Below are 57,671 nucleotides of genomic sequence, written 5' to 3'. Positions count from 1 at the left end.
CGTTTGATGGCTGAAGGTCGGTTCCATCGACTCGATGCGATCGGAGAGATCGTTCACTTGCATGAGAATCGCACTGGGCGCAAGATCAATTGGAAGTTCCCAGTCGACTTTGGTATCGATGATCGGCGAAGGCTGAATCGAAGAGTCATCGCCAGCGACATTTCCAGATTCATCCGGCGACTCGCCAGCTTGTGCGGCGTTGCCCCATGGTTCGTGCAGCAACCATGTATCGCCGAATCGCTTGAGTCCCATGCGGGTATTGTCTTCGATGTTCACCGACCAGACGGAATCGCCTTCGTATTCGATGCGATACCGTCGCTTTTTCGGCGGAGTCTTGCTTTGCTCGTCTTCTTTTGCCTGGGACCACAGTGCAAAGTCTTTCACAAATTGGCGCGGGTTCCTTAACATCGTGGGTGATGTTGCGATCAGCGTCACCTGGTCGTTGGTTAACGCATCACGCTTCACGGGATCATCGTCGCTGTAGTATGACGCAGCAGCTTGTGACAACGCTGCCGATGCGATCGCAGGCGGATTATCAATCGTTGCTGCCTGCAACATCGCCTGCAATTCGTCCATCAATTGTTGCTGCTTCGGGTCGCGATTGAGAAGCTTTCCCTCCGGTTCGCCCGGAAAAATATCACCTCGCAACATCATCGCTGTCATCAGATAGGAGGCGGCTAATCCATTGATCACTTCGTCGGAATAGCAGTCGATGCAGCCCACCGAATCGCCGTGCAACTGACAGTCCGCAAAGCGTTGCATCAGAACTTCAGGCGTAGCAAACTTTGGACGTTCCATCGCGATTGAACCGTCGGGCTCGGCTTCACCCTCTTTTGTTTCGTCAGCTCGAGACATGTCGTTTGCCGGAGACGGGAAGCTCTTCGGTGGTACACCGTCCGTCGCGCGATCCCATTGGGCTGAAGCACTGCTTATCGAATCGTAGTCATCAAAAATGACCCCACGTAGGTTATCGGATGTCTCGGTTCGGTGGATCTTGACAATTTCCTGAACGCCACGTTTCAGAGACACCGTCTCCCTGTCAATCTGAATCATCGGGAAGTCGCCATCCAGCTGAATCACGTACTCGCCCGCCGCGATGCGAGTCGAAGTACCCGACCGGGAAACCGTCAACGATTCGACGATCTTGTCGCCCCGCATGACCTGAATCGGCACGTCGTCCGCATTCGATTCGATCGTCAGCGTCCCCTTGTTCATTTCCAGTACGATGAGCACGCCGGCAATGACCAACGAAAATGCGGCGAATCCGATGAAGGCCAGTTTGCTCGGCGGAATTCTGCCCTTGCCGCAGTTATGCGTTGACGGGCGCCGTCGTGAAAACTGCGCTACAGTTTTCGGAAGCGGTGTTGTCGTAGGATGCTGAACATGGGCAAGACAGTCTTCGAGCAACCCTGCAACTTCAGCGGCGGAATCGAATCGATCTTCGCGCGACTTCGAAAGCAGCTTCAACACAAACTGATCCAACCACTCGGGAATGTTGAAATTGAGTTCACGAATGGGGCGCGCGGTATCGTCGGTAATCCGGCGGAGGACCGCGTAGCTGGTTTCTGCGCGAAACGGCGGATGCCCGGTGCAGAGTGCGTAGAGCACACAACCGAGACTGAACAAGTCGCTGCGACCATCGATCGCTTCGCCTCGCACTTGTTCGGGAGACATATAGTGCGGCGTGCCAGGATGAAAACCGCTGCGTGTCAAACAGGCATCGTCCTCGGCGCGGGCCAAACCAAAATCGGTCAACAGCGCTCGATCAACTCCTTCGTCGAGCAGGATGTTGGATGGTTTTACATCGCGATGAATCAAACCTTGAGCATGCGCGGCGGCGAGCCCCTTGGCGGTCTGCATACCGATGCGGAGAACTTCGCAAACGTCCAGCGGGCCGTCGCGATCGAGTCGTTGTTGCAGTGAACCGCCCGCGATGTACTTCATCACGAGAAATGGCGGCTGTTGGGGAGTATCACCCGATTCAACATTATGAATCGCAACGACATGCTCATCCACGACCGCTGCCGCCGCACGCGATTCGCGAGCGAAGCGTTTCCTCGCCGATCCATTTTCCGCCAGATAAGGAGCCAGTAACTTGACCGCCACCGGGCGATTCAATTCGGTATCGTAAGCTTTGAAGACAACGCCCATCCCGCCGCTGCCAATCAAGCGTTCCACGTCGTAGCGGCCAATACGACCCAGCATTTCGGGATGCGATGGAGGCGAAAGGAGCGTCTTGAGCATCGATTCGTTCCAGGCGATCGGGCTGCGATCCCAAGGCATTCCAACTTGGACCATGTCGGCGCAATCATCGCTGTCCGCGAGAACCTCGCGAGCCTCCTGCCACAATCCCGCTCCGGCTGCTGTCTGTTCCAGACGCACCTGACAGGCCGGACAGGTTTCGACGTGCTGTAGCGCCGCCAGGTATTCTCGACTGGATTCATGACCTTTAATAAGGCACTCCAATCCAGCATCGCTGCACTGGTTTTCACTCAGCACCATTGCGTCACCTCGTGTTGTTTAACGACTTCTTTCAGTCGACTCATGACCCGCGATCGGCCGACATAGATGGTGCCAACGCTGACTTCCAGTCGCCGCGCCGTCTCTGCGACCGAGATGCCTTCAACCTGAGTCATCCAAAACGCTGCCCACGTCGTTTCCGCCACCTGACACTTGACTTGTGCCGCGGCCCAACGAAAGACCTCTCGGCGATACTCTTGATCAAACTGGCTTGAGACTTCCGATGTCGGTGCCGGAACCTCGGCCAACATCGCTGCTGCGTCTTCGTCACCTGTCGCCAATGTCCGCGTACCCCGACGCGTTAAATAATTTACGGCTGCATTGCGAGCGATCGTCAGCAGCCAGGCTCGAAACCCGCCGCGATCGGTTCGATCGAGCCACTGGGAGACCGACCGCGCGATCGCAGAGAAGACCTCCTGCACCAAGTCATCCGCGTCGGCCGGTTGCATTCCTTGGGCGAAGGCTAATCGCCGGATCAGCGGAGTGTAGATTGCAACCACTTCATCCCAAGCCGCCACGTCCGCCGCATCGGGCAGACGCAGGATCAAGCTTGCGCGCGTTTCGGGTGGACTCGAATGCATGCAAAGTGACTCGCGAACTTTGGACTTTGTGCCAACCATTTAAAGCTGTTGTGGACCTCTCAACAGGTAGACACTGCCGATCGAAGAATCTTGCACGTTCGGCGCAAATTATCGCAACACGCGGTGTTGCGACGCGGCGAGTCTCTGTCTCAAACGGGCCTGTCACAGGAAATCGTAACACATCGCATGCAGATGGGATTCACGCTGCCCGCCTCTCGCGGAAACGCCGCGTTAACCACAACGAAGTCTGAAATCGCGTCCCGCTTCGATCTCACATCGACTTCGTTTGGCGGGCATCGACGTTTTTGAGTAAACTGCTTGCCAACCGAGAGAGGCGGAAGCGTGTACGGCGGAGTCACAATTTCTGTGTTGCGCAATCGTGGAACGACGCGAACATGGTGAGTTGCTTGGTGGGCTGTTGCCAGCAACGTCTGCGTGTGGCTGCCACTTTTGTTTGCGTCGCCTTCGGTGTTTGGTAGAGCATCTTTAAAGAGGACATCAAATCATGAAGCGTCGCACCTTCGTTGGACTCGGTACTGCGGCAGCGGGTCTACCGCTAATCAACGCAAGCGAAACGCGCGCTGCACAGCCCGAGGGCAAAAGCACTCGAGGCTCGTTCTCGGTCGACGGCAACTTGGTTCGCTTCTACTCAGCCGACATCCGCAAGCCGCTTCGCGTCCTTGTCGCTGCCGACACGCATCTGTTTTTGGACGACGAGCGAGGGAAACCGTTCCACGAATTCAGCGGCCGGATGGCTGGGGCTTACAACAGAACGCGGCATTTCAAAACCGGTGAAGCAACCAACCCACAAAACAGCTTCACTCAGATTATCGAACGCGCACAGGAGCGGAACGTCGACCTACTGGCATTGGTAGGCGACATCTTCAGCTTCCCATCCGAAGCAGCCATCGAATGGGTTGCAGATCAACTCGCCGCGTCAAAGCTCCGCTATTATTACGTCGCCGGGAATCACGACTGGCACTACGAAGGCATGCCGGGATCAATCGATGAACTGCGTGCGACATGGATTGAGAAGCGATTGAAACCGCTCTACCAAGGAAACAATCCGTTGATGTCGGCTTACGATATCGGCGACGTCCGTTTTTTGGCGATCGACAATTCGACTTACGAGATTCTTCCGGAGCAGTTGGATTTCTTCCGCGCGCAGGCCGAAACCGGCAAACCATTGGTTCTAACGGTTCACATTCCGATGTTTGCCCCCGGTCGCCCGGTCGGATTTGGCTGTGGACATCCGGAATGGGGAGCCCAAACGGATCGAAATCACAAAATCGAACGGCGGCCTCCGTGGCCAACGACGGGCCACACCCAAGCGACACTCGATTTCCACCGAGACGTCTTCGCGACACCCAATCTACTTGGGATCTTCGCGGGTCACACCCATCGCAGTTCGGTGGATGTCATCAACGGCATCCCGCAATTTGTCACCGATGACAATGCGAGTGGAGCTTTTATGGACGTCGAACTACTGCCTGCGTGAACCGCTGGCAGCCGGCAAGTAGAGAGTGCCGGCAAAAGACCACAATGAAAACGCTTGTCGAGCGTGCAGCCAGTCGCGAGCAGCGAACTAGGCATCGGGAGTCTCAAGGTTTGCGCAAGCCATTCTTCAAGCTTCCGCCAACCGCCCAATAACGCTTGGGTCTGCTGGCTGTGGAATGAGGTCGGCCCCGAAGGCGCTGAGATATCAGCCGCCTATTTGCCCATTGGTGTTCCACCACATGCCCGTGGGATTAACCTGCCATGCGGCCGATGCGATTTCCCTTGGGAACCGACATCTCTTGTTGGCTTGGTTGGTACCGGTACTGCATCACGTAAGCATCTTCGCTTGTGTCGTCGTAGAAATCGCGAAGCACCGAAACCGCCTTGAAGCCGCTGTTACGGAAGAACAGTTGGGCGTCGAGGTTCGTTTCACGAACTTCCAGCATGATTCGGTTGCGGCGATCGTGCGAAAGTTTGCCAACCAATTTGCTGATCATCGCTTGACCGACGCCACGATGGCGGATGTCGGGATTGACGGCAAAATTGAGGATGTGCAAACGGTTCTTATGCAGTTCATAAATCATGAAGCCGACCACGCGGTCTTCTTCTTCGGCCACCATGCCGATGCAATTGCGCTGACGCAGGCAGCGGATAAACTCATCTTCCGACCATGGGAACTCGAAGCTCGCCGCTTCGATGTCGAGCACCGACGGCATATCGCGACGAATCATCCAACGAATATGTACCGTTGTGGCTGAACTCTGTGAGTGTTCCATTACCGACTCCTTCCTCGGGCGGAGGCTATGACGCCTTAGTATAAATCAACGTAAGACGCGAATCGTTCGACGTCTCAAGTCCCATCCGTTGACCGGGGGAGGTTATCAGAAGGCCGCGAGAACGCCAAGAGAAATCGGACCAGATTTTACGTCGAGATTTCCACGCAAATTGTTCATTTTTACTTGTGAAATCAACGAAATTGATGTTGCGTTGAAAGCCGCTTTCGGCGTCCACACACGCTGGCAATTGCTCCGTCGCTTCCCTCCGCCGGCCCCACGCTCTCAGCGATCGGCCGTCGGCTGAACGTCGTTCACATCGGCGGTGTCTTCGGTGCTTGGCACCGGCCGCGGCCCGCGCTCAAGGCTCGACAGAATCAATCCAGCGACTAATAAGACGGCGCCAAGCACTCGCACGCCACTGGCAGAACGTTGGGTGAAGCCCGCCAATCCAAAATGGTCCAACGCCAGCGAAGCCATCGCTTGACCGGTTACGATCAACGCAATCCATTGTAAAGCACCGATCCGGGGCGCGAAGATCATCGACACCGTGACCAGGAACGCACCGATCGATCCGCCAAACCAAGCCCACCAAGGGATCGAAGCGACCGATTCGGTGAACCGTGGCGGGAAGCGGCCGCTGCAAATCGCAATCGCCACCAGCACCAGCAGTCCCGATCCAAAGGAGACGATCGCCGCGTGCAGCGGATGCGCCATCTTCCGCGACAAGGTCGAATTGACGCCCGGCTGGGCTGCCAGCCCCGCGCCGCCGATCAACGCCGTACACACGATCATCAAATACATCCAACGCGACAAGGAAGACTCCACGGTTTTTGCAGACGCGCCCCACCCTACGACGGAACCGTCCGCCGACCCGTCGGGGCTGCTCCATCATCGATCAGCCGTTGGCGATGGTCAACGTGCCCTGATCGGCGTAGGAGGGAGCGCGGATCCGACCTGGGAAAAACAGGCATCGGACGGTGCAAGAATCAATCTGGCTTGACCTTGTCGACGCAGCGGGGGTAATGTGCCGCTGGAAACTAGCATTTTGTCTTGCTATCTCGGCTGCGTTTTGATCTCCAGGGTAAGGATGCCCGCAATGATAAATACCTGCATCGCCCGTTTCACTCGACTGGGGCAACCCGCGCTAGCGGGATTGCTGATCGTCGCTAGTAGCGGCTGTCTGAGCCCGTGGATGGGGAGCAAGGACGAAAAAAACGAAAACGAAGTTGCTGCGGTCGAAGAACTTTTTCAAAGCGAAAACCGCCCCAAACTGGTTCGCGACGCCACCGTTTCGATGGGCATGAACCCTGTCAAATTGGAAGCGATCGGAATCGTCAATGGATTGGCGGGAACCGGCGGAATCCCCGAGCCCTCGCCACAGCGGGACTCGTTGCTGGCCGAATTGAAGACCCGCAATGTCAACGATCCCAATCAGTTTTTGGATTCGAATCAATCGGCGATGGTTTCGGTCGAAGCCTTTTTGCCTGCCGGGGTCCAGAAAGACGACCCGATCGATCTTTATGTCCGGATCAGCACGCGTTCGAACGCCACAAGTCTGCGCGGTGGTTGGTTGATGCCGGCCCGATTGCAAGAGGTTCGGTTGCTGAACAATCAATTGCGAACCAGCGACATGTTGGCCCTGGGAACGGGACCCATCTTGATCCGCAGTGCGTATGAAGCGGGTGACGAAAAGGCCTTGATCCGCGAAGGGGTGATCCCTTCGGGAGGCCGCAGTGCCAAGGCCCGCAGCATCGGTCTGATCATTCGTCCGGCGTATCAACACGCGTTCATCTCTGCTCAAATCGCAAACGATATCAACCGCCGGTTCTTCTTCTTTGATGGGACCAGCCGACGTGGGATCGCCAACGCCAAAGAAGACGACTTTATCGAACTGTCGATTCATCCGACGTACCACCGCAACATCCCACGGTTGATGTCGGTCGTTCAATCGGTAGCGATCAAAGATTCGATCGATGAACGTCATGTGCGTATCAAGGAACTTGCCGCCCGCTTGACCGAACCTTCGACGGCCGCCGCCGCGGCGTTGCAATTAGAGGCGATCGGCGATGAAGGGGCGGTGCCGTTGAAGGTTGCCGCTACGGTCGCGAATCCAGAGATCCGGTTCTACGCGGCCGAATCGCTCGCTTACATGGATGAGGTCGAGGCGATCGATCCGTTGGTGGAGCTGGTTCGATCGGAGCCGGCGTTCCGGCATCGCGCGCTGTTGGCGTTGAGTATCTTGGAACATCGCTTGGCCGCCGAAGGGCTGCGTGAATTGATGGACGAGAGCAGCGTGGAGACGCGATATGGTGCGTTTCGCAATCTGCGGGAACGACCCGATCGCGAACTGTTGGTTCCGGGAACCCAAATGCCCGAGGGATATTCGTTCTTTCACGTCGCTTCCAAAGCGGATCCGTTGGTCGTCGTCAGCACGCTACGCTTTGCCGAAGTGGTGGTCTTTGGAGGACCGGTTCCGATCCGCCCGCCAAAATACCTGATGGCCGGTTCGGGAATCATGGTCCGCGGGGACGACGCGGGCAAGCTGCGGATCAGTCGATTTCAGCCGGGCAAACCGGACACGCGAAGTATCGCCCAGCCTACCGTGGCAGGGCTAATCAAGGGAATCTCCGACGTTGGAGGCAACTACAGCGACGTGGTCGAAGTGCTACGGTTGGCCAAACAACAGGGAGATTTAGAGGCTCGGTTTGCCATCGATCCGCTGCCCAAGACCGTTCGCACCTACCATCGCGAATCGGAATCCGAGGACGAGGAAGCGAGCTACGAAGAGCTCGGGCCAAGCAACATCGATCCTCCCGTTGGCAGTGGTAAAAAGGATTCTTGGTGGAAGTTTTAATTCGGGCGGGAGCCGGAAAACGTGAGAAATCGGGTGAGAAATCGCTATTTGAGGCCGACAGAAACCACCCCGCGCTAACATAATAATGAACTGAGAGGTGCCTTCCCCCTTTCCGCCTAACGTGTCAACGATACCCTTCGCATGCTCAAAGCCCTTGAACTGGCAGGCTTCAAAAGCTTTGCCGACCGAACTCGATTCGATTTCCCCGACGGCATTACTGTCGTCGTGGGTCCGAACGGTTCTGGCAAGTCGAACATCGTCGACGGCATCAAATGGGTGCTCGGTTCGCAGTCGGCCAAGAGCCTCCGCGGCAAGGACATGTCCGATGTGATCTTTAAAGGATCGCAAAGTCGCAAGGCGGCCGCTTCGGCCGAAGCGACGATCGTGTTCGACAACTCGGCGGGAACGCTGCCCGTCGACGCTCCCGAAGTACACGTCACCCGCCGCGTCTTCCGCAGCGGCGAAGGGGAGTATCTGATCAATGGCGAACCGTGCCGATTGAAGGATGTGAAGAACTTGGTTCGTGGTACCGGGATCGGTATCGATGCCTATAGCTTGATCGAACAGGGCAAAGTCGATCGGATGCTCAACGCCAGCGCCAAGGATCGTCGCGCGATCTTTGAAGAAGCCGCCGGCATCAGCCGCTTTAAAGCCAAGAAAGTGGAAGCCGCGCGACGGTTGGCGCGAGTGGATCAAAACCTGGTCCGCTTGGGCGACATCGTCGACGAAGTTGCCGCGCGACTTAAGAACATCAAGAGTCAGGCGACCAAAGCCGAACGGTACCGGATCCAAAGCACGCGGTTAAAAGAGCTGCGGATGCAGGTCGCGTGGACCGATTGGCAAGAATTTTCGCAGTGCTTGGAACAGACCGATTCGGAATTGGCCGAAGCCGAAGCGGCTCGCGAAGCGGTGCAGGCGGAATTGGCTCAGGTGACCGAGTCGCGTCAAGAATTGGAGATGAGTGTCCAGTCGGTGGCGATCAAGGCGCAAGCGGTCGAGGCCAGTCGCACCGACGCGTCGCGGCGGATCGCGTCTTTGGTCGGTCGTCGCGATGCCGACACCACCGCGCGGGAAGACATCGAACAGTCCTCGGCATCCCAGCGACGGCGATTGCAAGTATTGCAAGCGCAAGCGGGAACGGCGACGGCCGAATTGCGGCGTTTAGAGACGCGGCTCGCCGATGCGATTGAAATGGGTGCCCAAGCCAAGGCCATCGCCGACGCTGCCGAAGCGGAGAACACACGGGTCGGCAAGCATGTCGACGCGGTTCGCCGCAGCAGCTTGGAAGCGGAACAACAGCATCTGGCAGCGTTACGCCAGGCGAGCGAATTCGATGGCCAGATGCAGCGGCTGAACCAACAGATCTCCGAAGCCCAACGCAGCGAGAAGGTGCTCGAACAACGCATCGCCGCGCAGCAAGCGGTGGTGAATCGGTTGACCGATGATGCCCAGCGGTGCCAAAAAGTGGTCGCCGATCTCGATACGCAAATCGATGCGTTTGCGGTTCAGATCGACACGATGGAAAACGAATTGGCCGACCGCCGCCGCGTGCTCAATCGCCGACGCGAAGAGATCGCGGCGCTGCAGAGCCGATTGCACGGGGTCAGCGAGCGGTTGAACGTGCTGGAAGATTTGCAGCAACGACACGAAGGGGTCGAGAATGGCGTCCGCGATGTCTTGGAAGCCGCCGCCCGCGACGACTCGGGACCGCTAGCCAGCTGTCGCGGGATCGTCGCCGATCTGTTCGAAGCTGACGTGCATGTCGCCCCCCTGATCGATGTCGCGTTGGGAGGCAAGTCGCAGTTTTTGGTCGTCAGTGGCGACGAGATTCAGCGGGCCGTTGCTTCGGGATCCGTCAAACTCAGCGGACGGGTGGGGCTGATTCGGATGGACGAATTGCCGAGCGTTCGGCCCGGCGAACGGATCCGTCTGGATGGACTCAGCGGGATCATCGGCCGCGCCGATCGGATGGTCAAGGCGAGCGAAGCGATCGAACCGTTGGTCCGGCATCTGTTGTGTACGACGTGGTTGGTCGAATCGTTGGAGGTTGCCTTGGGTCTGAGCCGGCTGAGCGGAGCGGGCTTGCGGTTTGTCACTCGCAATTGTGAACTGTTGGAACGCGACGGCAGCGTCGTGATCGGACCGGCACGAGCGGCCGCTGGTTTGGTCAGCCGGCGCAGCGAACTCGCCTCGGCCCGCAAAGAACAACAGACCTACCGCTACCAATTGGAAGAATCGGACAAGGAGGCTTCGCGTTTGGCCGCCAATGTCGAACAACGCGACGCTGAACTGCATCAGATCATCACGCGGCATCGCGAAGCGGTGACGCAGCGCGCCGCCTCGGGAGCGACATTGGCCGCAGCGACCGACGCGTTGGACGCTCAGGTCCATGCGCTGCGGTCGTTGACCGAGGAAGCCGAATCGATCCATCGCACGCACAATCAAAGCCAGGTCGAATTGGTGGAAGTGCGGCAGGCATTGGCCGGATGTCGTCAGCGTGCCGAACGTTACGAAAGCCAGCAAGAAGAATACAAGCAGACGCTGCAGTTGGCTCAGGACGAAGAACGTCAGGCCTCCGACGCGTTGATGAAAGCGAATGTCGAATTGGCTCGCAGCGAACAACGTAGCGAAGCCTTGGAAACCGCGATCGAACAGGTCCGTCGCGATCAAGGGGAACGCCGCGAAGCGGTCGATGAAGTCCGTCATCGACTGAATACCGAATTGCAACGTTTGATCGATCTCGATCGCCGGATGCTCGATGCGTCCTCGGAATTGAACGAACTGTATCTGTCCGAAGAAGCCGACGGCGTGGCGCTGAAGGCGTTGGCGGCGGAGGTCAGCGCGGTGCGGAGCAGCATGGCGGCCAAGCAAAAAGAGATCGACTCGGTTCAAAAACGTGCCCAGAAGGCGGCCGAACATGTCCACGCGATCCAACGCCGTCGCGATACGGCCGATGTTCAGCGGGCCAATTTGGCGCAGCGATTGATCGACGACTACGAGGTCAATCTTGCGGAGGAATCGATTCCCGACGACTTCGAACCGCCAGAAGATCGCCAAGCGGTGGAAAAAGAGATCGCGGATTTGAGGCAGCAGGTGCAGAAGTCGGGATCGGTCAACATGGAAGCGCTTGAAGAGCTCGAAGAGCTGCAAGAACGCTACGATATGCTGCACGGTCAATACCAAGACCTAACCGCCGCCAAGGCGTCGCTGGAACGGATCGTGAACAAGATCAACGCCGATTCCCGTCGTTTGTTCTTGGACACGTTGGAAGCGATCCGCACGAACTTTCAAACGCTCTATCGTCGCTCGTTTGGTGGCGGTAGCGCCGACCTGATCCTCGAGGAAGGGGCCGATCCGTTGGAAGCCGGCGTCGAGATCATCGCCACGCCCCCCGGCAAGCCGACGTTCAGCAACACGCTCCTCTCCGGTGGTGAAAAAGCGCTCACGGCCGTTGCGCTGTTGATGTCGATCTTCAAATATCGTCCCAGCCCGTTCTGCGTGTTGGACGAGGTCGACGCGCCGTTTGACGAAGCGAACATCGGCCGTTTTGTCAGCGTGTTGCAAGAGTTTCTCGAGCACAGCAAGTTTGTCGTCGTCACCCACTCCAAAAAGACGATGACCGCCGCGCATACCTTGTACGGTGTCACGATGCAGGAATCGGGCGTCTCGACGCGCGTCTCGGTGCGATTTGAGGACGTCAGCGAGGATGGGCACATCAGCGAGGATGCGGTCAAGCGATCCAAGAACGATGAAGCGGCGTAGCGCGGCCGCACTGAAGTTCCAACGGACTGGGGCGATCCGCTAAGCTGGATCGCCCGCCAGCTCCGTTCTACCAATTTACGTTTCACTCGTTCGACCCCGCATCACCTTTATGGGATTCCTCAACGCCACGCTGTTATTCGGATTGCTTGCGGCAGCGATTCCGGTCGCCCTGCATCTGTTGGGCCGACGCGAACCTCAGCGGCTTGAATTTCCCGCCCTCCGCTTTCTCACCCAACGGATTGAAACCAATCGCCGTCGGATGCGCGTGCGGCACTGGTCGCTGTTGCTGTTGCGCGTACTGGCGCTGGCCGGGCTCGCCTTGGCACTGGCCCAACCGCACGTTCCGAGTGCTCGCGGCGGAACATGGCTTTCGGTCGGCATGATCGCCGTTCTGGGAATGGTCACCGCCGCAATGGCGGCTTGGGCATTTTCACAACAGAAATCGCTGCGTTTCGTTTTACCGTTGGCCATCGCTGCGCTCCTGCTGCTGCTCGGGGCGACCGTCTGGGGCACCGTGGTCGCGGCGACCGAGAAGGGACCGGTCGTCGACACGCAGCGTCCGTCGGCCATTGCGATCGTCGTCGACAACTCCGTGCGTATGACCTATCAGACCGATGGCGTGACGCGATTGGAGACCGCTCGACAGTGGGCGAACTGGATCGTCGATCACTATACCGAAACCAGCACGCTGGCAATTCTCGACCGCAGCGTCAAACCAACGATCGCTGCCATCGATCTTGCGGCGGCGCGGCGGGCGATCCGGCGGCTGGAACCGTTGCAAGTCCCGCAGCCTTTGGAACAGCAGATCGAAGCGGCTGCGGCACTGGTCGCCAGCAGCCCCTTCGAGCAACGGGCTGTCTATGTGATCACCGATCGCACGGCCGCCAGTTGGAATCCCGCCGCAACGCTTGCGTTGCCCGATGGCATCGACCTACATGTGATCGACGTGGGGGCCGACGACGTTCAGAACCGAATGCTGGGGGAGGTGCGGATCGCTTCGGAATCGATCGCTCGCGGGATCCCGGTGCCGGTGCAAACCCAAGTTGCGAGTCTCGGGGACTTTCCTGCTTCGGAAGTGACGGTGGAATTGCGGTTGTTCGATCGCGATCCGACGTTGCCCGTGATCCGAGATGGCAAAACCATTTTCCCCGCAGCCCAGGTGATCGATCGCCAACGGACGACGGTCTCCGATCCGTCTCGCAGCGATGTCGCGTTGGCATTGCCGCCGTTGGAACCGGGAGTGCATCATGCCGAGATCGCGTTGGGCACGGCCGATGCCCTGCCGATCGACAACATCCGGTATTTGACGATCGTCGTGAATCAACCACCCCAAGTGTTGTTGGTTGGTAACAATGCGAATGAGCGACGCGTGATTGAACAAGCGTTGGCGCTGCCGGGTGTCAGCGGCAGCGGCAGCGTCGATTACAAGGTCGACGGGATCGCAATGGCGGATTTGCTGCAAGCCAAGCTGACCGATTACCGCGTCATCGGTCTGCTCGATCCGCCACCGCTGTCGACTGCGCAACAGGATCTTTTGGGCTCGTGGGTTCAGCAAGGGGGAAAGCTGTTCGTCAGTTTAGGGCCCGCTTGGGAATCGCAGGAAGCTCCATCGGCGGACGGCGATCGATTGATTGGACGTGTCGTGCGGCAATGGCGCGTTCCCGATCCGGGGCACTGGATCGATACGCAGGGAAGTGGTCATCCGGCGCTTCGACCGTTTGCGACCGCTGCGGGAAATGTCCCTTGGCAACTGTATCCCATCCATCGCTACTGGCAGATCGATCGCCAGCAGGCCGATGTCGTGATCGCGCGATTCACCGATTCGGGGCATCCGGCGTTAATCGACCGCGCCGTGGGGGCGGGACGTCTGTTATTGTTCACCACGCCGCTACCGGGCATCGACGGGGCGGGGCGACGATGGAACGAATTGTTCAGCACCAGCGAAGAGTATTGGCCGGCGTTTTTGTTGGTCCGCGGTGCGTTTGATTATTTGGCCGATCGCGATCCGGGAACACTCAACGTTCGTGTTGGCCAACCCGTCGGTTTGAAGACGGTCGACGGCGCGCCGCAGCGTTATCAGTTGTTCGCCGCGGACGCACCTCCGGTGGTGGTGGAATCGAGCGGAAACCAAGTTGCCCCCGGACCGGCTGCCGTGGCGGGAAACTACTGGTTGCGAAGCGGGGGAGCGACGCTGGGCTACAGCGTCAACCTGCCTGCTGCGGAGACCGATCTGAAGCGGATCGACGTCGATCAATTGACGGCGATCTTGGGAGCCGACCGCTACCAATTGGTGACCGACCGTGGCCAGATCGATTGGTCGGCGACAACCGGCTCCAACACCCAACCCTTTTACGCCCAGATGATGCTGTTGGTCTGCGGGGTGTTTGTTTTGGAGCAGATCCTGTCGAATCGCTTCTACGCGTCGAAATAAGACGAATATCCCATCCTGCGATGCCACTCAGGGGGTAATTGGCGACTTTTTGCTTGGTTCGTTCAATCTTCGTGTCTAGCATGAATCGAATCCATCCGTTCTGCCAGGCATCGCTATGAAACCACTGAAGAAGCATCGTTCCCGTCGTCGCCGTCTGCTGTCGGGCGAATCGCTCGAATCGCGCGCACTTTTGGCAACCTTGGGGTTGGGGGTGGAATTCTATGAACCGGGCAACCTTACGCCGGTTAGTTCGTTAAAGGCTGGCGAAGTCTACGAAGCGCGGGTGAAGGTGGATGTTCCCGATTCGGCCTCCGGCGTGATCTCATTGCCACTCAACTATTCATGGGATCCCAAGGTCTTGACGCTCGAATCGCCCACGCTTCCTGCCGGGCCATTGTTCAACAATGATGTTCCCAATAGTTTGGTTGCAGAACGCTTCACGCTGCAACGCGCGATGCTCAGTTACAACGACGAGGCATTCAAATTCGATGCTAACAGCGATCCGGCAAACTTCGATTCGTTCTACAACCTGAGCGGTGTTCGCGGTGGCGCTTTGCCCAATGCAGGGCAAGGGGCCGCATTGTCATCGGGGGATAGTATCGAGTCCTTTTCGAGCATGTTGATGTTTCGCGTCAATTCGGATCTGAACGCCTTCGCTTCGACAACCTTCACGATCGCGCTGGATGGATCGATGGCGTTTGAGAATGGGGAGCCGTTGGATGCGGTGACAGGCATCTCGGGGGCTGTCGGTCTCGATCTTCCTTCCGCCTCCCAAAATCAAATCGTCCAAACGACGATTCCAATTGCGATCGGTGGCATTAAGCAGGAGATCGATGCAAACAACGCCAGCGGTCCTCCCGCGACGCCGGTCACGATGATACTGGACTTTGGCAACGACGGCGTCTTCGACGGACCTAACGACCAAACTGTCACGACCGCCGCCGACGGCAGTTACCAGTTTGTGCTCAATCCCGCTCCGGCCGGCAGTACGTATTCGATCCAAGAGATCTTGCCCAATGGTCGGATTCGGCTGGCACCCGCCAGTGGTGCGTTTAACTTTTCCGTCGATGCCGATGGAGTGATCACGCCCACCGATCCGGATGATCCTCCCTTGCCACCACTCGACTTTGTGAACCAAGTGGTCGTGATCGGCGGCACCAAGTTCCAAGACCTCAACGACATCGGAACGATTGGCGTCCGCGATGACACCGATCCGCCGATGGCTGGCGTGACGATCACGCTGGACATCAACAACGACGGTCCCACGACGCCCGACCAATCGGTCGTCACCGCTGCCGACGGCAGTTACCAATTTGTCGAGGTTCCCGCCGGAACGCACCGCGTTTACGAACCGAACGACAACGACCTAACCTTTCCCGCCGCTCGCAGCTATCTGGTCACCATCGGTGAGACAAGTGTTGTCGTCGATCCGAACGTGCTCCTGGATGAGCTTGATTTCGGCAATCGGGAGGGTGTGCAGATCACAGGCATCAAGCGTATCGACACCAACCGGAACGGCGCGATCGATCCCGGTGTCGACACACCGCAATCGGAAGTGGGAATTTTCTTGGACCTTCACAACGACGGATCGGTCGACGAGGTAGACAGCACCCGTGCGACGGGGCAATATCTGTTCCTGGATGTGCCGGTCGGAACCCACAGGATTTTCGAGAGTGTGCCTGACGGGTTCGAACAGGTGTTCCCTGCCACGTCGCACTTGGTGACGGTCCATCCGGACGGCAGCGTTACGTCACCAACAGGCTTTGATTTTTTGAACGCTGAAATCGAAGGACTCTCCAGCGTCGCTGGATACGTCTACACCGATAACGACCGCGATGGGCTGGTCGATGCCGATGAGATCGGTCTGCCGGGCGTTATGATTCGTTTGATCAGCAACACGCCTGGCGTGGCGACGCAGACGACCTTGACCGGTCCCGACGGATGGTACAACTTTGAGAATGTGACGCCGGGAACGTATAGCATCGAAGAAATCCAACCGTCTCGATTTGGAGATGCTTCGATTTCACTGGGGCAGGTTTTGCCGGGGACCGCCACGGTCGGAACCACAACGGGAATGAACCGGTTCGATGGCGTGACCATCGCCGCCGGCCAAAACGCTGTCAATTACAACTTTGGCGAAACGCTTCAGATCATTACCAAGCGAATGCTGTTGGCCCGTACCAACGTCCAGCAAGAGATCTACAACAATACGGGGATCGACACGACAACGGTTTCGGGAACCGTTGGGGAAGATGTCGTGCGGATCGAACAGACGAACACCCACTGGCGGGTCACCGTCAATGGAGAAGTGACGCTGGTGCCACTTTCGGAGATGTTGATCTTCGATGGATTAGCGGGGGATGATTCCGTGGAGGTGGTGGGCACCAGCAATGCGGAAGAGTTCCACGTTGGGCTGAATCAATTGGCGATGGTTACCGATCCGGACAGCGGAAATGGATTGTTGGTCGTGGGGGTCGAACGGATCACCGCCGACGGACGTCTGGGGGACGACTTGCTGGTCCTGGAAGGATCGACTGGTGTGGATCAATTCTCCGGCAGTGGCGACCTGGCGACGCTCGCCTATAGCAACGGATCATCCACCGTGCGTGGTCTGAGCTTCGATCGTGTTCGCGCCGTCAACGCGACAGGTTCGTCGACGAATCAAGCGACAACGGTGGCGACCGACTATGTGCTGCAGTTGGTCGGCGATTGGAACCGCTGATCCCTCCGTTCGCCAGGCAGTTGCCACCGTCGATACAAACGTGGCGACCTGTCGATCCGAATCGGCCGAGGATTCTTTTGCAACCGCGTCGAGAGGAGCGCGCCGATTAGGGTTGCTCTATGAGAGAGCCTAGTTTTTAATGGTGACAATGTTTCACGTATAGAAAATTGATGCTACGTGCCTTTGCCGCTTCCCTTTTTGTTCGAACATGGTTTTGCTAGGCGTCGGCCGTTTGGGTGCGAACGTGCCTGGATCACGGATTGTACGGCGAATGAACATCGGTTGGGACGGCTCCGGCTGAACAGCGGCTGCATTGATTGTGGCGGAGTTCCATTCCCTCTTTTGATTTGTGGCGATGACCGATCGTGATCCAGCCCTCGTTGCCCGCGCTCGTGACATACTTCGCAGGTCCCGTGGGCTCGAACCTTCGGCACGCGTTGTGATGATCGAACGGGAATGTTCCGGCGACAAGTCCTTGCATGATGAAGTCGGGGCGTTGTTGCGGACTGAGGGAAACGGCCTGCAAGCCGACAGCGGTACGGGGCCGGTGCCTCGGATCGCTGGTTCGATGCGAAGCCGCCTGTCGATCGTTTCGCCGACAGCGTCGCGTTCCCGAACGCGTTCGCAGATGTTGACGGCCGTTACGCGGACGATCGGCAATCAAGGACAGTCGGCACTGGCGATCGTGCTGGCGATGTTGATTCTTAGCGCTTTCATCGGATGGGCGTACATCAATGTTCGCGCTTCGCTGCGTTCGATCCGGGCGGATGAACTGAGGCTGCTGGTGGCGACCAGCGTCGCGGCGGTCGAAAGCTACATCGAATTGGAAAAGGCGAACGTCCACGCGTGGTCGGAAAAAGAACGCCTGCGCGAAGCCGTCTATCAATTGACCACCGATTCCAACGGAGACGCTCAGGCGGCGCGGGCCACGATCGATGAGGTGTTGGCCGGTATCATGGGGCACCAGCCGCAGTACTTGATTTTTGGAGAAACCAACCGCGTGCTTGCGGCATCATCGCAATACGAAAACGCGTTGGGACGACGTTCGGCAGCGGACGGTTCCGCCTTGATCACCGAGACGCTCAGCGGAAAAACGTTGATCCTGACACCGATTTTGCATGAAAACATGGTGGAGGGACATGCCGTCGATTTAATGCGTCCCGAAATGCCGATGATGCTGCCGATCTTTGCTCCCCACGATTCTCAGGAGATCATCGCTGCGATGTATCTGCGAGGGATCGGCATGGAAGATCGGTTCTTTGAACTGTTGCAAAGTGTTCGGGTCGGGCTGTCGGGCGAGACGTATGCGTTTGATCAAAAAGCCATCATGATTTCGGAGAGCCGGTTCAACGACACGTTGAGATCGATCGGGCTGATCGACGATCGCGACGATTCGTATTCGTGTTTGAGCGTTCAAATTCGCGACCCCGGTGGGGATCTAACCAGGGGCTATCGCTTGAACACGCCCGTGGCAGCGCAACCGTTGACCAAGATGGCAGCCTTTGCGACGGCTGGCGAGAACGATTTGGATCTCGACGGCTATCGCGACTACCGTGGCGTGACCGTGGTGGGGGCATGGCAATGGTTGCCGCAATACGGATTCGGCATCGCGACCGAAGTCGATTATGCGGAAACCTATGGGCCAATGAAAAACCTGAACCTCGCTTTTGCCGCGATCGGTGTACTGATATTGGGATCGATCGGATTCATCATCTATTCGGCTCGATATATGGCTCGGATGAGAAGACAGGCAAGCAACGTTCAAAATGTAGGGCCCTATGCATTGGGAAGACTGTTGGGCGAAGGGGGAATGGGGCAGGTCTATCTCGCGCAACATGCGCTGTTGAAACGACCGACTGCCGTCAAATTGTTGCACCCTGAGAATTTGAATGTTGAATCGATCGCGCGGTTTGAACGTGAAGTTCAATTGAGCAGCAAACTATCGCATCCCAACACGATCGAAGTTTACGATTACGGCCAGACCGCCGAAGGGATCTTTTATTACGCGATGGAATATCTGCAGGGGATCACGCTTTCAACTCTGATTCGCGATGAGGGGGAGCTTCCTGTCGCGCGGGTGATTTATTTTTTGGAATCGATCTGCAAGTCGCTTCGCGAAGCGCACGGATTGGGAATCGTTCACCGCGATATCAAGCCCCAAAATATCATGGTGTGCCAGCGAGGAGGAGAATCGGATGTGGTCAAGGTCCTCGATTTTGGTTTGGTCAAACCGATGCAGTCGAACGACCATGCCAAGATCACGCGAACGATGGGAGTCATCGGGACGCCGCTGTACATGGCACCCGAACGAATCCGCGAGCCCAGTTCGAACGATCCGCGATCGGACATCTATTCGTTGGGGGCTGTCGGTTTTAATCTGTTGACCGGTCACGACATCTTCAACGACGTCAGCGATTTCGATGTCTACTTTCACATTATCAATACGGTGCCACCGCGGGTTCGCGATTTGGCTCCGAACATACCTCCGGAGCTCGATCAGTTGATCGCAGAGTGTCTCGAGAAAGAGGTCGGCAAGCGACCCGAGAGTGTGGTTGCGATTCTTAACCGACTTCAAGCGCTCCCTGTGCAATGGACGACCGCGATGGCCGAAGCGTGGTGGCAGTCGGCCTACGCTCCAAAATCCTCCCCATGAAATCGAGCTCGCAGTGAAACTTCGGTCTACCCTGCGCCGTGCTGCCCGCTCAGGGGCCCTTCGAGTGGTTGGCCACGTTTGACCTGAGGTTGGGTGCATGAGGACGGTGGGTCGCCACGTTTTTTTGCATCCTGTGCATAGCGTTCGAGCACACATCCATCCGACCGGTGCTCACGGGCCTCCATTCACAGCTTTTTCCAAATGTTTGCCCATGGCATCGCTGGCACCGCGCAACCGTAAGGGCCGGGCGTTGCGCCGTAGGTTGCGATTGAGGTGGAGTATCGTTCGACATTTTGCGATGCCCCTATTGTAGTTGTGGCATTGATCCGCTGTTGGAACGGGAAGATTGAGTTGGGGGCCGCCAGGATTGGCACTCGACTTGCGACATGCATTGCGACAAGTCCTTTTCATCGAGCACGTCCCACTATTCTGGGGGCGGGCGATCGTTCCCAGGTTTGTTAACCTCTTTTCACAGGAATCGTCGAATGAAGTTCATCAGTCAAAAGAATCCAGATCGTTCAGGGTTCACACTCGTGGAATTGTTAGTTGTGATTGCGATCATCGGGATCTTGGTTGGTCTGCTGCTGCCCGCGGTGCAAGCGGCACGCGAAGCGGCTCGCCGAATGTCGTGTTCGAACAACATGAAACAGATCGGTTTGGCACTGCACAATTACCACGACACGCACCGCGTCTTTCCATATTCGGTGTCGGCCAGCGGGGCGGTCACATCCGGTTCCGCAATCCCAGCCGCAAACGGCGTGTTGAACCATCGTGGTTGGATGTTGTTGCTGCCATTTATCGAATTGCAGAACTTGCAAGACCAGATCGATATGAATTTGCCAACCGGTTCATATGACCGCAACAGCGTCGGTCTGGCGGGGCCTGCACCGGGGGCGTCAGGCAATGCCAACGACGTGGTCGTTAGTACGGTCGTCGACGCCTTCATGTGCCCATCGGATCCAAATCCCACGCACTACACGACGACATCCAGCAGTTCCTATTCGATCTCTCCCAGCACCACAAGTTTGATGGGAGCATACACGAACTACGACTTCAGCGTTCGCCGCACCTCGTCGACTGTAGAAAAATGGAGCCGCGATACGTTTGCGACCAAGCGGATGTTTGGTAACGATGAATCGTCGCGGATGCGCGACCTGACCGATGGAACCAGCAATACCGCCGCCGTCTGCGAGACCTTGCGAGCCACCATCGATGGCGTCTCGCAAACTTGGGGTTACGTCAAATGGGTCGGTCACGGCGTCGACCTCGCCTACTCCCGCGGCATCAACGACAACGAATGCTGTGGCTGGGACTCAACTCCCTACGCACGCGCTTCGCGTCCAAGCCAACTGGGCGAATGGTCGACCGTGGGCAGCACGCATCCCGGTGGAGCTCAAGTCACCTTCGGCGATGGATCGGTTCATTTCCTAAGCGAAACGACCGACCAAATCGTCTTGAACAACATCGCTTACGTTTCCGATGGCAATCCACTGAGTGAGTTCTAGTACCGCGAACAAAGTTGCGTTCCATGAACATGTCCGTTGTGTTCTGGTAACAACAAAACGAGAAGCCGGGTCTTTGTGCCCGGCTTTTTTGCTAGTTATATCGCCCCTTTTTTTTGCATGCGATGCTCAACGTGGGGGCACCCCAAACCGTGGGGCAAAAAAACTTGACACCTTCCAAGATCTATTGTGCCGCAGCCGCTTCTGGCTAAACCAACGCGCCCGCTTGTTAGTGCAACCTTATCCGGCAGCGTTCACGCCTAGCGTATTGTCTGTCCCCATAAGCAGCTTGCAAGATCTGGTTTCAGTTCGACGGCCATCGATTTCAACACTCTCTTCCCCACGCCGGTGAAGCGCAATGGCACATTGGTTGCTATTTCTTTCGAACGCTTACCGAATTCAAACGTTGCCGTCGTCGCACAGCAGCGTCCCCTCCGTCCTGCACAGGAGTCATCGATGCGTCAGAAGAAGAACACGAAGCCACAGGGTTTTACGTTGGTTGAATTATTAGTGGTAATCGCCATCATTGGTATTCTTGTCGGGCTGCTACTGCCTGCCGTCCAGGCTGCTCGCGAAGCCGCCCGGCGGATGTCTTGTTCCAACAATATGAAACAGATCGGGTTGGCGCTGCACAATTATCACGACACGCATCGCGTCTTCCCTTATTCGGTTTCGGCTAGTGGTGCGATCGCAACCGGTTCCGCGACGCCAGCTACCGGCGGGGTGTTGAATCATCGCGGGTGGATGTTGTTGCTTCCGTTCATCGAACTGCAAAACTTGCAGGATCAAATCGATATGAACCTGCCGACCGGTGGGCACAACAGTAACGGCAAGGGACTTGCCGGACCAGCTCCCGGAGCTGCGGGCAATGCCAACGATGTAGCCGTCAGCACGGTCGTCGAGGCCTTCATGTGCCCTTCGGATCCCAATCCCACCCACTACTCAACCGCCGGCAGCAGCCATTATTCGATTTCGGCTGGCACGACGTCGCTGTTGGGAGCCCTTACCAATTACGATTTCAATTGCGCGCGGACCTACTCTTCTGCCGAGAAGTGGAGCCGTACCACCTTTGAATCCCGCCGGATGTTTGGGCACGACGAATCGTCCAAGATGCGTGACCTGACCGATGGGACCAGCAACTCCGCCGCAGTCTGCGAGACCCTGCGTGCCACGATCGATGGCGAGTCCCAGGCCTGGGGATTTACAAAGTGGGTCGGCCATGGCGTGGGGCTCGATTACAGCCGCGGCATCAACGACACCGTGTGCTGTAGCTGGGATTCACCCCCCTATGCACGCGCGGCGCGCTCGAGCCAGTTAGGCAATTGGTCGACCGTCGGCAGCACCCATCCCGGCGGAGCGCAAATCACGTTTGCCGATGGATCGGTCCATTTCCTCAGCGATACCACCGACCTCGTCATACTGCAACGGCTCTCGTTCATCTCCGATGGCCAACCGGTCGGCGAGTTCTAATCGACCTGACAGTCAGCGTCGCCACACCCTCTCGCGGTTTCATCGCGGATCGGTAAACGTTCCGAGCCGGGCCTTTCCGCCCGGCTCTTTTCGTTTTAACGTCTCGCCTCATTTGTTTGCTCGATGTGCCAGTCTTCAGTGCAACGCCGCCTTGGGGTGGGAGGATCTTTTCGCAAAATCCCTCCAGTGAGAATTAAACAACCTCGTTTAGAGTGCCTTTGCCATCGTTTGGTTTACGGCAGGTGAATTCTCGGCAGCTTTCGCTAAGGACCGGTTCCGCACCTCAACCGCAAACCCATCGCTAGCTCCTTTCGGCACCACCACTACCCGCGGTTTCTTACTCCACTCATCAAGTGGGGATTTGGCATATCGGTTGCAATGTTTGTTCGAACGGCTATCGACTTTGAGCGTTCGCCAATATTGATCTGCAACGCCCCGTCCAATTTACAAAGGAATTATCAAAGTGAGTCAGAAGATGAAAACCAGACCGCTCGGTTTTACGTTGGTTGAATTGCTGGTTGTTATTGCGATCATCGGAATCCTGGTTGGTCTGCTTCTTCCCGCAGTCCAGGCTGCCCGCGAATCGGCTAGGCGGATGTCCTGTAGCAACAACATGAAGCAGTTGGGCTTGGCATTGCACAACTATCACGACACCCACAAATCGCTACCGTACTGGTCGTTCGGGAGTCATGCTCACAGCCACTACAGTGGTTTCATCGCGATCTTGCCATTCATTGAGCAGGGTGCGTTATATGATCAAATCACGTCAACGACCACGATCAATGGGACGGTCTATCCGCCCTATGACAAATACGGGATTAGTTCAGGCTATACGCCTTGGTACACAACGATTCCGGGATATCTATGCCCCTCCGACGCGCGAAGCGGCAATAAACAGGCAACAGAAACCGGACGCAATAATTACTGTTTCAGTCTTGCTGACTGGACGCCGTACTACAGCGACACATTCACGCGCAGTCCTTTTGGACGAATGAGAACATTCAACTTTTCCGCAATTACAGATGGGTTGAGCAACACGGTAGCCATGGGCGAAACTTGCATTGGCAACGGAGTGACTATCAATGGAGGACCCATGAAAGGTGGGTTTGTTCAATCGCATCCGTCCGTTGCCTCCAGTCCGACAGCGAACAATCCGATCAGCTGCATGGCCACCGTGGGGACGTATGGCATGTACACGGCCACCTCCAGTGCCCGAGGCAACGGAGGCAACTCCTGGTCGTTTGGGTTTACCGGTTGGACGGCGATCAACACGATCTTGCCGCCAAACGGTCCAAGTTGCGGTTATACAACCGACTCTGCGCATCGGATGATCGTGTCGCCGAGCAGCTATCACCCGGGTGGCGTGACGACTTTGATGTGTGATGGAGCGGTCACGTTTATCACCGATACCATTGATACTGGAGATCTCTCCAGTGGCAGCGTCGCTGCCGGTCCGTCGCCTTACGGCGTCTGGGGCGCTTTGGGCTCCAAGGACGGTGGCGAGATCGCGGAGTTGCCATAAAAACGTCGGATGCGATTTTGGACTTGAGATGGTGCGCAAGTTTTGCGCGACCACTAGTTTCATGGAACCAGAAGCGAGGTGGGGACTTCGCTTCTGGTTCTATTTTCCCGACAACTGTTAAAATGTGATGTAAGGATCGATTTGAGATGAAACAATTCGTTTGTTTACTGGTACTTGTCCCTGCCGGATTTCTGACTGGCTGCAGCCAGCCAGCGTCTGTCAATGGAGTCGTTCCGGTCACCGGCACAATACTCCACAAAGGACAGCCTGTCGCGGGAGCGACGGTCACTTTTGTACCCAACCTGGAAGGACGTGCTTGCAGCGGGGCAACCGACGAGAACGGACACTTTGAAGTGACAACACTGCAACCAGGTGATGGAGCAATACCAGGCAGATACAACGTCCTGGTCGCCAAGTCCGAAGTCGAGGGCGCTCTGTCCGAAGACGAAGCGTTGGAGTACATGAAAAAACATGGCAAGGAACCTACGATCACTGTCAAGGATTTGTTGCCGATCAAATACAAACGGAGAAGCTCATCGGACTTGATGGCTGAGGTCGGCGAGGGAGAAGAAAACGACTTCACGTTCGACTTGATCGACTGATATCGAGGAAGAACTTGGTTCTGAGCTGGCGACGTAGGACGAGAAAGTCCGGTGACTCGATAGCGTATGGAGACCTTCGAATTGCGTTGCAACATCACGTGATCTGTGGCTAGACCGGGGCGTTTTAATCTCCCCGGTGCTGGAGCATTTTCGCAACCAACTTCGAGCCCTTTCCCTTGCGAAGTACTGAGAAGGATTCCCCTCGATTTAACTGCATCTTCCTAAGAGCATTGGCGTGGGGGCACACTAAGCGACTGGTCGTGATCGCCACTATCGGAGTGCCACGACCAGCGGCGGCGATGGAGGACAGGCACAATTTGCGGGCAGGCAGGCCCCAACCACTCCCGTCTTTACAAGCTGTTCGCATGGAGCAGACTCGCAAAATTGGCAACACCTCAACGACCGAAGTGTCTTATGCAATGACCAGCGTTGGTCGAAATCCAGCTGCGGCCGATAACTTGTTGCGAGCAAGTCGGGGATACTGCGCCATCCAGAACAAGTTGCATTACGTCCGTGACGTTTGGCGAAGACACCTACCGGATGAAAACCGATGAGGGGCTGCTGAATCGAGCCACGATGCGAAACGCTGGAATTACTCTGTTTCGCGCCGCAGGTCACAATTCAATCGCAACCACCCTAAGAACGCTTGCCACGAAACGGATCGATTTTTCTGCTTTTTGTAGACTCGAACCAGGAACACATTTTGGGTTCCTGGTTCGATACGATCATTCCATGGGTAATTGATTCTTCCCCATTACGTTTATCCCCGGAAGCCTTCCCGCCACTTAATCTAACCGGCCGAGTTAACGACGACGCTGAAACGGAAAGCGGTTTGTGCCACGTCGAAACAACTCGTGGTCTCGCTTCCGGAAACGCCCCCCAGCGACGCTGCTGCGTTTCGCGACTTCACCGCTTCTACAATCTATCAGACCTCGAATGTCTTGCCGTCCTCTTCGTAGGTCACTCGGTAGAGATCCTTGCGGCGGTCGTTCCAGTTCTGCACGCTCCCCGATTCGCGATGCTTCCGCAGAATTTCCAGATCGACATCATCCATGACAACGGTTTCGATGTTCGGATTGCATTCCGCACCCACCGAGTCGCGAGAGAAGCCGACGTCGGCGGGGGTCAGAATCGCCGATTGGGCATAGTGAATGTCGGCGTTTTCGACAAACGGCAGGTTGCCGGTACATCCCGCGATCGCGACGTAGACGTGGTTCTCCACACACCTTGCTTGAGCGCAGTGTCGGATCCGCAGATACCCTTCGACGGTGTCGGTGTTAAACGGCACGAAGATGATCTGCGCACCTTTCGCCGCAGCGATCCGGACCAATTCGGGGAATTCGATGTCATAACAGATCAACATCGCGACGCGACCTGAATCGGTATCGAAGACGTTGACAAAATCTCCAGGACTGACGCCCCACCATTTCCGTTCGCTGGGAGTGATGTGAATCTTATATTGCTTGTGGATCGTACCATCGCGACCAAAGCAGTAGGCGACGTTGTAGAGCTTTTCGTTTTCGACGACAAACTGCGATCCACCGATCACGTTCACATTGTATTTGACGGCGCACTCGGTAAAAAACTCGAGGTACTGCGGCGTGAACTCGGCCAGTCGGCGTGCGGCGAGTCCGGGACGAGCCGATTCGACGCACGACAACAACTGCGTCGTAAACAGTTCGGGAAACATGATGAAGTCGCACTTATAATCGGCAGCGACGTCGACGAAGAACTCACTCTGTTGCGTGAACTCACCGAAGTTGTTAATCCGTCGCAGTTCATATTGCACGACCGCCAGGCGAACCGGTTCGAAAGCGGCGTGATACCGCCGTGTCCGAGAGGCTTGATATTCCAAGTTCCTCCATTCCAGAAAGGTCGCGTAGCCGCGCGACGCTTGATCGCTGGGGAAGTAATTGGGGATCAAACCTTGCAAAGCGAAGCCATTGGCAATTTGAGCCGTCAACACGGGATCGTGGATCGCTTTGGCAACCACTCGCTCGACATATTCGCTAGCCGACATCTCATCCGCTCGATCACCGTAGCCTGGAATCCGTCCGCCGATGATGATCCGTTCGATGTTGCGTTCCCGGCACAGTTTTTTCCGCGCGTCGTACAATCGCCGCGACAACTTCATCCCGCGATACTCCGGATCGACCATGATCTCGATGCCGTAAAGCGTATCCCCTTCGGGAGAGTGATTGCGAATGAAACCGTTGTCGGCAACCTGGGTCCAATCGTGCCAAGCGGTCGTGCGGTCGTAACGCAAAATCAAACTGGACGACGACGCCGCAACCTCGCCATCGATCTCGACCACCAACTGCCCTTCGGGAAAGACCTTGATTTGGCTTTCAATCTGGTCGCGGGTCCACGGCGACATGCCCGGAAAACAGCGTTGTTGCATTTTTACGAGCGCATCGTAGTCGTCGATCGACAGCTGACGAACTTTGACTTTCCATTCAAATTCTTTGAGATCGAGTGGATCCATCAGACAGTACCCTATTATCCATTGTTGGCGTTTTCCGCTGCTGTTTCGCGGACTGCGATCTCGGCAGACGAGCCCCTGTATTCTCGCGTGCCAACCGCTCGGGCGGGAAGTGGGCGTCGGAGAATTCCTCACGCAATTGAGCTTAAACCGGCTTGGCCGATTGGGCATTCCATCCCGTCGCATCCGCTCTCTAACAATTTGACCCGATTCCGAAGGGCGCTTGCTTCCACCAGCCAGGTATCGAATCGCTCGCAGGTTTCCGCCCTGCGCACGGCGTTGATCCTGCCATCCGCTCGATGTGGCCGTTGCGATGGCCTCGAGCGAATTGTCCCTCGATATTTTTGAGCGCCTCGGCATCCCCGCTGCCCAACCGATCGATCGCCTCGTCGACCGCACTGTTGAACAGGATCTTGGCATCGGGATCGAGAAGACTAACAGATCGATCCACGTATTGACGATTGTGCGCCGGTGACCGCCCTTCGAAGAAAAAATGCCTGCGTGGTTGGCAGATTGCGCAATCCGAAGCACATTGCAGAGACGCGGTTTCCGACGGACTAATCGGCCAATTCGCCGCCGAGTTCGCGACGCAGCCAGGCTCGCAACATCGTCCATTCGGCTTCGACGGTCCGTTTGGAAACGCCCAGCACGTTGGCAACCTCTTCGACCGTCAGGCCACCGTAAAACCTCAGCTCGACAATTTGAGCCTGCCGGGGATCGAGCGTCGCCAGTTTGGCCAAGGCGTCTTCGATGGCCAACACATCTTCGTCCTTTTGGTTGGTGACACGCATGTCATCCGAAAGCGGGATGCGTTGACTTTGGCCGCCTCGTTTGTGGCGATTTTTGCCACGGGCATGATCGACCAAAATCCGTCGCATCATCTTGGCCCCGATCGCAAAAAAATGAGTCTTCCCCTGCCAATCGACCCTCGTCTGATCGGCCATCCGCAAATAGGTCTCGTTCACTAGCGCCGTCGGTTGCAGCGTATGGGAGGGGGATTCCTGATTGAGCATCGATTGGGCCAGACGCCGCAATTGGTCGTAGACCTCCGGCATCAAACGGTCCGCCGCCGTCGGATCCCCGTCGACGATCTGTTGCAACGAGCGGGCGACATCGATGGAATCGTCGTTCATGGCGGGAAACGTTGGTTGAAGAATTGGAGGGCAATTCACAAATGGAACTGCGGGGCTCTTGCCTAACCGTCGCGTACCGGTGCGAGAGCGGTTGCTACGGCAAAAAACAATGTACGAAAGTCCATCGATGCAGTCCACCATGAGTTCGACAATCCTTGAAATCCAATCGATGTCTGTCCCTGAATTGATCACCGCGGCAAAGCTGGGCGATACCGATGCCTACGCGGAAGTTGTGATGCGGTACCAAGATCGTTTATATGGCGTGATGCGGCATTATGTCGGTTGTCCGATCCTTGCCGAAGATATCGTGCAAGATGCGTTTGTGCGGGCCTACATCCATTTGGGATCGTTTCGCCAGGAGAGCGAATTCTACACGTGGTTGTACCGCATCGCGTTGAACGCCCGGCGATCCTATTCCGAAAAGCAGCGGCGTTGGGTACCGATCGAATCGGCGACCGAAAGCGATCGACGGCACGGCCGGCAAGTCGAGGAATCGCCATCGGCAGAGATCGAACGCAGCGAAAGTTGCGAACAGGTGCGGCAGGCGATGAAACGGCTGGACGAAAGTTTTCGCGAGGTGCTGGTGTTGCGTGAGTTCGAAGGCTACGACTACCAAAAGATCGCGGAGATCCTGGAGATCCGCATCGGTACGGTTCGCAGCCGGTTGTCGCGCGCCCGGTCACAGCTGCGGCGAGAACTTTCCGCCTATGAGCAATCGATTAATTAGCCGCCGCGGCGTCACACGTCGAAACTGGCAAGACGTACACTTTTCAATAAGGACTTGCACGGCACCGGAAGTCCATGGAACTTGAGCAGCGAGATAGCGTTGAACGAACAGCAATACGCAAAGGTCAAGGATGTTTTTTCTCAAGCGATTGCTACTCCCGAGTCGCAGTGGTCGGGAATCGTCGCTGCGCTGGCAGCAGAGGATCCGATCGTCGCCGAAGAGGTCCGGTCGCTGTTGCGGCATCATCGCGACGTGACGGTCCTCGATTCGCAACCTCAAGAATCGACCCATCCCACGCCGCCGACCGCGATCATGCCTGGTGACGCGGTCCGGCGAGCGATCGATTTCGTCGATCCCGAGGTTCCAGTCGATACGTTTCTGGTGCAACGCGAGATCTGGGAAGAGAACCGTCAGATCTTGCGGCGGCGGTTGATCGTGATCGCCATCGTGATGTCGTTGTTCATCGCGGTTTCGATGATCCGGTTGATGACCTATCACTACGCCGCGGTTGGCTACGGAGCTCGGGGCGTCGCGCTGCTTGTCAGCCTGGGGGCCGCCTGGGTGTTGCATCGCGATCACAAGCTGAGTCTGCGGCGGCTGCGGATCATCGAATTGATCGTGATGGCAAATGTCGGGGTGCTGGCGTCGGTGATCTATTTAAGGATGCTGTTGGACGCCGCGATTCGCCAAGACGTCGTCATGTTTGTCAGCATCAACAACTGGCACTTCTTCGCTTGGGCGTTGCTGATCTTGATCTACGGGATCTTCATGCCCAACAACTGGCAGCGCGCCGCCGCGGTCGTCTTCCCGATGGTCCTGATTCCGAATTTGACCATCTGGCTGGCCGCTTGGATCGATCCACAGATTCCGTGGCTGTTGGCTCAAGATACGTTTGGCAAACCGATTCCGGAGGTCTTTGTCGCCGCATGCATCGCGACTTACACGGCGCATCTGATCCATGGGGCTCGGTTGTCGGCGTTCCAGGCCCGGCGATTGGCTCAATATAAGATCAAGCGTTTGATCGGCGAAGGCGGAATGGGGCGAGTCTACGAAGCGGAACATCTGCTGCTAAAACGCTCCTGCGCGATCAAGTTGATCCAGCCCGAACGCAGCGGCGAGGGGGAGGCATTGCAGCGGTTCGAACGCGAGGTGCGGGCGACGGCGAAGTTGACGCATCCGCACACGATCGAAGTCTATGACTACGGCCAGACAAACGAAGGCGTCTTCTTTTTTGCGATGGAGTTGCTGCCGGGGATGAACTTGCGCGAAATCGTCAAGCGGACCGGAGCGATGCCGGCGCCCCGGGCGATCCATTTCTTGATCGAAATTTGCGAAGCGTTGCAGGAAGCGCACAAGGCCAGCCTGATCCACCGGGACATCAAGCCGGCGAACGTCTTCGCGTCGCAGCGCGGCGGAATCGAGGACTACACCAAACTTTTGGACTTTGGCGTCGTCCGCGACGCGACGCTCGATCTCGATCCCCACACCGCGGCGGTCGAGGCGCAGCGGATCACCGGAACGCCCGATTACATGTCGCCTGAACAGGTAGCGACTCCCAGCCTCGTCGGCCCGCCCAGCGATCTGTACAGTATTGGCGCTGTCGGATATTACCTGCTGACCGGACGGCCTCCGTTGACCGGCGGTTCGTTGCAAGAAGTGATGCGCGCCAAGTTGACGCAAACGCCGGAACCTCCTTCGACTCACGCAGCCGATGTTCCCGCCGACCTCGAAGCGATTCTGATGCGCTGCCTGTCCACCAATCCCGGTGGTCGTCCGGGGAGCGCCGCAGAACTGCTAAACGAACTTCGAGCGTGCGAATCGGCGGGCCGCTGGAGCGAAGAAGATGCATCGGCATGGTGGATCGCGCAGACCGACTGATCCGCAGCCTATTAGAATCAGTACTCAACTCATCACCTCATGGAATACGTTATGAGAGTCTCATCACTCGTCGTCGTCGCGCTGCTTGCGTCGTTGTCAGCCGCGACAGCAAAAGCACAACCGGGATCCAGTCCTCACGTCGATCCATTGCCTTCGTGGAATGAAACCGCTCGAAAACAAGCGGTGATCGATTTTGTAAACCGCGTGACCGATCGCGATGGCGACGACTATGTCCCGCCGGCTCAGCGGATCGCTGTCTTCGATAACGATGGCACGCTGTGGCCCGAAGCGCCGCTTCCCTTTCAAGTTGAATTTGTGTTCGAAGAACTCAAACGCCGTGCGCCGCAAGAACCCAAATTGGCAGCGGATCCGATGGTGCAAGCCGCGTTGGCGGGCGATGTGAAGAAGCTGCTGGCGGGCAAGCACTACGATGGCTTGATGCGAATCCTGGCGCTGACTCACACCGGCATCACGACCGACGAGTTTAATGCGCGCGTCGAAACCTGGCGGGAAACGACACGACATCCACGCTTCCAAAAAGCGTACACCGATCTCACCTATCAACCAATGCAGGAGCTGCTGAAGTATCTCCGCGACAATGGTTTCGAGACGTTCATCGTCTCCGGCGGTGGAGCCGATTTCATGCGGGTCTGGTCCGAAGCTGTCTACGGGATTCCGCCGCAGAATGTCGTCGGATCGACAGCGTTAACGAAGTTCGAATTTCGCGACGGCAAACCTGTCTTAATCAAGACGATGGACCAGGCGTTTGTCGACGACAAGGATGGCAAACCGGTCGGGATTCATCAGTTCATCGGTCGGCGGCCGATCGCCTGTTTTGGCAACAGCGATGGCGATCAAGCGATGCTCGAATACACGACGATCGGCAACCCGTTGCCAAGTTTCGGGATGCTGGTTCATCACACCGATGCCGAACGCGAGTACGCTTACGACGCGCATCCGCCCGCCAGCGGCACGCTGGTTACCGCGCTCGCAGCGGCACCGGCCAACGGTTGGAACGTGGTTGATATGAAGACCGATTGGAAACAGATTTGGGGAACCGACACGATGGAAGCGGCAAATAAGGTTTCGGATTTGTTGGTCGGCAACTGGTTGGCCGAGGATATCGAGAACCGAGGGGTCGTCGACCGGGCGCATACGACGCTGGAAATCGCCGACGACGGTACCGCATCGGGCAACACCTCGGTCAACCGCTACTCGGGCAAAGCGAAGATCAGCGGAGATAAGATCGAACTGGGGCGGTTGGTCATGACACGCCGCGCCGGTCCGCAATCGCTGATGGATCAAGAGACGCGGTTCATGGCGGCATTGGCCAAAGTGACCCGCTACCGAATCGGCGACGACGGGCTGTTGTACCTGATCGACGCCGAGGGAAATGAGATCGTGCGGTTTTCAAAAATCGAAGATTAACCGCAAGCAAAATGAGGCGTGTGAAGATCTTTTCCCTGCCGGAGGATCTTCACCAGCGGATCAGCTTGGTTCTTCGTGCGGTTCGTTGAAATTGGGGCCCCAGGGATCGATCTGCTTCAGCTGTTTCGATTCCAGGAAGCGGTAGCAGTCGGGCAGGTCGAACCGCTGCAAGATCCCGGGGACCATCGACGAGAGCGGCCACTTGTAAGTCTCCGCCGATGCAAGGTCGGTATACGACTTGAGGGAGTGCTGTAGCGTGACCTGTTTCACAACCGGCGACAACACCGCCGCAAACGTCGCCGGGATCGCTCCCCAACCATTCCCGATCAAATGGACTCCGTCGTGACCGAACGACTGCAGCCAGTTGAGGACCGTCAGAAGATCGAACGTCCGTTGCCGCGGGTATTCGTCGCGGAACATCACTCCGTGAATCGCATACATGTAATCGGAACCGTACGCGGACAGATAGGAATTGACGTCGGCGGTATCGGGTTGCGATTCCCCCATGCCGCGCAGGTCGACCGTGAAGACGGGCGTGTCGGGATTTTCGGCGATCGCTTTACCAAGCAGTTCGTTTTCGCGTAGCTCCGCATCGGACGAGTGATGCGACACATACAGGATCGCCTGACGCTTATCCTTGGGCGGTCGCGAGAAGTGCCAGTCGTTGTCGATTCGATAGACCAACGCTTGCACGCGTGGTTCGGTCTCGATCACATACGCGGCAACGTACTTGCGAGGATATTTGCGGTCGCGGCGATTTCGCAAGACCCGATAGTGCGGAGCGTCCAGCGGTTTCCGATCCCCCAACCAATCGTGGACCATCTTCTTCAGCGGCTTTGCGCCGATCTCACCTCGACTCTCCGCCAGTTTAGCAGCCGCTTCGCGCGTGAACTGTTGGACCGTCTTCGAACCCAACTCGCTGACCTGGCCGTCGGGAGTGCACCACAAGGTTTTATCGTCTTCGATCGTCATCTCGGGCTCTGCCGGATCGCCATCGCTGCCGGTGGCGCGATTGAACCAACCGTACATCGCCTCGCGATTCTCTAGAGTGAAACCGTGACGCGTCGGCCCCACGAACAGACCGATGTTCTCCTCTTTCCCAAGCTTGCTGTAGAGTCGTTTGAGTCGCTCGTAAGCTTGTTCGGCACCGCGGACATCGAAGAAGTCCTGCTCCTTGGCCAGGATGATGACCGGTTTAGGCGCCAGTGCGGCCAAAAAGTCTTCGTGATCCAGGCCCAGAGCGAGTGCATTGGGAGGACATTGTTCGGTGTCCGTCGGCAACTCGTTCTCCAGGTTCCGAACGAACGACGTCACGTAACAGGAGGGAGCGGCCATCGCCCACCGCTGGTCGACTCCGGCCAACAGCGTGGTCATCGTTCCGCCGCCCGAATTGCCTGTCACGCCGATCTGTGCAGGATCGACCTCGGGGCGGGTGAGTAGATAATCGAAGGCTCGGATGCCATCCCAGGCTCTCCACATACTGAACGACTCGCCCGTTAGGAACTGCTGATTCCCAGCCAACAGATGCTCGCGAACGCCGACGCCGACGTGCGACTTCAGGTGTTCATCGACATACTGCAAACGTTCGCCTTGACCGATCGGATCGTAGATCAGGCAGACATAACCTTTTTTAGCGAGTCCCTGCGAGAACGACTGATACGCTTCTTCGGCTTTGCCGTTGTGAGAGTGACCGCAGGTGCCGACGACCGCCGGGCGTGGACCTTCGACATTCGTTGGGATATAGAGATTGGCAGTCACCAAAAAACCGGGGCGACTCTCGAAGATCAGATTCTCGATCCGATAACCATCGCGTTGAACGACGCCTGTGATTTGTGGATTCAGCGGCGTCTTCTCGGGCCGCGGTCCGAAGCATTCTCGCACCCGCGTTTGGCACGACTTCACATACGCCTGAGCATCGGCTTGTGTTTCGATGGCATCGAGCCGGGCAACTCGCTTGTCATGAAATTCCCGCATCCGGTCGACGTAATATTCCTGCATCATCCGCGGGAAACGATTCAGCGGCGTCATCGCCGCCGGTTCGGATTGCCCCATGGCTCCGCTGGCCCACCACTGTTGGGCGATCAACGCTCCCAGCGCTCCGGCAGCCGATGATTGTAAAAAATGACGACGTGGATTCGGGGAGGACATGCAGGTCTCCAGAGGAGGGTAGGGAGAGTATCGCGGGAGGGAAGGTTAGCCAACATGGTAACCCAAACCGACAGCGGCATCGACTTTTAAAGAGCTCGAATCGCAGGTGCGGCAACGGACGAAGAACGATCTATTCCGCAGCAGGAGACTTCAGTTCTTCGCGCAGTTTTTCAAGGCCGGTGAGGTTTTCCTGAAGGGCGACCTCGGCATCGACACCGCTGCGATGATCGATGATTCCGATGGGGCCACGATAGCCCGAATCGGCAAGCTGACGCATCATTGTCAGTTCGTGGTCGCCACTGCCCAGCGGCATGATTCGGGCACCGCCGCCGTCGTAGTCGGCATCCTTCCAGTTCATGCCGTTTAGATTGACCGCAAACAGATGAGGCATCATCCGCTGCAGCGCTTGCGGAAAGTCGCGCATGTGCTGATGGCCGCGATGGAAGTTGAAGACGGTTCCGATCTTGATCCCCGTCTGGTCTCGCACGCCATCGATGATCGCCAGTTGGACGTCGAGCTTTCCGAACCACGAGCCGTAGTTGTAGAGGGCCAATTGGCAGCCCGATTGGTCGACGCATTGGGCGAGGTCGGAAAAGGCAGCGATCAAACGCTGGTTCCGCTCTTCCCCCGAGACCTCTTTGAACGAGTTGCGAGAGAACATCGCCCAGATCTGCGGCGTCTCGCCTCGCCGTTTCAAAACGTCGAGGATCTGCTTCACCTGCTCCTCTTCGGACGGCTTGTCGGTTTCGACAACAAGATAAACCGACGTCACCTCGATATCGCGTTTGGCATATTCCTCCATCTGCTCTTCCAAGATCGGAAGGTATTTCTTGAACGCTTCAAAGCCCACCTTTTTGAATCCGAAGTTCGCCACCATCTCAGCCCGTTCGGCCGGCGTCCGTTTGACCGAATCGGTGAACATGACCAGCCAAGCTGTCAAATTATCCGGGCCATACAATGCGACCGCGTCGCCGGATGCCGTGGCATGAGGCTGAGCCCACGCGGTTGCGGGAAGAGATAACAGACAAAGGGTCAGCGTTGCCGCGAACCGAGCGGGGGCGATCATCGTTGTTGCGTCCTGGGCAGGGGGGAGTCAAAGGGTGGTCTGGCTATTCGATCTCATCGTATCGGAAAGGTTTTGGGGATTCCTCCCCGTCACTTCTCCTCTTCCTTGGCGTGCAGTTGGGCGATCCACTGCGTGAGCGCTTCGACCGCTTTCTCATCGGTTTTCAAACGTCCCACCGGCGGCATACGATATCCGCGTTTGTCCGACGTCACTCGCAACAGCATCACCGATCGGTCCGGTTTCCCCGGGGCGATCAGTTTCACGTTGGAGAGTCCCATGTGATTGAGCGGCTTGGCATCCAACACGCCCAGATCGGAGAGTTCGGCAGCGTAGTCGGCGAACCAGTTTGCATTAACGCCGCCGGTCGTGTGGCACTGGCTGCAATTGCTGGCCAGATAAGAACGAACCCGCCGGTCCAACGGGACCGTTTCATCATCCAACGGGTACAGTCGATCGAGTTCGTCGATCGCATCCTCCTTTGGCGGCGCGGTGAACAAGCCGACGTGGGCTAGCGAACGCAACTGGTTATCCGATTTACCCGTCGTGGCGTAAAGGAAATCGCGGTTGAGCTGTCGCGTGTTAGGTCCAAGCACATACCCCGACGCATGCGTATGACACGTCATGCAATCCTCGGGGCCGGGATAGAACCAAGGCTGTCGGCTGCCATCGGCTAACCGCACCTCCTCCTCAACACCGGTCGTTACCAGGTCGGCATCGTCGTTCGAATCGTTCCAACGGTAGGTCGCACCGTAGATCGTTTGATCTTCTTTGACGACCGTCAGCCGCGTCTCGATCCGTTTGCGTTCGTCGCCCAGGGCAAAGTGCTTTACAAAGACCGTTCCGGCCGGGAAGGTCCATGGTTCGCTGGGATCGAAATCGATCGTCATCCCCGCGGGAACAAAGACCCAGCGTTGCTTAAACGCTCCGTCGGACCACAACGGCGAATTCACGTCGTACGGAATCGCTCCGTCGGCCAACGTCATCGAGCGGACGTCGGCAAAGGCTCCCGTTTCGGAGAGCTTCTGCGGAAGGAAATCGCGTTCGCTGCGCGGCATCTGCAGGTAGGGTTCCGATCCGTGATAGCGATCGATTCCGTATGCCTTCGCATGACGAAACAGCGCCGACGTCGGCAGCGGTGAACGGGACGCGGCATGCGGACTGCGCATCTCCAGCGCGCATGGGACCGATCCGGCACCGCGATCGATCCGCAGCGTAAACGCATGTTTTCCCGGTTCCAGCGGAATCAAACCAGCTGGCGAACTCGGACCGCTGAACACCTGCGACGTTCCGATCGTGAATGTCGTTGAGCCCGGCTGGGTTGTTGCGAATTCATAAACACCTGGCTCGTCGACCTCCAGGAAGCCGGTGAAGACCATCCCCGCGTTGGATGGCGGAACCAATTCGAAACTCGACACAGTCCCCGATTGCACCGAACGATCTTCCGATGCGGTCGCGTATTCGATGCCGGTTACCAAACCCTTGGTCGCACCGGGTGGATAATCGGCAGGCCGCGCGGCGAGCGCGTCGATCTGCAGCTTGCGTTCGGCCGCCGGATGAGTGCCATTATCGACGATCACGCGGGCGGTGTAGGTACCGGGACGGTTGGGACGCCACCAGACCTCTCCCGACTTGCGATCGATCTTCATTCCCTCGGGAGCGTCCCGCAAGGCGTAGCGAACATCCGCCTGGCTATCCGCCCGGACTGTCGATCGATAGTCGGCCCCAACAAAGGCAACGGTCGTCGGCATCTCGGTGATCACCGGAGGATGCGCGTCTGCGTCGACCTGCAGAAACAGCGGCTGCGTCGTTACCGATTTGCCGTCGTTGTCGGTGACACGCGCTTGTACCTCGTATCGGCCGCGTGGTGGCTGTTTCCAGCGGACGCCCCACAGGGAATCATCCGTTTTAGAGTGGACACATTTTTGTGACTTTCCATTGACCAAGAGAACCACTTCCGAAACCTGCCCGTCGTAATCATGGGCTTCAATGTGGAAGTCGACCGTTGCGTCGGCGCCATAGACCGACCGATTTTCAGGCGTCTTGATCACAACCGAAGGAGGAATGTTACCACCGATCGGCTTGAGCAACTCGATGCCTCCCTTGATTCCTCCATCACCGCGGCGACGGCCAAAATTGGCGACGTAGATCCAGCCCTGTTCGGTGACAAACAGATCCATCACCCCTTGGAAGACGATCGGCTGGTTGTCTTCGCCTTTAAGAAACTCGTGGAACCCGGTGAAGTTTCCATTCTCATCCAACACAAAACGCTCGATCCCCGCCAGGTTGACTCCTTCGGCGCCCTGGGCGTACAGGTATCCGGCGACCAGATCGCCGTTGAGGTATTCATCGATTCCGCTGATGCAATGATTCCGCCGCGTTCCGATCATCAGGCTGAGATCGAAGTTCGGCAGCGGCATCGTGCCGACCGGATATTCGGGGATCTCGAATGGATCGACCTCCGCCGTCGGGTTGCCGCCGTAAGAAACCCATTCCTTGCGAAGCGGATTCGCATGGCCGTAATAGGCTCCTCGTTTTAGACGAGCAACCAAATCAGGCGGCCCATCGGAGACAACCTCTTCTTTGATCGGACCACCGACCAGCAACGGCCCTCGAGGTGGATCGTGGATGGTGACATAATATTCCCCGTTGGAATGTTGGACGATCCCGTGCGGGTTGCGAAGTCCGGTGGCGACCAATTGAATCGGCGCGTCGCCTCCCTGCATTTGTTCCAGCGTGTAGTCGCGCGGCGAGACCGCTCCCTTGGCAAAGTCGGGATGTTGGAAATCGATCTCCAGAACGGCTGCGCTCTGATTGTCTTCGGTCGTTCCCCAGAAAGTCCGTCCGCCTTGGTTGGCGTACATTTTTCCCGACGGGGTGAAGACGAGATTGTTCATCCCATGATTGCCACCACGACCTAAGAAGTCCAACACGATCGTGTTCTCGATTACCGGGTCGGCAGCTCCGACCGGCTTGACGCGAATGCGATTCATGTGCCCGCGGTCGTTGAGGACGGTGATGTAGAAGACGAGGTTCTCCGCTGTCGCCGAGGGATCAAAGACGAAGCCGTTGACCGGGCCGGGGAGCATCAACAGACGTTCTTCACCGACAACGCGCCCCGTTGCCGGATCCAGCTGGTAACGCCAGACCTCGCCCAGGTGCTCCTTGACCATTTTCCCTTCGCCATTGTCCCGCAAATCGCGTCCGCCCGAATTGGTTGTCGTGGTGTAGAGATGGCCATCGGGGCCGATCGTCACCGTACTGTGACTGTCGCGTTGGACGAGATTTTCGACCGAAAAACGTGGGAAGAATTCGTTTGCGTCGGTCGGTTCCGCCACAGACGCGACACACACCGCAACGATTCCGACGGGAAGGGTTCGCCGAAAGCGATCGAGAAGAGATAAAAACATTTCACACCGTGAGAGTTGAGTTGATCGTTCGTGCAGTGAAAGCGAAAACAAATCGATTGGCGGGCTACATCGATCGGGGCAGATGGGGTTCATCGAATCTTGAATGTCGCGGGGATGATCAGTGCAGCGAGGCAAGGTCTGCACTGATCGATCATCGCAACATCGCTTCGCATCTACCCATTGTTGGGAAGAGGGAAATCGTAGTTGATCGTATAGCTATCCTCGACGATCTCCACATCATCCTTATGCACCGGAAACAAACGCTCTCCTTCGGGAACAAATGGAATTTCGACTCCCGTGTATCCCGAAACTTTGACAGTATGATGACCAAAGACGGGGCCTTTTCCGTCGGAGTCATAATAACCGTCTTGGATCACAAGGATCACTTGAGGTCCGCTGGTTCCCTTTTCGGCGTTGGGGCGGTATTCGATCGTGCCGACGGGAACGGGCTGCCCTTGGAAGGTGACATATCCCGAAACTTCGGCCCGGGGTGGACCGTCGGTTCCTCCACATCCAACCGTCGATCCCAACAGGGCGACCACAACTGTGAGAACCGAAAATTTAGCGACAGAGAATCTCATTGAGGCGCTCCTCCAATAGGCAGACCGTCAGCTCGGGTCCCCATCGTTTGGTACAGATTGATGTCGATGTTTTCCGATCGGAAGCTGACCGATCCGTCGACCATGGTGAACATACATCCGCCGGGATGGTAACTGCCGAAGACTCGCTGCATGTGGGCGTGCGATGGGGTTTGACCGGGAGCCATCGAAGGGTAGAAAGTGTTGATCTGGTCGCGAGCGGTGGCACAGATCGCGGTCTGTGGAACGGAGTTCCAAGCCATCCCAGCCGAGCCCCAGGCCAGGTAATTGTCTTGCGTTGGATCGTCGCCTCGAGCACGTGGGTATTTGGTTTCTCCCAGCAAGAACGTATTCGATGTGCCATCGAGCACGTGGGCAAATTTGGTTTTCGATCCTAGGTACAACATCCCGTCGTTATCCAAACCGCGGACGCCAACATCGTCCAGATCGCCCAGGTTCCAACAGGTGTATTCGACGCCGCCGGAGACGCCCAGATAATTCAGCAGGTTGTCTTGGCCCGAGTTCCGTGGGTCGCTGGGGCATTTGAAAGCTTCGATCGACATCAACCAGACCGATTCGTTTTCGCGACCTCCCGCCCAACTGGAGTGCAAAGCCCAGTTGATCGCATAGTTGGAATCGAACTGTTCGTAGATGGCGTTTTGTTCGATGAAGGGCAGGATCATCGCGGTCCATGGGCTGCGGCCAATCCGGTCCCCTGCGCCATGATTGGTGGTGAAACAGTTTCCCCGACCGGTGCCGGTCAGCCGGTTTTCGATGTGGTGAGCCCAGCCCATGGGAAAGACCCGGTGGGTGTTCTCGTAGTTATGCATCGCCAATCCAAGCTGCTTCATATTGTTCGAGCACTGCATTCGCCGTGCGGCTTCGCGCGCCGCTTGTACGGCGGGTAGCAACAGCCCCACGAGGATGCCGATCACGGCGATCACCACCAACAGTTCGACAAGAGTGAACGCACTTCGCTTCGGGCGTAATAAACGACTCATCATTGAAGTCCCTCAACTTAAAAAGTCCAATTGAAAAAGCGAGCGATCGTACGAGCGGCGACCGCAGATTGACGTCGGGAGTGGCGAGCCGGTCAGCTCAATTTTGCAGCATGCTTGCCATTGGCAGCGCTGCGGTGGGGTTGTCGATCCGTGATTGCATCTCCTGTTTGGTTCAGGTTCAGTTTTGCAAATTGCTCGATCATTTGAGTGATCGCAATTTCCGAAGGGAGCCGTTCCATCGAACTGGCACCATAGAATCCGTGGATCTCCGGGATTCGGTCGAGCATGTATTGCGCATCGTCGGGAGTTGCGATCGGGCCACCGTGACACAACACGATGACGTCGTCGCGGACCGAACGGCACGCATCTGCGATTTCGCGGACCAGGGGAACACACGAATCGAGCGTCTTTGCCGTCTTGGCACCGATGGTTCCATTGGTTGTCAGTCCCATGTGGGCCACCACCACGTCGGCTCCCGCAACGGTCAACTTCCGCCCTTGGTCGGGATCAAACGCGTAGGGAGTCGTCAGCATGTCCTGGTCGTTCGCTGCGGCGACCAGGTCGACCTCCAGGTTGAAACTCATCCCCGTCTCTTCCAGGTTCTCGCGGAAGACACCGTCGATCAGGCCGACGGTGGGAAAGTTCTGAATCCCCGCGAAGCCCATTTCGCGAAGCTCTCTCAGAAACGGATCCCGCAACAGAAAGGGATCGGTTCCGCAGACACCGGCCAAGACAGGTGTCCGTTCGACGATCGTTAAGACCTCGCACGCCATCTCTTTAACGATCTGGTTGGCGTTGCCAAAGGGAAGCAGGCCGGCCAGCGAACCGCGGCCGGCCATCCGGAATCGTCCGGAGTTGTAGATCACGATCAGGTCGGCGCCACCGGCTTCGGCACACTTGGCCGAGATGCCGGTGCCAGCACCGCTGCCAATGATCGCCTTGCCGGCGGCAATTTTGTTCTTCAACCGCGTCAAGACGCTCGTTCGATTGTGTTTCAACATCGTGTTTGGAATTCCTAGAGGAGCGAGTGGAGTAAAAGTAAGTGGAATGAGTTAGGTGATCCGCCCGCACGCCGGTCGGAGCGATCCTCGACAAAGGGATCTGCGACGTTGCCTCGCCGCGGACATCCGTGATGTTGGTAAACAGCGATTTTTGAAATCGCGGTCCATTGGGGGGAATGCAACAGCTGTGCCATTTGCGATTCGAAGTCGCAAGGTTGCCGAAACGCCAACAAAAGGGATGGTTTTAACCAAAATCAGCGTCAATTCCCTCTTCGATAGGCTGTCGTGTGGATACCCGGGTGTGTAGTGTATCCACAGAAGTACACAATCCGGGGGCTCGCCGAAGCTGGTTTTAACCAGAAAGTGGAGGTTTCGATGATCGATTTTCGCAACCGACTCGAAGAATCGCGAACCGGGACGCCGCTGTTGATGGTGGTCCCTGGATCGGGGCTGATCGCAAAGTGCGCCGTCGAATCGGAAGCCGATGCGTTGATGGTTCTCAACGCGGGCATCTACCGGTCGATGGGATCGGGGACGCTCGCCGCCTTCATGCCCTATGGCAATGCCAACGATCAAACGCTGGAGTTGTTGAAGGAGCAGATGCTGCCGCGGTCCGGCGATCTGCCGATCATCGCAGGCGTCTTCGGTGTCGATCCGACGCGTCCGATTCGCGACCGCTTGCGCGAACTGCAGGATCTCGGTGTGATCGGTGTCGTCAATTGGCCGGCGATCGGTTTTGTCGATGGCAAGTTTCGCAAGCATCTGGAAAAGGAAGGCCTGGGGACCGAGGCCGAGGCGGAGATGCTTGCCGTCGCCCGCGAGTTGGGCTTTGTCACGTTTGGATTTTCGCTGTCGGTCCAGGAGGTCGAACGCTTCGTCGCGACGGGCGTCGACGGCTTGATCCTGGACGTCGGGCTGACGCGATCGAGCGACGATTTTCGAGCCAAGCGGGACGACGTCCACCGCGCCATCTCTCAGCTGAACAAACTCTCGGCCGCCGCCGACTCGCGTCCGGAATGCGTGCGGGTCGCTTTCGGCGGGCCGATCACCGCCCCCACGGAATTGAGCGAGGTCTTTCGCCACAGTTCGATCCATGGCTTCGCTGGTGGATCGGTCTTCGAACGCCTGCCGGTTCAAGACATCGTCAACACGACGCTTCGGCGGTTCAAAGGAGTCGCGTCGAGTGCCCGCGCCGGAGGCGTCAAAACGTTTGGTGGCATGGTTGGGCACAGCCCGGCGATGCGACAGGTCTTCGACGTCATCAATCGCGTTGGGCATCAAGACGTGACCGTCTGCGTCGAAGGGGAAACGGGAACCGGCAAGGAACTGGTCGCTGGGATGTTGCATCGTTTGAGTTCGCGAGCGAACCATCCGCTGGTCACGCTCAACTGCGGAGCGATCCCGTCGTCGCTGTTGGAAAGCGAACTGTTCGGTCACGAACGCGGAGCGTTTACCGGAGCGGAGCGGCAGCGTCCGGGAAAGTTCGAACTGGCTCACGGTGGCGTCTTGTTCCTCGACGAAATTGCCGACCTCAGCCCGCACGGACAGGTCGCACTGCTGCGTGTTCTGCAACAGAACGAAGTTGTCCGCGTTGGCGGCGACACGACGATTCCGGTCGACGTGCGGATCGTCACCGCGTCGAACCGCCCGCTGTCGGCGATGGTCGACGCGGGAGATTTTCGCGCCGACCTGTACTACCGGTTGAGTACGATCACGATCCGGTTGCCGTCGCTGCGAGAGCGATTGGAAGACATCCCGCTGTTGGTCGAGGCGTTTCTGGCCAGTCTGCGCACCCAGCTGAATCGGCCGATCGCCGGCATCTCGTCGCGGTTTGAAAAGAAGTTGCGTGCGCACGCCTGGCCGGGAAACGTTCGCGAACTGGAACATGTGCTGAACCGCTGTGCGATTCTCGAAGACGGAACGCATTTGGAGGGTTGGTCGTTCGAACCGCAGCCCTATCTGCGTTCGTCGGCGGACGAATCCGATCGACCGCTGCCATCAAAACAGGAACAGGCCGAACGGGCTCTGCAAGAGGCGGGGGGCAACGTCACGCGAGCCGCCGCGGCGCTGAACGTGACGCGAAAAACGTTTTACCGCTGGTTGGATCGCGGCAAGGCGGAGCGCCCTTCCACGTCGTAGCCACTCATCCCGCGGCGTGGCATTTCGGCATCGCGTCGAGACAGTCGTAGTGCTCGACTAGTTTCGCGCTGAAATCGAGGTCGTTGATGTGATGCGGCAGGCGGACGATGCGACAGTTTTCATAGCCTTGCAATTGCTTCTGCAGCTCATCGAACAGCGCCCCGTTGGCTTCTGGATCGTAAAACGGCATCCCCGGAGCATCCAACATCGACAGACCGCCTTCGGGAATCACCAGGACCAGCGGCGCCGTGGCGCGGCGAAACTTTGCCCCCATCCATCGCGCGATCTCGCGATTCTCTTCGGGCGTCGTCCGCATTAGCGTCACCTGTTCGTTGTGAACGTGTAATCGCCGGTCTCGAAATTCCGCCGGCACCGTTTCCATGGCACCAAAGTTCACCATGTCGACAGCTCCTAGACTGACAACATACGGAATCCCCTTGGCGATCAGCGTATCGAACCGCTTCGGTCCGGCGGCAAAGACGCCACCGACCACTTCGTCGGCAACTTCGGTTGTCGTCACGTCCAAGACGCCGCGAATCATTCCGTTGTCGACCAATCGCTCCATCGCGCGGCCGCCGGTCCCGGTCGCATGAAAGACGTGACAATCAAACCCACGCTGCTCCATCCGTTGCCGCACATCGGTCACGCAGGGAGTTGTCACGCCGAACATCGTCATCCCAACCGTTGGCCGTTGATCCGATGTGGGAGCTGGATAGTGCACCATCCCCGCGATCGCATGGGCCGCGTTGGCGAGGATACGCCGCGAGACCACGTTGAGTCCCGCCACATCGACGACGGAATACATCATCGTGATATCGCTGCAATCGACGTAGGGAGCGGTGTTCCCGCTGGCAACCGTAGAGACCATCACCTTGGGCAATCCGATCGGCAGAGCACGCATTGCGGCGGTTATCAGCGACGTCCCACCGCTGCCGCCGATACCGATCACGCCACTGACGCGACCGGCAACAAATTCCGCCGTCAAAAAGACCTCCAACGCCCGTCCCATCGCCGCCACCGCTCGCCCCCGATCGCCGTGAGCTGTCCCCAAGTCAGAGTTCTCAGCAACCTGAGCCCGAGTCACATCGGGAGTCACCGTTGGCGGCAATTGAGTCCCCACGTCGACCATCTTGACGCGGATCCCTGCCGATCGTAAACACTCTTTGACATACGCCAACTCCTCCCCCTTGGTGTCCATTGTACCAACAGCATAGACAGCAGAAGCCATAACCGATTCCTCATTCAGGGTGAGTTGAACGATTGCGGCAAAGAGGCATTCGACAGTGCATGAATCGAGCGTCGGATGCCCCGTGGCGCTAGCGACGACGATTCCCACGCACTCCCAAACGCTCCTTCCGAATCGCGGGAAGGCAGGATCCCATCGCGTGCATCGTTGCGCAGAACGCGTCGCCCAAGCACTCCTTTGGGCAGACATCGATCTCGCGATGGGTGAAGGACAGCGTAGCGTTTCTGAAATCACTTTCAAGCTTTTTGTCTTCGCTTCGTCCACCCAACCATCGGGTCTGGGGATCGCGAGGGTGGATTCACACCGAAGAGGACGGTTCGAATCGCCAGTTGTTCTGGCAGATGACATGCCCTTTAACATGAAGAATGCGCGACACCGTTAAGAGGCTTCGAGGCGAGACGCAGCCACGTCGTTTGTTCGCTTTAACCGCGGGAGGCGATGAGGGTTGCGCGGGTTGGCAGCGGGTGCCCTTCGATCGTGGTCGTTTGATCGGGAGAGAGGAAATCGGCTAACGATTCGAACTCCATCCACTCGGTCCGCCGCTGTTCTTCGGTCGTCGTGACGCAGACGTCGACGACTTCGATCTCGCGGAATCCACAGCGGGAAAGAAACCGCTCGAGCATCGTCAGCGAAGGAATAAACCAGACGTTCCGCATCTTGGCGTAACGACCCTCGGGGATCAAAACCTGCGAATCGGGATGGTCGATGATCAACGTTTCCAGCACCAATTTGCCTCCCGGTCGCAGCGACTGGAGCATCGATTTCAGGTGATCGATCGGGCTGGTGCGGTGATACAAAACGCCCATCGAAAAGGCGACGTCAAACGCCTCCAACCGCTTCGGAAGATCGGCGTCGGTGCCGGGCAGAACGTGCGCCGCCGAACCGCCGACGTAATGTTCGACGACACGATTTTGGGCGATGTAGAGCGGAAAGGGATCCAATCCGATCACGCGACGCGCCCCGGCGGCGAGCATTCGCCAACCGTAATACCCGTTGCCACAACCGACATCCAAGACGCTGGCATCCCGCAGATCGAGATGCGGCGCGACGCGAGACCACTTCCAATCGCTGCGCCATTCGGTATCGATGGCGATTCCAAACAGATCGAACGGCCCCTTTCGCCAGGGATGAAACAGTCGCAGTTGTTCCCGCAATCGCTGCTGGTCTTCGTTGCTGATCTCGCCGGAAAGCGTTACCGCCGGCAGCGAGAAGTCGGCGGTCACCGCTTCGACCGCGGGAAGATCACAGGTCGCCTGAGTCCACTGCGACCACAGCCCATGCGCCGCATCGTGCTCAAATTCGCGAGCCCGTTGCCGCAGCGTTTCGGCCCAGCCCGCGTGCCCCTCGGATTCCAATTCGGCCAACAGTCCTTCGATACCGATCGTCATTTTTTATTGCCGAAACCGCAAACAAGTAGGAACACGACGGTGCCGCAGCTGCTCTTCAAGGCGATCATCATTTGACTGCCAAGATCGACGTGAAATTGAAGCATTGAAACCAAGGAACGACGGTGGCGAAACCGACGTCGGCAAGCCGGGTGCGATGCGTCGCAAGCGTCTCGGGAACCATCATCTTTTCGAGCGCCGTTCGTTTTTGAGCGATTTCGAGTTCGCTGTAGCCGTTGGCTCGTTTGAAGGCGTGATGCAGTTGGGTCAGCCGCAATTGTTCCTGCGGATCGTCGAAGCTGATCTTCTCCGATAGGACCAACGCCCCGCCGGGCAGCATCCCATCGAAGATCGTTTGCAGGACCGATCGCCGCTCCGCCGCGGGGACAAATTGCAAAGTGAAGTTGAGCACGACAAAGCTGGCTCGATCGATCGGCACCGCGGCCAGATCGGCTTCGTGCAACGCGACCTCACATCCCTGGATCGCTTCGGCGGCCAACAGCTCTCGCAACCGAGCGATCATCGCTGGCGAAGAGTCGACCGCCTGGATCGTGCAACTGCTGGGGACGCGTCGGCTGATGATCCGCGTCGCCGCCCCAAGCGAACATCCCAGATCGTAGATGTTCGTGTCGGCAACAGCGTACTGCTGGGCCAGTTCGCCGATCATCGAAAGAATCGAACCGTACCCGGGAACGCTCCGCGAGATCATGTCGGGGAAGACATCGACAACGCGTCGGTCGAACTGAAAGTCGCCAACGTTTTCGAGGGGGAGCGCGTAGATATCGTCTTGGGACACGGTTCGCTTCATCGATTGCAGAGAAGCCGCCGTTTAGTTGTCGCTGGCCGGAGGCAGTTTGAATTCGGGCTCCACGTTTTCGGGAGTCGTGTTTTCGACAGGTTCGGTACCGAGATTCGGCGGCACGTTGAACTCCGATCCGCTACCGGGGCCTTCCACGCTGCTGGTCGCGGCGGCCGCAGGAGCCGCGGCGGGTGCGTCGGTCGTCGCAGGGGCCGGTGCGGCCGCGGGTTGCGAATCGGTTGCCGCAGGTTCGGTGGGGGCCGGTTGGTCTCCGCCGCCACAACCGATGGAGATCGCGACAAACACAAAGCTGAGCGTGAGGCTGAGGGCACGTGACATGAGACTTCTCTTGAATTCTGATCGTTGGGTGGGGAAACGTTCGATTCCAGCGGGTATCCGCCGCGCGATCGCCGCTGCGGTGGACATGCTCACAGTTTACAAGCTTTTGCCGCTGGTACGAGATGGAGTCCGGCCTCGCCTCAGGGCAAATCACCGTTTCAATCGTACGTATCAGCCGCCACGCGTTAGCAGTTTGTCGGTTTAATCAGCCGATTGGGCGTTAGCCCCGGTTCCGCTGCCACTAAACCGGGGCTAACGCCCAAACGGCTAATCCAAGGAAGCTCGTTGTGACTAAACCGACAAGCCGTTAGCGTCCGGCTGCGCATGAGGAACCGGACGCTAACGCGTGGCGGCTGATTTGCCTAAGCTCAAACACTAAACAGCCCTGGGCGTCCCCTTGAGCGGAGCGCTGCAAAGCCGTTTAATTGTTGGCTAAATAGCTGTTGGCATTCGAGCGCCAAGCATCTTTCTGTAGACCGGGCCGTTCTGGCCAGTGTGGCAAGCGATTTACACGATTCAACCCTTGGCGGAGTTCTGCAATGTCAAACATTTCCAAATTCATGGACGACCATTTTCGCCACTTCAACGCGCGCGAGACCGTCGCGGCGGCGCAGGCTTATAAAGATCAGCTGGCGTCGGGCAACAAGATGATGGTTTCGCTGGCCGGAGCGATGAGCACCGGTGAGATCGGTCGTTCGCTAGCGGAAATGATTCGCCAAGACAAGGTCCACGCGATCAGCTGCACCGCGGCCAATCTGGAAGAAGACATCTTCAACCTGATGGCTCACGACGAATACAAGATCGTCCCCAACTGGCGTGCCTTGTCGACCGAAGACGAAGTCGAATTGCTCAACCAGGGGTTTAATCGCGTCACCGACACCTGCATCCCCGAAACCGTGATGCGGAACATCGAAGGCCGCCTGCTGACGCTGTGGAAAGACGCCGCCGACAACGATCGGCCGCGCTACCCGTACGAATTCATGTACGAACTGCTGGACGATCCGACGCTGGAACCGTTGTTCCAGATTCCGAAAGAGAACAGTTGGATGCTGGCCGCCAAAGAGAAGGGGCTGCCCGTCTTTGTCCCCGGGATCGAAGATTCGACTCTCGGAAACATCTTCGCCGCGCGCGTGACGCAGGGGGTCGTTAGTTCGCACCGCGCGATGCGCAGCGGAACCGAACAGATGTCGAAACTGATCGGTTGGTACCAGGAACAGACCAACAGCGGTGCGGAGATCGGATTCTTCCAAGTCGGCGGCGGGATCGCTGGCGATTTTGCGATCTGCGTCGTGCCGACGATGATCCAAGATCTGAAGCTGGACATTCCACTGTGGAGCTACTTCTGCCAGATCAGCGACGCCGTGACCAGCTACGGCGGCTACAGCGGTGCCGTCCCTAACGAAAAGATCACCTGGTGCAAGCTGTCCGGCGACGCGCCGAAGTTCATGATCCAGAGCGACGCATCGATCGTCGCTCCGCTAATGTTCGCCTACATCTTGGGCTGGTAGCCGATCAGGCGATGGCATCGTTTTAATACCGTAGTGAACGCGCGGGCGATGCTCGCGCGATCAAGCGCACTACCGTTCAACGAACGAGCCTCGGACCGTCGCAAGAATTAGCGGCGTGATGTCGTGGACGAGGTTACGAGTCTCAGCGATCGGGTCTGATGCGTGCAAAAGGACTCGTAGCCTCGTCCACTACGCTTCGGTGAGCGGTATTGCGGTTGCGCAAGCTGAGGTGTCGCGTCGTTAGACCGGGGCGCCGGCGACTCCGATCGCGAAGCAGAGGAATCCGGGCAGGGCGGTGGCGATCAACGAATCGGTGACGTCCCAGACGCCGCCGAGTCCGGGCAGCAGATTGCCGCTGTCTTTGGCTCCCGAATCGCGTTTCATCAACGATTCGGCGAGATCGCCAAACATCCCGCAGGTGCTGCAGACGAGCCCAAAGGCGATCGGACCCCAGATCGGATAATCGATCGGAGCCCCCGTCATGGCGGGGATCAGCCAGTGGAACATCGCAAAGCTGACGCCGATCGACGCGGCGATGCCGCCGATCGCCCCTTCGATCGTCTTGCCCGGACTCAGTCGCGGGATCAGCTTATGCCGTCCAATCGCGCGGCCCGTGAAATAGGCGCCTGCATCGGCCGATTTCGTCGCAGCGACCAAACTGATCAACGCGGCCAGTCCCCAGTGGGGCGACCCCAATCCGCGAATCGCTACCAGAAATGCCATCGGCACTCCGATATAGAGGATCGTGAACGAAGCGGTCATCACACACCCGGCGGCTCCCTTTTCTCCCGGCCGATAGCGGAACATCTCGTTCCCGATCGCGAGCCCCAACGCAACAATCGCTCCGACGGAGATCCAGCCGAGCCGTCCGACGGGGCAATCGGCCGGGTAGGCTTCACCCGAAAGGGGCCATAGCAGCGGAATGCACGCGATCAAGACAACGATCGCCACGCCGATTTGTGTCGGATAGGGACGGACCGGGTAGTGGGCGCTTTTCCACAGTCGTGTGACGTCGATCGCCGTTCCCACGGAAAAGAATAACAACAACGGAATGAGACACAGTCCGCCTAGCGGAAGGCGGTGGTCAAAATAAATTAAGGCGAGGACAACGGAGATCAAGACTGCCGACGTGGCAAGGCGTTGATAAAGCATAAGGATTCTCGGCGGCGATCCGGCGGACGGTGGGAGTGGTTCAATGGGAGTCGATCTTGGGATCGATACGATAGACGCGACGGCGGTCATTCGCGAGTGGCCTCTTTGTGCTCGCGAACGCGACGATTGTAGGTGTCGATCGTCTCGCGGCGGCGCAGCATTCCCAACAGTTGACGCGATTGGTGGTCTTTGACGACGGGCAGTTCTTCCAAATTGAGCGCGGTGAAATGTCCAAGGGCGACGTTCAAATCGTCCTCCGGAGTGATCGAGACGACGTTGCTGGTCATCACATCGCTGGCATTGGCCAATTTCCAAATCGCGTCGTGGAACAGATACGACCGGACATCGTCGTCGGTGAAGATTCCAACCATAGTTTGGTTGTCGTCGACGACGGGAAAATAATGTTGATCGTTGTCGGCCAGGCGATGGACGATCTCGTCCAACGACATCGATTCGTGGATCAGGGAGTAGCTGGCGATGGGGCGGTAGGTTTCGCGGACCTGCACGCCGTCCAGGACATCGACAATGAAATCGCCCCGGTGCGCGGGAGAGTCCATCCGCGTCGGGACCTGTTTGCGATACAGTCGCGATCGGCGGCCGAATCCGAAGGTGATCGTGGTCACCAGCATCGTCGGAAGCAACAATCCAAAGTCTCCGGTCAGTGCCCGGACCATGATGATTGTGGAGATGGGAGCGTTGGAGACACCGGCGAAAAAGCCGGCCATTCCGACGATCGCGAAGGCTTCCGGATGCGGCGCCAACGTCGGCATCCAATCGTGCAGGTACAGCCCCACACCTGCGCTGAAGCACCCCCCGATGACGGTCGACGGACCGAACACGCCTCCAGGGCTGCCGCTGCCGATCGAGAGCGAAGTGGTTACGACTTTGACGAGGGCAATTGCAATCAGCAGCGACGGGCCCAGCCGCATCGAGTGGTGGACCGCTTCTTGCAGCGTACCCGAACCGCTACCCAATACCGCCAAGGCGCTGATCTGCTGGCCGGCCAAATAATAGAAGCCGACACCGACCAAGCCAGCCAAGAACGCCCCGATGGCGGGACGGAAGTGCGGCCGGACTGGCAATTTTTCGAACGCCCACCTGGATCCGTAAAACATTCGCACAAATGCGATTCCCAATGGGATCACGGCGCAGGCCAGCAGCAGGTACGGGATCAATTCCAGGGGGCTGCTGATGCCATGTTCCACCTTGATCCCCAACAGCGGTTGAAAGCGAATGTCGGCGGGGAGCGACTGCGTGTAGATGCTGTAGGCGACGATCGATGACGTGGCGGCCGGAACGATCACGTCGGCTTCCAATTCAGCGTCGCTGTAGAGGATTTCGGCGGCGAACACCGCACCCGCCAACGGCGCTCGAAAGATCGCGCCCACGCCCGCTCCCATCCCAGCGGCCAAGAGGATTCGGCGATCGCGGGGCGAAAGATGCAACCGCTGGGCGACAAGCGATCCGATTCCCGCCCCGATTTGACAGATCGGGCCTTCCCGCCCTCCGCTGGTTCCCGTTCCTAGTGCGATCGCCGACGCGATGGTTTTCACGAATGGGACGCGAGCGGCAATCTTGCCGTGCTGGTTATGAAAGCTATCGATCGCCGCATCGGTCCCTGGCCCGGCTGCTTCGGGAGCGAATTGATAGACCATCCAGCCCGCGACCAGCGCGCCGCAGACCATGACCACAACGATCATCCACGGGTGCAACGTCAGTTCCGGATGGGAGAACGGAGACCCTTCGCCGGTTGCTTCGGGGGGAGCGTATCCAGCGTATTGGACCAAGGAAAATCGGATTACGAGATGCCCGAGAAACTGAAAGATGATCGCCCCAAATCCGACAGTGATACCAACCAGAATCGCCAATAGCAGCGATCGGCTGGACGAACGAAAGTGTTTCGTGCGGTTGCGGAGCGATTGAGTCAGGTGCGGCGGAGCGGGCATTGAGGACTGGGACGCAGATGCGGTGGCGATCGTCAGGAACAGACCGCAGTCTAAAGGGTCGACCCAGGATGGTGAAGTGTCGCACCGAGGGCGGGGCGTTGCCGGCGTGGATCGCACAGGCGTGCAGCCGGAGTTTTTAACGGTTGGGGCGTTGGATCGTCCTCCAGAGACCGGCTTAGGTATCGGAAGTGTAACGGAAAAGTAAACGTTTGAACGATCCGCGGCGAACCACTTTTTGCCCTATTTCGATTCTGCTACCGTTAGCCCGGTCCGCGTGAGGTGGGTTTCCGAACCCCTGGGTTCATTGGACCCCCGCATCGGCACCCTTTCTGCAATTCTATTTGTTCCGGCGGCTGAAAACCGTATCACTCCCACAACAGGAAACTGCCCCGTGTCGATTGTGATGGAACCCCAAGACGCATCCTCCGGGCTGCAACGTGCGAGCGACGATTCGCAGACGCTCCCCACCCGCAAGCAGGTTTTGGCCGCGATCCCCGAAGACTGTTTCGATCGCAGCACGTTGAAATCATCGCTGTATATGGTCGCTTCGATCGTGATGACGGTGGGTTGCGGCGTGTTGGCGTACTTGTTTATGCCAATGACTTGGGCTTGGTTACCGGCGTGGATCGCGTATGCGGCTGTGACCGGAACGATTGCCACCGGATGTTGGGTGGTCGCCCATGAATGCGGCCACCGCGCGTTCAGCAAACACAACTGGTATCAAGACCTGGTCGGTTTCACGCTTCATTCGGCCCTGTTGGTGCCCTACTTTTCGTGGCAACGCAGCCATGCCCTCCACCACGCTCGCACCAATCACATGGATCTGGGGGAGACGTTTGTACCGACGCGTGACACCACCGCTGCGGGGAAGGCTTGGATCCGTTGGCAAGAGACAATGGGCGATGAAGCGTTTGCTGTCGTGATCATGGTCGCGAGGCTGTTGGTCGGCTGGCCCGCCTATCTTTTGACGGGTGCCAGCGGCGGACCGGCGCGGGGGATGACGAATCACTTTTGGCCTGCGAAGCCGTTTTCGGCAGCGATGTTCCCGGGCAAGTGGCGAGCCAAGGTGTGGCTTTCGGACCTGGGCGTGCTCGCTACGCTGGGCCTCTTGGGCTGGTGGGCCTACGCCGAAGGATCCTTCCTGCCCGTGTTGGCGGTTTTTGTAGGCCCCTATCTGTTTACGAACGCTTGGTTGGTCCTTTACACCTGGCTTCAGCACACCGATGTCGACGTCCCCCACTTCGAAGAAGACGAATGGACGTGGGTCAAAGGGGCTTTCATGACGATCGATCGTCCTTACGGTCCGGTCTTTGATTTCCTGCATCATCGAATCGGCAGCACCCACGTCGCCCATCACATCGACGCCCGAATCCCGCATTACAACGCCGTTCGTGCGACCGAAGCATTGAAGTCTACGTTTCCCGATTTGTACCTGTACGATCCGACGCCGATTCACAAGGCGCTTTGGAAAGTGGCAACGCATTGCAACGTGGTTTCCAAAGCCGATGTGGGTTGGAAATTCAATGGCAAGACACGGGTCTAACTCGCTAGCGCGTCAAAGCCGAATCCTTCCTGGTCACGCACAATCGGTGACGTGACCTTTCTAAAAAGCAGGCCGTGCGAAACGTCGCGGCGTTTCTAAACGCTGGACGATCAGCTTCGCCATTCCTCTGAATGGCATCAACGGCCATGGGCGAGCGCGCGTCCGGCGACCATCGATAGCAACGACGATGGGCGCGCGTCTGGTTCGACGACAGGGAATCCTACAGTCGGCTCTCGGCGATTGATTCACCGCGCCCCAACTGCGGTTGGGCGATGGGGATCCTGGACGCTGGAGCCGGCGGGAAAGAATTTGCGTCGACAGCGGAGACCCACTTGGTGGCGTCTCTCGATCCAAGAACGGTTGCGTCGCAAGCACTGCTGCCAATTCTAGAAAACGATGGGGGTGACAGGAATCGAACCTGCACGCCATAAAGGCACTGGATCCTAAATCCAGCGCGTCTGCCAGTTCCGCCACACCCCCAGGTGATAGGCAAATCGGCTGTGTTACCACAGCGGCGGTCGCAAGTTTACCAAAGCCCGGCAGTTTTGGTAAGGACCGTTTCGAACCTGTTTTTCTTGGCCATTGGGGCCGCGTTGTCGGGGCCAACCGACGTCGGGATCGACTCGTGTTGGAACCTCGAAAGGTATTCCAAGGTCAGGCTTTTCAGGGCCCGACCTTGGGCTTTTCGATCCATAGGACAAGTCCTGCCCGCAGGCCTCCGCTTAACGTTGGCTAGCGGAGCTGCTGCTTTGGCGGCTGATCCGATCGGTGGAGACTTCCATGTATCGCGTCGCTTCTTCGGCGACCAGGATCGTTTCTCCTGCGGTCACTTCGGCACGGAAGCGGTGGTGAGCTGCGTTCATTGCTTTCGCACGAACGCTCAACGTCACTTCTTGCCCGGCATCGATCCGTGGGATCGCGTCGAACAGCACCTGTCCAGGAACCAATTCGCCAGCGTGTCCGGCAACCTTGATTGGTTCGATACCGTTGCTGAATTGAGCGATGACCTTGACCTCTTCGGCGGCTCGTGTGCCGCGGTTGCGGATCACGATCTCGTAGGTTACCTCTTCACCGACAGGGGCCGGTGCAACGGGATCGTTGATCGTCAGCACAAGGTCGGCGATCGCTTCCACTTTCGTGGTCAACGAAACGGTGGCACGTCCCGCGGCGGATCCGCGGCATTCAAACGCTAGCACGTGTGATCCGACGCCTGAAAGTTCACACTGGATGTCGTAGTCGGCCGATGCCCCGGGGGCCATCTTGTCGACCTTCCATCGCAGGAATTCTCCCACCACCTCGGCGCCTTGGATTCCCGATTTGTAAACGACGCCTTCAGGCAGCCGAAGGACGGCGACGACGTCGGTGCTGGCTGCGGTGCCGGCGTTGTTGATCTTCAGGTGATAATCCGCCAACGTGTTGTGGTACTTCAACGGAGGACCGGTCAGCGTGGCGATCAGGTCGGCGGTCAAGACACGAATCTTCTTGATCGCTTCGTTGCGGATGTCGTTCGCACCCGAGGCGAGGCCGTGGATCTCCAAGCCGCCGCGGTCTTGAGCCGTCAATTCGATTTCGAATTGGGCTTCTTTCCCCGGAGGAATAGTACCGATGCGTTGGTTTTGCGGAGTCGATGAATTGGGGGACAGCGTGAACGAGACGTCGTTTGCGATGCCGTTGCCCGGATTCATAACGCGGACCTTGTAAACTCGCGATTCGCCGAAGACGACTTCGTCGGGGCCTTCGATGACCAATTTCACAAGCGGTTCTTGGACGCGGACCTGCGCGGTTCGTTGCTGTGGCAAAACGGTCCATTCGACACCTACGTCGAACGTTTCGGCTCGTTCGGCAGCGATTCGCAGGGTCAGCGTTTCGGTTTCGCCCGCGGGCAAGGTATTGATCTGCCAGAGCATCCGACGCTCTTCTTCGTGCGGTTCGGGCTCGACATCCCCAGCGGTCGATTGGTGGCTGCGAACGGCGGTCCAGGTTGGCAGCGACGCACGGATCATGACGCCCGGTGCATCGATCGCCCCTTTGTTCTCGACGATGATCGAATATTCGGCCACTTGATTGATCTGGATCTCATCGGGACCGTGGGTCCGAACGCGAATCATAGGGATCTCGGACATCATCATTTGTCCGTTGTTATCGCGCGGCTCGACGGCGACTTCCACGGCTTCGGTTTCTTCCGCCGGTGGTGCGGCAGCAGGCGTTGCGGCGGTGGGAGCACTCGCGGTCCGTGCGGGCACCTGGTAGGTTCGCGTCGCGGCGGCACCACCGATCACGGCGCGGGTCGTCGAGGACCGGCGGTTCGACGGGGGTGCGGTAGTACGGCTGGTGTATTCGTTCGTCGACTGCAGCGTCAATTGGGCATCGTGCTCGAATTGTGCCTGTCCCGAGTCTTGGGCGGTCGCCGATGGTTGGGGCGCTGGAGCGGTCGGTTGGACATCGCTGGGGCTGCTCTGGGCGACTTCCAAAGGTTGGGCGGGAGCTGGCATCGCCAGTTCGATCGTTTCCTCTTGAATCACTTCTTCTTGGATCACTTCCTCTTCGATAGCGACTTCGGTTTGCGAACTACTACCCGGCAGCGGCTTTCGAGGCACGGAAGGTGTTCGACTGACCGGAGCCGAGTTGCGAGTCGACGTGTCGACGGCGATCGATTCGGTGGAAGAGAAGGTGGTGCGGCGATCCGCCCGACGGCTGCTCGACGAGTTCGAAAAACTGGTGTCGACCGAAATCGAAGTGCCTTGCGACGAGGAACCGGCGCTATAGGTTTCGACGCTCAAGTTTTCGGAGCTATCGTAATCTTCGGCGCTTGGAATGGCTGCCTTGGCTTGTTGCTGCATTTCCAGCAGTCGTTCGCGATCTTCGGGATCGAGCAATGGTTGCGGTTGGCCCGGTGCAACATAAGGGATGGCCGCGGTGCGCGGAGCTGAATTTCCCGCGTCGTAGGAGCTCGACGGTGTCGGAATGAAGGGAGACGGGAACGGCTGCGATGTATTGTTCGTCGGCCGCGCGGCGGTTCGCAATTGGGGCGCCGGGGCACTGCTGGTTCCCGACGATTCGCTGTCAGATCCACCGCCAAACAGCCGGCCCAGGATGCCGACTCCCGAGCTTTGGGAGCTGCTTTGTCGCGACGTCGCGCGACTGCGTGGCTGTTTGCCCACAACTTGTCTGATTGTTGGGTTGCTGTTTTGAGCCGATGCGTTGGCTGTAGACTGAGCTGTCTGGCCGCTTGCTGGAGCAGCGCTCAGCAAACAAGCGATCAAAACAAGTGACAGTTTCGTGAAACGTGACATGCGCACGACTCTCCGACGAGTGAAATTCAAATCCTATGGTCTCTGATTATCGGAGCCGTGACGTGTTAAATTGAATCAAATCTGCGGATTGCCCGGATAACACGAGCTTTCCAATGCATGCAATCCGCACCTCCCTCAATTTTGGTGATAGTTAAAGATGAGTCGACGCGAACAGATCGAGGCGATGTTGAAGGACGAACCGCAAGACACGTTCCTGCGGTACAGCTTGGCGATGGAATTGCGAAGCGAAGGGGATAACGAGGCGAGCATTCGCCAGTTGGTCGAACTGACCGGCGACACGCCGCCTTATGTTCCCGCCTTCTTCATGGCAGCGCAGCAATTGGTCGACTTGGATCGCCCCAACGAGGCGCGGACGATGCTCCGCGATGGCATTGACCAGGCGCGGGCTCAAGATGATGCCCACGCCGCCGCCGAAATGGCCGACTTCCTGACCATGATTGGCGACATGGGCGAATGATAGCGCGTCCAGCAAGGTTGCTGCCGACGCGGTGGTGGTTGCGGATGGATTTGAGCAACGATGTCGAGTGAAAAAACAGAAGCGATCATCTTGCGCGTGGTC

Annotated in this window: 38 protein-coding genes and 1 tRNA gene (2 of these 39 only partly in view); 19 read left to right on the top strand and 20 right to left on the bottom strand. The window is 57.8% G+C overall.

Translation table 11 applies throughout. The annotated features are described in order from the left end of the window. Both Poly24_RS20075 and Poly24_RS20070 read right to left on the bottom strand, forming a co-directional pair. Window positions 1-2,502 carry the 5' portion of a serine/threonine-protein kinase gene (locus tag Poly24_RS20075; RefSeq protein ID WP_145099716.1) on the bottom strand. Its footprint begins 9 nt before the window's first position, so the window shows 2,502 of its 2,511 coding nt (coding positions 1-2,502); the start codon lies at window positions 2,500-2,502; the stop codon falls past the left edge of the window. Beyond that, window positions 2,493-3,101, bottom strand: a complete 609-nt coding sequence (locus Poly24_RS20070; RefSeq protein WP_197452045.1) for an RNA polymerase sigma factor — start codon at window positions 3,099-3,101, stop codon at window positions 2,493-2,495. The genes Poly24_RS20075 and Poly24_RS20070 overlap by 10 nt, the downstream gene beginning before the upstream one ends. A 505-nt stretch (window positions 3,102-3,606) precedes the next feature. On the opposite strand from Poly24_RS20070, the gene Poly24_RS20065 reads away from it, so the two are divergent. Then, the gene (locus tag Poly24_RS20065) at window positions 3,607-4,599 is read left to right on the top strand and encodes a metallophosphoesterase family protein (protein ID WP_145099710.1); all 993 of its coding nucleotides are present in this window, start codon (window positions 3,607-3,609) and stop codon (window positions 4,597-4,599) included. Window positions 4,600-4,849: 250 nt separating this feature from the next. Here the strand turns inward: Poly24_RS20065 and rimI are convergent, their stop codons facing one another. Together rimI and Poly24_RS20055 are read right to left on the bottom strand one after the other, a co-directional pair. Further along, window positions 4,850-5,374 carry a ribosomal protein S18-alanine N-acetyltransferase gene (gene rimI / locus Poly24_RS20060; RefSeq protein ID WP_145099707.1) on the bottom strand — a complete coding sequence of 175 codons (525 nt, stop codon included), beginning with the start codon at window positions 5,372-5,374 and terminating at the stop codon, window positions 4,850-4,852. Window positions 5,375-5,656: 282 nt separating this feature from the next. Beyond that, window positions 5,657-6,187 carry a DMT family transporter gene (locus tag Poly24_RS20055; protein WP_231753243.1) on the bottom strand — a complete coding sequence of 177 codons (531 nt, stop codon included), beginning with the start codon at window positions 6,185-6,187 and terminating at the stop codon, window positions 5,657-5,659. A 283-nt stretch (window positions 6,188-6,470) separates the two neighbouring features. Between Poly24_RS20055 and Poly24_RS20050 the strand changes: the two genes are divergently transcribed. The 9 genes from Poly24_RS20050 to Poly24_RS20010 all read left to right on the top strand — a co-directional run bounded on the left by Poly24_RS20050 (window position 6,471) and on the right by Poly24_RS20010 (window position 24,892). Then, complete coding sequence (locus Poly24_RS20050) at window positions 6,471-8,228, top strand: flagellar basal body P-ring protein FlgI (RefSeq protein ID WP_197452043.1); 1,758 nt, start codon at window positions 6,471-6,473, stop codon at window positions 8,226-8,228. A gap of 141 nt (window positions 8,229-8,369) precedes the next feature. Continuing rightward, entirely contained in the window at window positions 8,370-11,990 is a 3,621-nt protein-coding gene (gene smc, locus Poly24_RS20045; RefSeq protein ID WP_145099700.1) for a chromosome segregation protein SMC, read from the top strand. 109 nt (window positions 11,991-12,099) lie between these two features. Next, window positions 12,100-14,421 carry a BatA domain-containing protein gene (locus Poly24_RS20040; protein ID WP_145099697.1) on the top strand — a complete coding sequence of 774 codons (2,322 nt, stop codon included), beginning with the start codon at window positions 12,100-12,102 and terminating at the stop codon, window positions 14,419-14,421. Window positions 14,422-14,536: 115 nt separating this feature from the next. Continuing rightward, window positions 14,537-17,143, top strand: a complete 2,607-nt coding sequence (locus Poly24_RS20035; RefSeq protein WP_145099694.1) for an SdrD B-like domain-containing protein — start codon at window positions 14,537-14,539, stop codon at window positions 17,141-17,143. Window positions 17,144-17,498: 355 nt separating this feature from the next. Beyond that, window positions 17,499-19,796: a serine/threonine-protein kinase gene (locus Poly24_RS20030; RefSeq protein ID WP_145099691.1), complete on the top strand. Its 2,298-nt coding sequence runs from the start codon at window positions 17,499-17,501 to the stop codon at window positions 19,794-19,796. A 485-nt stretch (window positions 19,797-20,281) separates the two neighbouring features. After that, window positions 20,282-21,301: a DUF1559 domain-containing protein gene (locus Poly24_RS20025; RefSeq protein ID WP_197452604.1), complete on the top strand. Its 1,020-nt coding sequence runs from the start codon at window positions 20,282-20,284 to the stop codon at window positions 21,299-21,301. A gap of 453 nt (window positions 21,302-21,754) precedes the next feature. Then, on the top strand, window positions 21,755-22,768 hold the full coding sequence (locus Poly24_RS20020; protein ID WP_145099685.1) for a DUF1559 domain-containing protein: 1,014 nt from the start codon (window positions 21,755-21,757) through the stop codon (window positions 22,766-22,768). 475 nt (window positions 22,769-23,243) lie between these two features. Then, the gene (locus Poly24_RS20015) at window positions 23,244-24,290 is read left to right on the top strand and encodes a DUF1559 domain-containing protein (protein ID WP_145099680.1); all 1,047 of its coding nucleotides are present in this window, start codon (window positions 23,244-23,246) and stop codon (window positions 24,288-24,290) included. 146 nt (window positions 24,291-24,436) lie between these two features. Beyond that, complete coding sequence (locus Poly24_RS20010) at window positions 24,437-24,892, top strand: carboxypeptidase-like regulatory domain-containing protein (RefSeq protein ID WP_145099677.1); 456 nt, start codon at window positions 24,437-24,439, stop codon at window positions 24,890-24,892. A gap of 925 nt (window positions 24,893-25,817) precedes the next feature. On the opposite strand, the gene Poly24_RS20005 is transcribed toward Poly24_RS20010, so the two are convergent. Next, entirely contained in the window at window positions 25,818-27,377 is a 1,560-nt protein-coding gene (locus Poly24_RS20005; protein ID WP_145099675.1) for a carbon-nitrogen hydrolase family protein, read from the bottom strand. 310 nt (window positions 27,378-27,687) lie between these two features. Between Poly24_RS20005 and Poly24_RS27155 the strand changes: the two genes are divergently transcribed. Next, window positions 27,688-27,849 carry a hypothetical protein gene (locus Poly24_RS27155; protein ID WP_197452042.1) on the top strand — a complete coding sequence of 54 codons (162 nt, stop codon included), beginning with the start codon at window positions 27,688-27,690 and terminating at the stop codon, window positions 27,847-27,849. Between the two features lie 82 nt (window positions 27,850-27,931). Here the strand turns inward: Poly24_RS27155 and Poly24_RS20000 are convergent, their stop codons facing one another. Further along, window positions 27,932-28,507: a sigma-70 family RNA polymerase sigma factor gene (locus tag Poly24_RS20000; RefSeq protein WP_145099673.1), complete on the bottom strand. Its 576-nt coding sequence runs from the start codon at window positions 28,505-28,507 to the stop codon at window positions 27,932-27,934. A 169-nt stretch (window positions 28,508-28,676) separates the two neighbouring features. Between Poly24_RS20000 and Poly24_RS19995 the strand changes: the two genes are divergently transcribed. The 3 genes from Poly24_RS19995 to Poly24_RS19985 all read left to right on the top strand — a co-directional run bounded on the left by Poly24_RS19995 (window position 28,677) and on the right by Poly24_RS19985 (window position 32,540). Next, the gene (locus Poly24_RS19995) at window positions 28,677-29,234 is read left to right on the top strand and encodes a sigma-70 family RNA polymerase sigma factor (protein ID WP_231753242.1); all 558 of its coding nucleotides are present in this window, start codon (window positions 28,677-28,679) and stop codon (window positions 29,232-29,234) included. A gap of 81 nt (window positions 29,235-29,315) precedes the next feature. Next, window positions 29,316-31,112 carry a serine/threonine-protein kinase gene (locus Poly24_RS19990; RefSeq protein WP_145099668.1) on the top strand — a complete coding sequence of 599 codons (1,797 nt, stop codon included), beginning with the start codon at window positions 29,316-29,318 and terminating at the stop codon, window positions 31,110-31,112. Window positions 31,113-31,163: 51 nt separating this feature from the next. Further along, window positions 31,164-32,540: an META domain-containing protein gene (locus Poly24_RS19985; protein ID WP_197452040.1), complete on the top strand. Its 1,377-nt coding sequence runs from the start codon at window positions 31,164-31,166 to the stop codon at window positions 32,538-32,540. A 60-nt stretch (window positions 32,541-32,600) separates the two neighbouring features. Here the strand turns inward: Poly24_RS19985 and Poly24_RS19980 are convergent, their stop codons facing one another. The 6 genes from Poly24_RS19980 to Poly24_RS19955 form a co-directional block, all read right to left on the bottom strand. After that, window positions 32,601-34,688 carry an alpha/beta hydrolase family protein gene (locus tag Poly24_RS19980; RefSeq protein WP_145099660.1) on the bottom strand — a complete coding sequence of 696 codons (2,088 nt, stop codon included), beginning with the start codon at window positions 34,686-34,688 and terminating at the stop codon, window positions 32,601-32,603. A 130-nt stretch (window positions 34,689-34,818) separates the two neighbouring features. After that, window positions 34,819-35,754, bottom strand: a complete 936-nt coding sequence (locus Poly24_RS19975; RefSeq protein ID WP_145099657.1) for a sugar phosphate isomerase/epimerase family protein — start codon at window positions 35,752-35,754, stop codon at window positions 34,819-34,821. 89 nt (window positions 35,755-35,843) lie between these two features. After that, window positions 35,844-39,161 (bottom strand): Ig-like domain-containing protein, encoded by a 3,318-nt coding sequence (locus Poly24_RS19970; RefSeq protein WP_145099655.1) that lies wholly within the window; start codon window positions 39,159-39,161, stop codon window positions 35,844-35,846. Between the two features lie 173 nt (window positions 39,162-39,334). Next, complete coding sequence (locus Poly24_RS19965) at window positions 39,335-39,742, bottom strand: hypothetical protein (protein ID WP_145099652.1); 408 nt, start codon at window positions 39,740-39,742, stop codon at window positions 39,335-39,337. After that, on the bottom strand, window positions 39,739-40,743 hold the full coding sequence (locus Poly24_RS19960) for a DUF1559 domain-containing protein (RefSeq protein ID WP_231753241.1): 1,005 nt from the start codon (window positions 40,741-40,743) through the stop codon (window positions 39,739-39,741). The genes Poly24_RS19965 and Poly24_RS19960 overlap by 4 nt, the downstream gene beginning before the upstream one ends. A gap of 89 nt (window positions 40,744-40,832) precedes the next feature. After that, window positions 40,833-41,741 (bottom strand): phosphoenolpyruvate hydrolase family protein, encoded by a 909-nt coding sequence (locus tag Poly24_RS19955; protein ID WP_145099646.1) that lies wholly within the window; start codon window positions 41,739-41,741, stop codon window positions 40,833-40,835. Window positions 41,742-42,116: 375 nt separating this feature from the next. Here Poly24_RS19955 and Poly24_RS19950 point away from each other — a divergent pair, with 375 nt between their 5' ends. Beyond that, complete coding sequence (locus tag Poly24_RS19950) at window positions 42,117-43,880, top strand: phosphoenolpyruvate hydrolase family protein (RefSeq protein WP_145099644.1); 1,764 nt, start codon at window positions 42,117-42,119, stop codon at window positions 43,878-43,880. Window positions 43,881-43,884: 4 nt separating this feature from the next. On the opposite strand, the gene Poly24_RS19945 is transcribed toward Poly24_RS19950, so the two are convergent. From Poly24_RS19945 to Poly24_RS19930, 4 genes are all read right to left on the bottom strand, one after another. Then, window positions 43,885-45,108: a Tm-1-like ATP-binding domain-containing protein gene (locus tag Poly24_RS19945; protein WP_145099641.1), complete on the bottom strand. Its 1,224-nt coding sequence runs from the start codon at window positions 45,106-45,108 to the stop codon at window positions 43,885-43,887. Window positions 45,109-45,548: 440 nt separating this feature from the next. Then, window positions 45,549-46,514: a tRNA 5-methoxyuridine(34)/uridine 5-oxyacetic acid(34) synthase CmoB gene (cmoB, locus tag Poly24_RS19940; RefSeq protein ID WP_145099638.1), complete on the bottom strand. Its 966-nt coding sequence runs from the start codon at window positions 46,512-46,514 to the stop codon at window positions 45,549-45,551. 67 nt (window positions 46,515-46,581) lie between these two features. Beyond that, window positions 46,582-47,307 carry a carboxy-S-adenosyl-L-methionine synthase CmoA gene (cmoA, locus tag Poly24_RS19935; RefSeq protein WP_197452603.1) on the bottom strand — a complete coding sequence of 242 codons (726 nt, stop codon included), beginning with the start codon at window positions 47,305-47,307 and terminating at the stop codon, window positions 46,582-46,584. 33 nt (window positions 47,308-47,340) lie between these two features. After that, on the bottom strand, window positions 47,341-47,649 hold the full coding sequence (locus Poly24_RS19930) for a hypothetical protein (protein ID WP_145099631.1): 309 nt from the start codon (window positions 47,647-47,649) through the stop codon (window positions 47,341-47,343). A 539-nt stretch (window positions 47,650-48,188) separates the two neighbouring features. On the opposite strand from Poly24_RS19930, the gene Poly24_RS19925 reads away from it, so the two are divergent. After that, the gene (locus Poly24_RS19925; protein WP_145099628.1) at window positions 48,189-49,157 is read left to right on the top strand and encodes a deoxyhypusine synthase family protein; all 969 of its coding nucleotides are present in this window, start codon (window positions 48,189-48,191) and stop codon (window positions 49,155-49,157) included. Window positions 49,158-49,397: 240 nt separating this feature from the next. Here the strand turns inward: Poly24_RS19925 and Poly24_RS19920 are convergent, their stop codons facing one another. Beyond that, window positions 49,398-50,309 (bottom strand): phosphatidate cytidylyltransferase, encoded by a 912-nt coding sequence (locus Poly24_RS19920; protein WP_145099623.1) that lies wholly within the window; start codon window positions 50,307-50,309, stop codon window positions 49,398-49,400. Window positions 50,310-50,395: 86 nt separating this feature from the next. Continuing rightward, window positions 50,396-52,255 (bottom strand): chloride channel protein, encoded by a 1,860-nt coding sequence (locus Poly24_RS19915; protein WP_145099620.1) that lies wholly within the window; start codon window positions 52,253-52,255, stop codon window positions 50,396-50,398. A gap of 391 nt (window positions 52,256-52,646) precedes the next feature. On the opposite strand from Poly24_RS19915, the gene Poly24_RS19910 reads away from it, so the two are divergent. After that, window positions 52,647-53,798, top strand: a complete 1,152-nt coding sequence (locus Poly24_RS19910) for a fatty acid desaturase (protein ID WP_197452039.1) — start codon at window positions 52,647-52,649, stop codon at window positions 53,796-53,798. A 397-nt stretch (window positions 53,799-54,195) separates the two neighbouring features. Here Poly24_RS19910 and Poly24_RS19905 read toward each other — a convergent pair. Together Poly24_RS19905 and Poly24_RS19900 are read right to left on the bottom strand one after the other, a co-directional pair. Next, a tRNA-Leu gene (locus tag Poly24_RS19905) sits at window positions 54,196-54,278 on the bottom strand. A gap of 242 nt (window positions 54,279-54,520) precedes the next feature. Beyond that, window positions 54,521-57,091, bottom strand: coding sequence for a COG1361 family protein (locus Poly24_RS19900; protein WP_145099617.1), 2,571 nt, complete (start codon window positions 57,089-57,091; stop codon window positions 54,521-54,523). Window positions 57,092-57,248: 157 nt separating this feature from the next. Between Poly24_RS19900 and Poly24_RS19895 the strand changes: the two genes are divergently transcribed. Together Poly24_RS19895 and recO are read left to right on the top strand one after the other, a co-directional pair. Continuing rightward, window positions 57,249-57,569: a tetratricopeptide repeat protein gene (locus Poly24_RS19895; protein WP_145099614.1), complete on the top strand. Its 321-nt coding sequence runs from the start codon at window positions 57,249-57,251 to the stop codon at window positions 57,567-57,569. 60 nt (window positions 57,570-57,629) lie between these two features. Beyond that, window positions 57,630-57,671, top strand: the 5' portion of a protein-coding gene (gene recO, locus Poly24_RS19890) for a DNA repair protein RecO (RefSeq protein WP_145099611.1). Its footprint extends 732 nt past the window's final position; only the first 42 of its 774 coding nucleotides appear in the window; its start codon is at window positions 57,630-57,632; its stop codon lies beyond the right edge, outside the window.

Origin of the sequence: Rosistilla carotiformis, from assembly GCF_007753095.1 — a bacterium.
Taxonomy (GTDB): domain Bacteria; phylum Planctomycetota; class Planctomycetia; order Pirellulales; family Pirellulaceae; genus Rosistilla; species Rosistilla carotiformis.
This window is presented reverse-complemented; position numbering and strand designations above follow the sequence as displayed.

Coding starts and splice junctions, on each gene's coding strand:
- Poly24_RS20070 (WP_197452045.1), bottom strand. CDS start 3,101: ATGCATTCGAGTCCACCCGAAACGCGCGCAAGCTTGATCCTGCGTCTG.
- Poly24_RS20065 (WP_145099710.1), top strand. CDS start 3,607: ATGAAGCGTCGCACCTTCGTTGGACTCGGTACTGCGGCAGCGGGTCTA.
- rimI (WP_145099707.1), bottom strand. CDS start 5,374: ATGGAACACTCACAGAGTTCAGCCACAACGGTACATATTCGTTGGATG.
- Poly24_RS20050 (WP_197452043.1), top strand. CDS start 6,471: ATGATAAATACCTGCATCGCCCGTTTCACTCGACTGGGGCAACCCGCG.
- smc (WP_145099700.1), top strand. CDS start 8,370: ATGCTCAAAGCCCTTGAACTGGCAGGCTTCAAAAGCTTTGCCGACCGA.
- Poly24_RS20040 (WP_145099697.1), top strand. CDS start 12,100: ATGGGATTCCTCAACGCCACGCTGTTATTCGGATTGCTTGCGGCAGCG.
- Poly24_RS20035 (WP_145099694.1), top strand. CDS start 14,537: ATGAAACCACTGAAGAAGCATCGTTCCCGTCGTCGCCGTCTGCTGTCG.
- Poly24_RS20030 (WP_145099691.1), top strand. CDS start 17,499: ATGACCGATCGTGATCCAGCCCTCGTTGCCCGCGCTCGTGACATACTT.
- Poly24_RS20025 (WP_197452604.1), top strand. CDS start 20,282: ATGAAGTTCATCAGTCAAAAGAATCCAGATCGTTCAGGGTTCACACTC.
- Poly24_RS20020 (WP_145099685.1), top strand. CDS start 21,755: ATGCGTCAGAAGAAGAACACGAAGCCACAGGGTTTTACGTTGGTTGAA.
- Poly24_RS20015 (WP_145099680.1), top strand. CDS start 23,244: ATGAAAACCAGACCGCTCGGTTTTACGTTGGTTGAATTGCTGGTTGTT.
- Poly24_RS20010 (WP_145099677.1), top strand. CDS start 24,437: ATGAAACAATTCGTTTGTTTACTGGTACTTGTCCCTGCCGGATTTCTG.
- Poly24_RS20005 (WP_145099675.1), bottom strand. CDS start 27,377: ATGGATCCACTCGATCTCAAAGAATTTGAATGGAAAGTCAAAGTTCGT.
- Poly24_RS27155 (WP_197452042.1), top strand. CDS start 27,688: ATGGCCTCGAGCGAATTGTCCCTCGATATTTTTGAGCGCCTCGGCATC.
- Poly24_RS20000 (WP_145099673.1), bottom strand. CDS start 28,507: ATGAACGACGATTCCATCGATGTCGCCCGCTCGTTGCAACAGATCGTC.
- Poly24_RS19995 (WP_231753242.1), top strand. CDS start 28,677: ATGTCTGTCCCTGAATTGATCACCGCGGCAAAGCTGGGCGATACCGAT.
- Poly24_RS19985 (WP_197452040.1), top strand. CDS start 31,164: ATGAGAGTCTCATCACTCGTCGTCGTCGCGCTGCTTGCGTCGTTGTCA.
- Poly24_RS19980 (WP_145099660.1), bottom strand. CDS start 34,688: ATGTCCTCCCCGAATCCACGTCGTCATTTTTTACAATCATCGGCTGCC.
- Poly24_RS19975 (WP_145099657.1), bottom strand. CDS start 35,754: ATGATCGCCCCCGCTCGGTTCGCGGCAACGCTGACCCTTTGTCTGTTA.
- Poly24_RS19970 (WP_145099655.1), bottom strand. CDS start 39,161: ATGTTTTTATCTCTTCTCGATCGCTTTCGGCGAACCCTTCCCGTCGGA.
- Poly24_RS19965 (WP_145099652.1), bottom strand. CDS start 39,742: ATGAGATTCTCTGTCGCTAAATTTTCGGTTCTCACAGTTGTGGTCGCC.
- Poly24_RS19960 (WP_231753241.1), bottom strand. CDS start 40,743: ATGATGAGTCGTTTATTACGCCCGAAGCGAAGTGCGTTCACTCTTGTC.
- Poly24_RS19955 (WP_145099646.1), bottom strand. CDS start 41,741: ATGTTGAAACACAATCGAACGAGCGTCTTGACGCGGTTGAAGAACAAA.
- Poly24_RS19950 (WP_145099644.1), top strand. CDS start 42,117: ATGATCGATTTTCGCAACCGACTCGAAGAATCGCGAACCGGGACGCCG.
- Poly24_RS19945 (WP_145099641.1), bottom strand. CDS start 45,108: ATGGCTTCTGCTGTCTATGCTGTTGGTACAATGGACACCAAGGGGGAG.
- cmoB (WP_145099638.1), bottom strand. CDS start 46,514: ATGACGATCGGTATCGAAGGACTGTTGGCCGAATTGGAATCCGAGGGG.
- Poly24_RS19930 (WP_145099631.1), bottom strand. CDS start 47,649: ATGTCACGTGCCCTCAGCCTCACGCTCAGCTTTGTGTTTGTCGCGATC.
- Poly24_RS19925 (WP_145099628.1), top strand. CDS start 48,189: ATGTCAAACATTTCCAAATTCATGGACGACCATTTTCGCCACTTCAAC.
- Poly24_RS19920 (WP_145099623.1), bottom strand. CDS start 50,309: ATGCTTTATCAACGCCTTGCCACGTCGGCAGTCTTGATCTCCGTTGTC.
- Poly24_RS19915 (WP_145099620.1), bottom strand. CDS start 52,255: ATGCCCGCTCCGCCGCACCTGACTCAATCGCTCCGCAACCGCACGAAA.
- Poly24_RS19900 (WP_145099617.1), bottom strand. CDS start 57,091: ATGTCACGTTTCACGAAACTGTCACTTGTTTTGATCGCTTGTTTGCTG.
- Poly24_RS19895 (WP_145099614.1), top strand. CDS start 57,249: ATGAGTCGACGCGAACAGATCGAGGCGATGTTGAAGGACGAACCGCAA.